At 66.0% G+C, this 57,671-nt stretch carries 54 protein-coding genes and 1 pseudogene (2 of these 55 cut by a window edge); 21 read left to right on the forward strand and 34 right to left on the reverse strand.

Annotation, left to right across the window (positions count from 1 at the left end):
- The 4 genes from OG417_RS04970 to OG417_RS04985 all read right to left on the reverse strand — a co-directional run.
- Positions 1 to 1,003, reverse strand: partial view of a DUF2637 domain-containing protein gene (locus OG417_RS04970; protein WP_329250395.1) — the 5' portion only. Its footprint begins 11 nt before the window's first position; only the first 1,003 of its 1,014 coding nucleotides appear in the window; it begins with the start codon at positions 1,001 to 1,003; its stop codon lies beyond the left edge, outside the window.
- Between the two features lies 1 nt (position 1,004).
- Complete coding sequence (locus OG417_RS04975) at positions 1,005 to 1,484, reverse strand: hypothetical protein (protein WP_329250398.1); 480 nt, start codon at positions 1,482 to 1,484, stop codon at positions 1,005 to 1,007.
- A complete protein-coding gene (locus OG417_RS04980) occupies positions 1,481 to 1,807 on the reverse strand; it encodes a WhiB family transcriptional regulator (RefSeq protein WP_329250402.1) in 327 nt (108 codons plus the stop codon). The genes OG417_RS04975 and OG417_RS04980 overlap by 4 nt, the downstream gene beginning before the upstream one ends.
- A gap of 73 nt (positions 1,808 to 1,880) precedes the next feature.
- Complete coding sequence (locus OG417_RS04985; protein ID WP_329250405.1) at positions 1,881 to 2,051, reverse strand: hypothetical protein; 171 nt, start codon at positions 2,049 to 2,051, stop codon at positions 1,881 to 1,883.
- A gap of 259 nt (positions 2,052 to 2,310) precedes the next feature.
- Between OG417_RS04985 and OG417_RS04990 the strand changes: the two genes are divergently transcribed.
- Positions 2,311 to 3,450 carry an XRE family transcriptional regulator gene (locus tag OG417_RS04990; RefSeq protein WP_329250407.1) on the forward strand — a complete coding sequence of 380 codons (1,140 nt, stop codon included), beginning with the start codon at positions 2,311 to 2,313 and terminating at the stop codon, positions 3,448 to 3,450.
- 591 nt (positions 3,451 to 4,041) lie between these two features.
- Here the strand turns inward: OG417_RS04990 and OG417_RS04995 are convergent.
- The 3 genes from OG417_RS04995 to OG417_RS05005 all read right to left on the reverse strand — a co-directional run bounded on the left by OG417_RS04995 (position 4,042) and on the right by OG417_RS05005 (position 8,192).
- Positions 4,042 to 6,504, reverse strand: a complete 2,463-nt coding sequence (locus OG417_RS04995; RefSeq protein WP_329250410.1) for a hypothetical protein — start codon at positions 6,502 to 6,504, stop codon at positions 4,042 to 4,044.
- Positions 6,505 to 6,507: 3 nt separating this feature from the next.
- On the reverse strand, positions 6,508 to 7,362 hold the full coding sequence (locus OG417_RS05000) for a hypothetical protein (protein WP_329250413.1): 855 nt from the start codon (positions 7,360 to 7,362) through the stop codon (positions 6,508 to 6,510).
- A gap of 365 nt (positions 7,363 to 7,727) precedes the next feature.
- Positions 7,728 to 8,192: a GntR family transcriptional regulator gene (locus tag OG417_RS05005; RefSeq protein ID WP_329250415.1), complete on the reverse strand. Its 465-nt coding sequence runs from the start codon at positions 8,190 to 8,192 to the stop codon at positions 7,728 to 7,730.
- Positions 8,193 to 8,366: 174 nt separating this feature from the next.
- Between OG417_RS05005 and OG417_RS05010 the strand changes: the two genes are divergently transcribed.
- Entirely contained in the window at positions 8,367 to 9,509 is a 1,143-nt protein-coding gene (locus tag OG417_RS05010; RefSeq protein ID WP_329250418.1) for an XRE family transcriptional regulator, read from the forward strand.
- Here the strand turns inward: OG417_RS05010 and OG417_RS05015 are convergent.
- From OG417_RS05015 to OG417_RS05030, 5 genes are all read right to left on the reverse strand, one after another.
- Positions 9,506 to 10,075 carry an NUDIX hydrolase gene (locus tag OG417_RS05015; protein WP_329250422.1) on the reverse strand — a complete coding sequence of 190 codons (570 nt, stop codon included), beginning with the start codon at positions 10,073 to 10,075 and terminating at the stop codon, positions 9,506 to 9,508. The two genes, OG417_RS05010 and OG417_RS05015, sit on opposite strands and share 4 nt — an antisense overlap.
- A gap of 23 nt (positions 10,076 to 10,098) precedes the next feature.
- Positions 10,099 to 10,755 (reverse strand): hypothetical protein, encoded by a 657-nt coding sequence (locus OG417_RS05020; RefSeq protein ID WP_329250425.1) that lies wholly within the window; start codon positions 10,753 to 10,755, stop codon positions 10,099 to 10,101.
- A gap of 66 nt (positions 10,756 to 10,821) precedes the next feature.
- A complete protein-coding gene (locus tag OG417_RS54215) occupies positions 10,822 to 11,187 on the reverse strand; it encodes a helix-turn-helix domain-containing protein (protein ID WP_442875657.1) in 366 nt (121 codons plus the stop codon).
- 177 nt (positions 11,188 to 11,364) lie between these two features.
- Positions 11,365 to 11,880 carry an ATP-binding protein gene (locus OG417_RS05025; protein WP_329250427.1) on the reverse strand — a complete coding sequence of 172 codons (516 nt, stop codon included), beginning with the start codon at positions 11,878 to 11,880 and terminating at the stop codon, positions 11,365 to 11,367.
- Positions 11,881 to 12,185: 305 nt separating this feature from the next.
- Positions 12,186 to 12,482, reverse strand: a complete 297-nt coding sequence (locus tag OG417_RS05030) for a hypothetical protein (protein WP_329250430.1) — start codon at positions 12,480 to 12,482, stop codon at positions 12,186 to 12,188.
- 317 nt (positions 12,483 to 12,799) lie between these two features.
- On the opposite strand from OG417_RS05030, the gene OG417_RS05035 reads away from it, so the two are divergent.
- A complete protein-coding gene (locus OG417_RS05035) occupies positions 12,800 to 13,717 on the forward strand; it encodes a hypothetical protein (RefSeq protein WP_329250432.1) in 918 nt (305 codons plus the stop codon).
- A 416-nt stretch (positions 13,718 to 14,133) separates the two neighbouring features.
- On the opposite strand, the gene OG417_RS05040 is transcribed toward OG417_RS05035, so the two are convergent.
- Together OG417_RS05040 and OG417_RS05045 are read right to left on the reverse strand one after the other, a co-directional pair.
- Positions 14,134 to 14,427 (reverse strand): hypothetical protein, encoded by a 294-nt coding sequence (locus OG417_RS05040; RefSeq protein WP_329250436.1) that lies wholly within the window; start codon positions 14,425 to 14,427, stop codon positions 14,134 to 14,136.
- Positions 14,428 to 15,907: 1,480 nt separating this feature from the next.
- Positions 15,908 to 17,140, reverse strand: coding sequence for an IS256 family transposase (locus OG417_RS05045; RefSeq protein WP_329237621.1), 1,233 nt, complete (start codon positions 17,138 to 17,140; stop codon positions 15,908 to 15,910).
- A 302-nt stretch (positions 17,141 to 17,442) separates the two neighbouring features.
- On the opposite strand from OG417_RS05045, the gene OG417_RS05050 reads away from it, so the two are divergent.
- On the forward strand, positions 17,443 to 18,738 hold the full coding sequence (locus OG417_RS05050; RefSeq protein ID WP_329250439.1) for a pentapeptide repeat-containing protein: 1,296 nt from the start codon (positions 17,443 to 17,445) through the stop codon (positions 18,736 to 18,738).
- A 1,429-nt stretch (positions 18,739 to 20,167) separates the two neighbouring features.
- Here the strand turns inward: OG417_RS05050 and OG417_RS05055 are convergent.
- Together OG417_RS05055 and OG417_RS05060 are read right to left on the reverse strand one after the other, a co-directional pair.
- Complete coding sequence (locus tag OG417_RS05055) at positions 20,168 to 20,944, reverse strand: Crp/Fnr family transcriptional regulator (protein ID WP_329250442.1); 777 nt, start codon at positions 20,942 to 20,944, stop codon at positions 20,168 to 20,170.
- Positions 20,945 to 21,663: 719 nt separating this feature from the next.
- The gene (locus OG417_RS05060) at positions 21,664 to 22,107 is read right to left on the reverse strand and encodes a site-specific integrase (protein WP_329250445.1); all 444 of its coding nucleotides are present in this window, start codon (positions 22,105 to 22,107) and stop codon (positions 21,664 to 21,666) included.
- A 73-nt stretch (positions 22,108 to 22,180) separates the two neighbouring features.
- Here OG417_RS05060 and OG417_RS05065 point away from each other — a divergent pair, with 73 nt between their 5' ends.
- Positions 22,181 to 23,413: an IS256 family transposase gene (locus OG417_RS05065; RefSeq protein ID WP_329237621.1), complete on the forward strand. Its 1,233-nt coding sequence runs from the start codon at positions 22,181 to 22,183 to the stop codon at positions 23,411 to 23,413.
- 388 nt (positions 23,414 to 23,801) lie between these two features.
- Here the strand turns inward: OG417_RS05065 and OG417_RS05070 are convergent.
- Positions 23,802 to 24,680 (reverse strand): annotated as a pseudogene (locus OG417_RS05070) (IS5 family transposase); the annotation flags it as partial.
- 1,188 nt (positions 24,681 to 25,868) lie between these two features.
- On the opposite strand from OG417_RS05070, the gene OG417_RS05075 reads away from it, so the two are divergent.
- Positions 25,869 to 26,801 (forward strand): hypothetical protein, encoded by a 933-nt coding sequence (locus tag OG417_RS05075; protein WP_329250452.1) that lies wholly within the window; start codon positions 25,869 to 25,871, stop codon positions 26,799 to 26,801.
- Here the strand turns inward: OG417_RS05075 and OG417_RS05080 are convergent.
- Positions 26,771 to 27,055 carry a hypothetical protein gene (locus OG417_RS05080; RefSeq protein WP_329250455.1) on the reverse strand — a complete coding sequence of 95 codons (285 nt, stop codon included), beginning with the start codon at positions 27,053 to 27,055 and terminating at the stop codon, positions 26,771 to 26,773. The two genes, OG417_RS05075 and OG417_RS05080, sit on opposite strands and share 31 nt — an antisense overlap.
- 485 nt (positions 27,056 to 27,540) lie before the next feature.
- Here OG417_RS05080 and OG417_RS05085 point away from each other — a divergent pair, with 485 nt between their 5' ends.
- Positions 27,541 to 28,209, forward strand: coding sequence for an SMI1/KNR4 family protein (locus OG417_RS05085; protein ID WP_329250458.1), 669 nt, complete (start codon positions 27,541 to 27,543; stop codon positions 28,207 to 28,209).
- Between the two features lie 355 nt (positions 28,210 to 28,564).
- On the opposite strand, the gene OG417_RS05090 is transcribed toward OG417_RS05085, so the two are convergent.
- Entirely contained in the window at positions 28,565 to 29,068 is a 504-nt protein-coding gene (locus OG417_RS05090) for a hypothetical protein (RefSeq protein ID WP_329250461.1), read from the reverse strand.
- A 298-nt stretch (positions 29,069 to 29,366) separates the two neighbouring features.
- Entirely contained in the window at positions 29,367 to 29,807 is a 441-nt protein-coding gene (locus OG417_RS05095; protein WP_329250463.1) for a hypothetical protein, read from the reverse strand.
- A 417-nt stretch (positions 29,808 to 30,224) separates the two neighbouring features.
- Between OG417_RS05095 and OG417_RS05100 the strand changes: the two genes are divergently transcribed.
- The gene (locus tag OG417_RS05100) at positions 30,225 to 30,536 is read left to right on the forward strand and encodes a transposase (protein WP_329250466.1); all 312 of its coding nucleotides are present in this window, start codon (positions 30,225 to 30,227) and stop codon (positions 30,534 to 30,536) included.
- Positions 30,533 to 31,465 carry an IS3 family transposase gene (locus OG417_RS05105; protein ID WP_329250468.1) on the forward strand — a complete coding sequence of 311 codons (933 nt, stop codon included), beginning with the start codon at positions 30,533 to 30,535 and terminating at the stop codon, positions 31,463 to 31,465. The genes OG417_RS05100 and OG417_RS05105 overlap by 4 nt, the downstream gene beginning before the upstream one ends.
- Positions 31,466 to 31,545: 80 nt before the next feature.
- Here OG417_RS05105 and OG417_RS05110 read toward each other — a convergent pair whose 3' ends face one another.
- Positions 31,546 to 31,722, reverse strand: a complete 177-nt coding sequence (locus OG417_RS05110) for a hypothetical protein (protein ID WP_329250471.1) — start codon at positions 31,720 to 31,722, stop codon at positions 31,546 to 31,548.
- A 586-nt stretch (positions 31,723 to 32,308) separates the two neighbouring features.
- Here OG417_RS05110 and OG417_RS05115 point away from each other — a divergent pair.
- The 4 genes from OG417_RS05115 (at position 32,309) to OG417_RS05130 (ending at position 35,985) form a co-directional block, all read left to right on the forward strand.
- Positions 32,309 to 34,387, forward strand: a complete 2,079-nt coding sequence (locus OG417_RS05115) for a hypothetical protein (RefSeq protein ID WP_329250474.1) — start codon at positions 32,309 to 32,311, stop codon at positions 34,385 to 34,387.
- Between the two features lie 235 nt (positions 34,388 to 34,622).
- Positions 34,623 to 35,102: a hypothetical protein gene (locus tag OG417_RS05120; RefSeq protein ID WP_329250477.1), complete on the forward strand. Its 480-nt coding sequence runs from the start codon at positions 34,623 to 34,625 to the stop codon at positions 35,100 to 35,102.
- A gap of 78 nt (positions 35,103 to 35,180) precedes the next feature.
- Positions 35,181 to 35,729 carry a phosphotransferase gene (locus tag OG417_RS05125; protein WP_329250481.1) on the forward strand — a complete coding sequence of 183 codons (549 nt, stop codon included), beginning with the start codon at positions 35,181 to 35,183 and terminating at the stop codon, positions 35,727 to 35,729.
- Positions 35,730 to 35,748: 19 nt separating this feature from the next.
- Positions 35,749 to 35,985: a hypothetical protein gene (locus OG417_RS05130; RefSeq protein WP_329250483.1), complete on the forward strand. Its 237-nt coding sequence runs from the start codon at positions 35,749 to 35,751 to the stop codon at positions 35,983 to 35,985.
- An 11-nt stretch (positions 35,986 to 35,996) separates the two neighbouring features.
- Here the strand turns inward: OG417_RS05130 and OG417_RS05135 are convergent, their stop codons facing one another.
- On the reverse strand, positions 35,997 to 36,803 hold the full coding sequence (locus tag OG417_RS05135) for a hypothetical protein (protein WP_329250485.1): 807 nt from the start codon (positions 36,801 to 36,803) through the stop codon (positions 35,997 to 35,999).
- Positions 36,804 to 37,050: 247 nt separating this feature from the next.
- Entirely contained in the window at positions 37,051 to 37,893 is an 843-nt protein-coding gene (locus tag OG417_RS05140) for an SAM-dependent methyltransferase (RefSeq protein WP_329250488.1), read from the reverse strand.
- A gap of 1,071 nt (positions 37,894 to 38,964) precedes the next feature.
- On the opposite strand from OG417_RS05140, the gene OG417_RS05145 reads away from it, so the two are divergent.
- A complete protein-coding gene (locus OG417_RS05145; protein ID WP_329250490.1) occupies positions 38,965 to 39,885 on the forward strand; it encodes a serine protein kinase RIO in 921 nt (306 codons plus the stop codon).
- Positions 39,886 to 40,324: 439 nt separating this feature from the next.
- On the forward strand, positions 40,325 to 40,762 hold the full coding sequence (locus OG417_RS05150) for a hypothetical protein (protein ID WP_329250494.1): 438 nt from the start codon (positions 40,325 to 40,327) through the stop codon (positions 40,760 to 40,762).
- 362 nt (positions 40,763 to 41,124) lie between these two features.
- Here the strand turns inward: OG417_RS05150 and OG417_RS05155 are convergent, their stop codons facing one another.
- Positions 41,125 to 41,925, reverse strand: a complete 801-nt coding sequence (locus OG417_RS05155; RefSeq protein WP_329250497.1) for an alpha/beta fold hydrolase — start codon at positions 41,923 to 41,925, stop codon at positions 41,125 to 41,127.
- Between the two features lie 284 nt (positions 41,926 to 42,209).
- Here OG417_RS05155 and OG417_RS05160 point away from each other — a divergent pair, with 284 nt between their 5' ends.
- Both OG417_RS05160 and OG417_RS05165 read left to right on the forward strand, forming a co-directional pair.
- Positions 42,210 to 42,764 (forward strand): dihydrofolate reductase family protein, encoded by a 555-nt coding sequence (locus OG417_RS05160; RefSeq protein WP_329250500.1) that lies wholly within the window; start codon positions 42,210 to 42,212, stop codon positions 42,762 to 42,764.
- 118 nt (positions 42,765 to 42,882) lie between these two features.
- The gene (locus OG417_RS05165) at positions 42,883 to 43,413 is read left to right on the forward strand and encodes a GNAT family N-acetyltransferase (protein WP_329262113.1); all 531 of its coding nucleotides are present in this window, start codon (positions 42,883 to 42,885) and stop codon (positions 43,411 to 43,413) included.
- Between the two features lie 56 nt (positions 43,414 to 43,469).
- Here OG417_RS05165 and OG417_RS05170 read toward each other — a convergent pair whose 3' ends face one another.
- The 3 genes from OG417_RS05170 to OG417_RS05180 are packed head-to-tail and all read right to left on the reverse strand — an operon-like array spanning position 43,470 to position 45,392.
- Positions 43,470 to 44,021 carry an AAA family ATPase gene (locus OG417_RS05170; protein WP_329250503.1) on the reverse strand — a complete coding sequence of 184 codons (552 nt, stop codon included), beginning with the start codon at positions 44,019 to 44,021 and terminating at the stop codon, positions 43,470 to 43,472.
- Between the two features lie 19 nt (positions 44,022 to 44,040).
- Positions 44,041 to 44,736, reverse strand: coding sequence for an HAD family hydrolase (locus tag OG417_RS05175; protein ID WP_329250506.1), 696 nt, complete (start codon positions 44,734 to 44,736; stop codon positions 44,041 to 44,043).
- 26 nt (positions 44,737 to 44,762) lie between these two features.
- On the reverse strand, positions 44,763 to 45,392 hold the full coding sequence (locus OG417_RS05180) for a class I SAM-dependent methyltransferase (RefSeq protein WP_329250510.1): 630 nt from the start codon (positions 45,390 to 45,392) through the stop codon (positions 44,763 to 44,765).
- 145 nt (positions 45,393 to 45,537) lie between these two features.
- Here OG417_RS05180 and OG417_RS05185 point away from each other — a divergent pair, with 145 nt between their 5' ends.
- Positions 45,538 to 46,173, forward strand: coding sequence for a class I SAM-dependent methyltransferase (locus tag OG417_RS05185; protein WP_329262117.1), 636 nt, complete (start codon positions 45,538 to 45,540; stop codon positions 46,171 to 46,173).
- A 264-nt stretch (positions 46,174 to 46,437) separates the two neighbouring features.
- Positions 46,438 to 47,214: a methyltransferase domain-containing protein gene (locus OG417_RS05190; protein ID WP_329250513.1), complete on the forward strand. Its 777-nt coding sequence runs from the start codon at positions 46,438 to 46,440 to the stop codon at positions 47,212 to 47,214.
- Positions 47,215 to 47,325: 111 nt separating this feature from the next.
- On the opposite strand, the gene OG417_RS05195 is transcribed toward OG417_RS05190, so the two are convergent.
- On the reverse strand, positions 47,326 to 48,234 hold the full coding sequence (locus OG417_RS05195; RefSeq protein ID WP_329250516.1) for an RNA polymerase sigma-70 factor: 909 nt from the start codon (positions 48,232 to 48,234) through the stop codon (positions 47,326 to 47,328).
- A gap of 474 nt (positions 48,235 to 48,708) precedes the next feature.
- On the opposite strand from OG417_RS05195, the gene OG417_RS05200 reads away from it, so the two are divergent.
- Complete coding sequence (locus OG417_RS05200; protein ID WP_329250520.1) at positions 48,709 to 49,473, forward strand: SDR family NAD(P)-dependent oxidoreductase; 765 nt, start codon at positions 48,709 to 48,711, stop codon at positions 49,471 to 49,473.
- A gap of 26 nt (positions 49,474 to 49,499) precedes the next feature.
- Here OG417_RS05200 and OG417_RS05205 read toward each other — a convergent pair whose 3' ends face one another.
- The 4 genes from OG417_RS05205 to OG417_RS05220 all read right to left on the reverse strand — a co-directional run bounded on the left by OG417_RS05205 (position 49,500) and on the right by OG417_RS05220 (position 53,907).
- Positions 49,500 to 49,922 carry a DNA-binding protein gene (locus tag OG417_RS05205; protein ID WP_329250523.1) on the reverse strand — a complete coding sequence of 141 codons (423 nt, stop codon included), beginning with the start codon at positions 49,920 to 49,922 and terminating at the stop codon, positions 49,500 to 49,502.
- 43 nt (positions 49,923 to 49,965) lie between these two features.
- Positions 49,966 to 52,383, reverse strand: a complete 2,418-nt coding sequence (locus OG417_RS05210; protein WP_329250526.1) for a HelD family protein — start codon at positions 52,381 to 52,383, stop codon at positions 49,966 to 49,968.
- A gap of 90 nt (positions 52,384 to 52,473) precedes the next feature.
- Positions 52,474 to 52,920 carry a hypothetical protein gene (locus OG417_RS05215; protein ID WP_329250529.1) on the reverse strand — a complete coding sequence of 149 codons (447 nt, stop codon included), beginning with the start codon at positions 52,918 to 52,920 and terminating at the stop codon, positions 52,474 to 52,476.
- 96 nt (positions 52,921 to 53,016) lie between these two features.
- Positions 53,017 to 53,907, reverse strand: a complete 891-nt coding sequence (locus OG417_RS05220) for a CPBP family intramembrane glutamic endopeptidase (protein WP_329250532.1) — start codon at positions 53,905 to 53,907, stop codon at positions 53,017 to 53,019.
- A 340-nt stretch (positions 53,908 to 54,247) separates the two neighbouring features.
- Between OG417_RS05220 and OG417_RS05225 the strand changes: the two genes are divergently transcribed.
- Positions 54,248 to 54,991: a hypothetical protein gene (locus OG417_RS05225; RefSeq protein WP_329250535.1), complete on the forward strand. Its 744-nt coding sequence runs from the start codon at positions 54,248 to 54,250 to the stop codon at positions 54,989 to 54,991.
- Between the two features lie 367 nt (positions 54,992 to 55,358).
- Here OG417_RS05225 and OG417_RS05230 read toward each other — a convergent pair whose 3' ends face one another.
- Both OG417_RS05230 and OG417_RS05235 read right to left on the reverse strand, forming a co-directional pair.
- Positions 55,359 to 56,282: an amidohydrolase family protein gene (locus OG417_RS05230; RefSeq protein ID WP_329250537.1), complete on the reverse strand. Its 924-nt coding sequence runs from the start codon at positions 56,280 to 56,282 to the stop codon at positions 55,359 to 55,361.
- An 86-nt stretch (positions 56,283 to 56,368) separates the two neighbouring features.
- On the reverse strand, positions 56,369 to 57,671 hold the 3' portion of the coding sequence (locus OG417_RS05235; RefSeq protein WP_329250540.1) for an ATP-binding protein. The gene runs 1,439 nt beyond the window's last position; the window shows 1,303 of its 2,742 coding nt (coding positions 1,440-2,742); its start codon lies beyond the right edge, outside the window — the gene reads right to left on this strand; its stop codon occupies positions 56,369 to 56,371.

Raw genomic sequence — 57,671 nt, forward strand, 5'->3', positions numbered from 1 at the left:
CTTCCATCGGTGCCGTGGTGTCGTTCTCGTGCTTGAGGCGTGCCAGCAGGGCACCGACGCGTTCGTTGCCGGCGGTGGTGCCCGACTGGCGGAGTCCGATGGCGAGCCGGTCGCGGGTGAGTGGTTCGCCGCGTTCGTCCGCTTCGGCGGCGATGCGCCGTCCGGCGGGCATGAGGTCATCGACGTTCGGGACGGTCCGGCGCCTCGTCCTGGACCGCGTTCCCTTGCGCCGGGTGGACCGTCCACGCGGCGGAGTGGTCGTGGTCCGGGTGGACGGCTCGGGCTCCCGAACGGGCTCGGGCATGTCAGCGGCGGGCGTCAGCTCGCCGAGCTTGTACAGCGCCTTGATCCGGCGAGGCGCCTTCCAACGCCACGTGACCGGCCCGTACGTGTCCTTCAGATCGGTCAGCGCGAGGAGCCGGTCACGTTCGCGGACGAGCGCGGCCGGGTACGAGCGTGTCTCCCACAGCACCATCCGGCGCCACAGCCGTACGGTCGCCGAGGGCGCGAGCAGCCACCGAGACAACCGGATCGAATCCATGTGGGTACCGGCGGCCAGGCCAGCGCGCGTACGGACGACGTGTGCGGCGACCTCGACGGCGGCGACCCACAGCGCGGGCAAGGTCGCGTGCGCGACGACCCCGAACACCGACCTCTCGCCGGCGACGTTCAGATAGACGGTCGCGCCGGTCAACGACCACGGGATCAGCCGCAGCCACCGAAGCCGCATGTCGAGCCGGGCGAGCACGATGTCGAGCGCGGAGAACACCGCGATCCCGACGTCGATGCCGACGGGCACGGTGAACGCCAGCCGCCCGAACGAGTCGTGAGCAGCGGCGGCGACGCGGGCGAAGCTGTTGACGAACCCGAGCAGGCCCAGCGCGGCGACCAGGCCACCGACCACCGTGATGACGGTTTGTTCGTGTTCGGTGAGCGCTCGTACCTCGGCGGGCGCGAGTCCGCGCACGGGCGTCAGGTAGGGCGCGGTGTACGGCTCGGCCATGTCAGCGCCCCTCCTGCTGCTGTGTGATCGGCGGGACGTCGGGCATCGTGCTCGGTGGCTGTGCGCCAGAGGCGTACGAGCCGAGGCGGGAGGCGATAGGAGTGCCGTTGGCATGCATGACGGCCTCGGCGACGAGTTGGATGTTGCGGGAGTCCAGACCGCCGAGCATCGCCCGCAGGTTGACCGGTACTCCGGCCAGGCCGGCGGCGATGCGGAGTACGGCCGCCTCGCCGCGGGAGCAGGGCAGACCTCCCGCGTCCAGGACACGTACCGCGTTACTCCAGTCGATGAAGGCCGCGACCTGCTCGCCCTGAACGAAGGAGTCGGTCTGGACCGTGACGCACGTACGGATGAAGTCGCTGCGGTTCAACCAGGTGTCATGCTCGACCAGCAGGCCGACCGCGGCTTCATCGGAGTGGCAGCCCTGGGCACCGACGCGCAGCAGCGCGGCCAGTTCCGTGGCGGTGTAGGCCATGCTCACGCCACCTCCTCGAAGGCCTCGGCGAACTGCTCACGCTCCATACGCAACGCGTGGAGCTGAGCGATCTCGTCGGCCGTGAGACCGGCCCAGACTCCGCTGGCTGGCTTGGTCCGGATCGCGTACTCAAGGCACACGACCTGAACCGGACAGGTCGCGCAGATGTCCTTGGCGACGTCCTCGCGTGCGGCGCGGGCGTCCGGGTGCTCGAACCGGTCCTCAGGGTCCGGGCCGTCATGCAGCTCGGTGTCGAAGAGGCACTCGGCCCCGTCGAGACACTCGTCGCGCAGGTCCGGGGTGCTGAGCCTGCTCGGGTGATCGTTCACGTGGAACCTCCAGGTGAGCGGTGATCGGTTGGGAACGGCGGGTCCGGTGTGTGCTTGGTGGCTGTGCACCGGATCAGCCGACGTGCAGCGCGGAGGCGAACCGCGAGAGCGCCGTCGCGCCCTGCGAGATCAGTCCGCCGAGGTGGTTGACGAGCTGGGCGGCAGCGGCCGGGTTCTTGAACACGAAGACGACGACGATCGCGCCGACCACGTACCGGGGCCACTTCTTCGGCTGCGGGAACATCAGCGGCCCTCCTCAACTCGTTTGCTAGACAGGTAGTACATGTATAGGTAACGGCTCGGGGTCATCACCTGTCAAGTCCCTTCTCTCGGTGGTGTGTCGGCGTCCTCGGCCCGACACCCACCAGGTTGCTCGCCCCGCCGACCCGGCAGTAGATGACACGGGATGACAGCGGATGACTGTCATCCCCTTGTCATGTCACCGGTAAGCGGCAGAATGGCAGGCCGGTAGACATGTGCGACCTGTTCGGTGAGGAGTGCCGGTGACCCCGTTGCGAGCCGCGCGGGAACGCCAAGGGTGGACCAAGACCCAACTCGACGTCCGCCTACGCCGCGCCGCCCAAGCGCGCCGAGAGGCGCTCCCCGGACCAGAAAGCCTCTCCCGCCAAATCGCCCGATGGGAGAACGGCCACGTCCCCGTCAAAAGCCCCCTCTACCAGGAACTTTTCTGCGAGGTGTACGGCTGCTCACCGGTCGAGCTCGGCTTCGTAGAAGCACCCGAGGCACCCGAACAGGAGTCATTAGAAGACCTCGCCGCCGAGCTGACCCGCGCCTCAGCGGTCGACGCCGAGGTCGCCAAGCTCCTACAGGCCCAAACGGACGCCATCCGCCGGCTCGACGCCCTCCAAGGCGCCCAGCTCATCCGCGACCAGATGCGCGCCCACATCGCCCACATCGAAGAGCTGAACCGCCACGCCGTACGCCCCGGCGTCCGACGCATGCTCGCCAAAGTCCTCGCCGACGCCTCAGCACTCGCCGGATGGCAAGCCCTCGACGTCGGCACCCCACGCGAATCGTGGGAGCACTTCGAACGCGCCAAATCCGCAGCCCGCGAAGCCGAAGACCCCTCCCTACTGGCCTTCTCCACCGCGGAACAGGCTTACGTCCTGCTCGACCTAGGAGACGCCGCACAAGCCGGCGAGTTGGTCAACTACGCACGACACCAGGCCGCACGCGCCGTGCCCGCGCTGATGGAGTCCTGGCTCACGGCCGCACAGGGCGAGATGGCTACCGCCAGCGGGGATGCGACTGCCGCACGAGACCTTCTTGACCAAGCCGCCGATCTTCTGCCCGCCGAACCGGACGACCAACTGCCATACGTGGTGCTCGCCGAACCTCACCTGGCTCGATGGCGCGGCAACTGCCTCGCACGCTTGGGCGACGAAGACGCCATCGAAGAACTGACCAGAGGGCTCGCAGCCGTCACCGGAAACTACGCACGCGCGGAAGCTGGCGTCCGCATCGATCTCGCCACCGCGCTGCTGGTCCGCGGTGAACGCAGCCTGGCAGAAGAACACCTACGCGCCGCTCACACCATCGCTGGTCGCACTGGATCACTCCGACAGAAGCGCCGGGTAGAAAGCCTTGTCGTACGGATTCGAGCGGAACGCTCTGATCCGTAGCCGAAGGTGGCGCATGCCCGCTGCGCCGTGACCTTGTGCTGACGGTGCCCAGTGGCTGGGATCGTGTCGCGTTGGTGGTGGTCGCCGCTGTCGTCAGGCCTCATCCGTCGCGCAGCTCCTCCGCGCCGTACGAATGCGCCGGTGACACAATCCTGTTATGGGCGAGTACGTACGCGATGTGCTGACCGACCGCGATGCGTTGCTCAAGGTTCTCAACGATGAATCCGTCATCGGCGCAGCGGCCTGAACCGGTCTTGCTCAGAGCTACTGGTGTGCTCGCCAATCCCTAACGAGAGGTCCAGTTGTACGGACGGGCACGGGACACAACCCCCCAGGCGGCCCGCCCCTGCCCCGACAGCAACGCAACAAGCACCAGTCTCGGACAAAGAGGTCTCACGAACCCTGCACCGGAAGTAGGCATCCCACAGCGCCACCCACGAGACAGGAACGCAACCGCCCCACCGCCATTAGCACCGGAAGCCGCGCAGCAGTGATCGCCCCCTACCCCGCACCCACCTTTGCCTCACCGGGGACGATAGTGAGGCCTGTACCGGCGATCGTATCGTGGACCTAGGAAGGAGGCGATAACAGCTACTCTCGAAAGAGCGAAAGAGTAGAGCCTGCCATTCTCCTAATGTTCCTCGAACTATGTGTATCCCTCAACGCAATAATCTCTTCTTCACACCATAGCCCTTCCGTAATTTGACCTGCCGCATGGGCGTCGACGATACCCCTCAGGGCTCCCATAGCGCTTGCGATACCAGGCTCCCGCAGAGATGCTAGAACACGATCAGCGATGGACTTTGAGAGCGTTACAGATTGAGGGACACTCAAAAAAGCCAAACTTCTAATGGCTTTATGTCTGACCGACCCATCACGGTCATAAGATGCTTGAAGGAGGAGAATTATTGGCCACTCAAGTTGAGGATCAACTCTGGATGCCAGGAAGCAACTTTGAACAGTTTCCATCCGAACTGCCCTACTCTCAGAGCTGACGTCGCTAAGCACCTCCGACTGCACAGAACTTGGATTAGATAGTCCGTAAGCGAGCTGGAAATTGCGGACCACCGCTTTATATTGAGTAGCAGGAACATCAAGAAATGGGTTTCTGTCTAGCGTTTCTTCCGGAATCGGACTCTCCTGGAAGAGTTCGTGGATTTCCGGCGGCAGAACAGCCGGCGTTAGTCGATCGAGCGACGCCTGTAGTAGCTCTACTTTGCTCTCTGAAGATACAAGCGGATGGGCTAGTAGCGCATGGACCGCCGGCCACAGCTCCACAGTGGAGAACTTTGCTATCAACAAACCGCACAGGGTGAATGGCGACCATCCATAGCCCGTGAAATGTCCTCGCTCAGCCTCAACTCTGACTTGCTCCAGCATCTGCTCGATAATAAGGACAGACTTCGCCACATCTTGCGCCGACGGAGGCTCACCCAGAAACCCTGCGATTAGAGCCGCCACAAACTGCAACCCCTGCAGATTACTCCTGATCTCCTCAGGCACTTCAATTTTCAGAGCGGCGTAGACTCGAACACGATCAATCGCCAGTACATCGCTCTGCATACTGTTGGCCAGCTCAAGCCATTGGGACTTTTCGCTATCAGATACACCTTGCCATTCAATATCGGACATTAGATTTGCTAGCGCCTTATATACGAACTGGTCGCCGCCGGCCAAAGATCCGCAAAGGTTCAGAATTTGGCTTATAACCTCACTAGGACTAGCGTCCTGATCTTCTCGGATGAGAGAGTCAATGAATCGAAGCGAAGTCTCGACTATTTTCCACGGAGCAGAATGCGACCCTTTAACGCGCCCATCCCGCTCTTGGGTGGCGTAAGAGTCGACGAGAGCCAGCGCATCTCGCGTCGTCGCTACTGGTAGAAGGTCTGCGGCTTTCTCCAGGAGCAAAAGGTCAGCGAAGGTCACATATTGACTTTTCTTGCGAACCTCAATTAGTTTCTCGGCGGCTTCTGCAATGACTTGAAGCGGTCCTTCCTCGCGCACGTGCTGCAGAAGGCGCTGTAGTTGATCCGTTGCGTCCCCTTGCCGCAATAGTCGGATCGCCTCTGCAACCCAGGTGTCGTCACCGTGCCCTCTCGCCATGCGCACTGAGAAGACTTCACCCAAGAGCTTCCTCGTCTGATGAACACCGGCCAGGTCACCAGTGAGCTCCGAATTTAGCAGCGACGCATAGAGTAGTCTGAGCGCTTCGTGCTCTCCACTCAAGGTGCGCCTTCGTCGTGAAGAGTGGTAGTCGCCTTCGAACACCTCACCAACAACTTTTACCAGGGAGCGCAGGACCTCTCTAGTCGGCCGAACTGACGCGGCAGGGAAAGGTGCGCGTACCAGCTCAGTCCACGAATTGGCGAAAGGATCTCCGGTCGTGACGAGCAACGCAAGGGCGTTACCGTCAAGAACTTCAACAAGGCGCCTTTGTGTCTCGGCGGCCGACCAGCTAATTCCACGCGATACCTTGAAGTCATCCCACGAGTCGTTAGTAGAACCGAGAAGGCGACGCACCTCTGTCGCATAATCGCGGACTGCGTCAGCATCCCCGATTTCATATTTTCGAAGCGCACATTGCTGTAGTAGTGCGGCAGCTATAAGTGCGCGAGATCCTTGAGATCCTACATCGCTTTCTGTTACAGAATTAGCGAGGTTTGCCAATAGCGACGTATGCTCACTTGGTATATCAAGGTCGCTGTCTGTAGTCGCGACCAGCAAAGCAGCAGCAGCTCGCTGGCCATAGGAGAGGTCATCACGTCCAATAATCACAGATAGATCGCGCATGCCCTCATGAAGGGTATCGGATTGCAACACCCGTCTAGCAGCTTCCAATACGGGGTCACTAGACACCGCTATCCCGCTTGAGCCTCGCTCATCCTTGCTCTGATCAGCATAAACGTCATAATCGGAAATCTGAAAACGTATGATTAGGGCCAGCAACTCAGCACCATACGCTTGCTCGGCTCTAAAATTGGGGTGTGGTGCTATATCGCTCGGAGATAGACATGCTGCTACCCACTCGACTTCTAGCGCGTCAGCGTAGGACATGAGCTACTCCTGCACTTCATATGATTCAGAGCTGCTGCTGGGGAGTGCAAGCCGATTATAATATTCTCTCAATGCATTCTCGATGTGGAGAGAGACACTCTCGCTGAAGTTGTCTACCGTTATGGATATAATGAATTTATTTTGGTCGATATCGTAGTCAGTTGCTCTCAACAAGCGACGCCCGTCCTCGTCTTCGACCATCGGATCCGACCGATCGACTGCCGCAAGGATCAAACGTGCTGAAGGAAACTCGTTCTTGACTTTCCTCAACCTCGCCGTAATTCGTCTCGTAATAAGAGGGTATTGCGCACAGAGGAAGACTACTACGACAGCCACTACTAGTTCCGGGGGCAGCGAGACACTTCCGAACTGGAAGCATAGTGCCTTACGGGTTCCGGCCTCAGAAGCGACATGGATCTTTTCCTCCCAGCGCCCGCTATCTACAAAAGGGAGAACACTGTATAGAACAACCGGCTTCTGGGTCGGCTGCAGTTCGATCGGGTCTCTATCGCGATCTTCGTTGGCGGTAAGGCTAACGTTTTCGAGAGCTTGGCCTTGAACTACCTGCACCGTGGTCGGAGCGTTAATGGTGGAATGATTCAGAGTTACGCTGGGGAGTGACTCCTGCGGTTCAGCTTTCTTCGGTTGAGGAACATCCACCGAGCGGCTTTCGGCATAATAGGCCAAACTCAATATGGCAATTGAAACGCCAATTGCGATCCATGGGTGCTTTCTGATGTAATCAAGCAGCCACGGCCACCGCGCCTGTGAAGACGCCACGTTTTCGGCCAACGATGCAACCGGGCCAGCCAACAAAGTGGTCGCTAAGATCGCACGTATTACCCATTTTCGTTTCATGCGTATGCCGAACTACCGCCGGCCAAGGCGATCCGCGCACTTTTGCTGCGCATATGCATCACAGCGGACCCGCCTAGAGGTCCCATAGTATTGGACATATCGCCCGGTTCGTTTTTAAGTATTGCCGACAGGGGAAGTTCAGGCTGAAATGTGACGTGGCTAGCTTATCAGCGGACGAACGTCAAGTGGCGAAAACGCCGGATCTGGTGCGCGCCGCACTAGCGATTCGGCGCGCCGGGACCGGCCCGGAGAGGCCGCACGCTCGGTGCGCCGAAGCGCACGGTGTGAAGGCGATCCGTGCAGCGGGGCTTTCTTGAACCGGTAGGGAATGCTGTCACCGATCGATACAGGCCTTGTGGACTGGCTCAAACTTCTCTCGCGTGCTCAAGGACGACGCGCCCTTTGCCATGGACTACCTCGATGAGGCCTCGACCGTCGAGTTCGCCGAGTGCCGAGCGGATCGTGTTGCGTGATGCTTGGAACTGCTCGGCGAGTTGAGCTTCGCCGGGTAGTTGCGAGCCTGGCGGGTACTCGCCGGCTTCGATGGCCGCGATGAGTTGGGCGGCGATGCGTCGGTAGCGAGGAGTCTTGTCTGCCTGCTCCGCGGTACGGACGACTCTGCCAACGCCGGGCAGTGTGTCCACCAGGCCGTCAGCCTCAAGTTGCTTGAGTGCCTCGCGGACGGTGCCGCGGGCGACGCCGAACTCCGTGGAAACGTTCGCCTCGGAGGGGAACTTGTCGCCTGGCGCGAGGTCGCCGGCGCGGATGCGGTCGCGGAGGACAGCGGCGATCTTCAGGTAGACGGCGTCGCTGCTCTTAGGCCTGGCCACGGGCTTCCCTTCGGCGGTGTGAAGAACAGGGTAGAGGGCGGCGTGCCCGAGCCGATGTGGTGACGGGCGCCTGTGATGAGATCGGTCCGCAGGGCAGCGGCGTAAGCCCGCATCGGTTAACACCTGCGTGTTAACCACCGGGGCGAATCGGCCCTCGTGAGTGATGCTGAACCCGTGACATGGGAAGACGACGACGCCTGCGAGATGACGCCGCTCCGGCGGACGCGTGCTGAGTTCGGGTGGAAGGTGCCTCGCCTCATCGCGACCCTTCGACAGTGCGCCGCCCAGGTCGGCATGAAGCTCGGCAGCGACAAGAGCCTGAAGACCACGATCTCCCGGCACGAGAACGGGCGTGTCATTCCGGGTGAGGATTGGCGGAAGCTCTACCGCCTCGCCTACGGCCGTACCGACGAAGAGCTCGGCTTCCTCGACACGGCCCCCACGGCGTCGAGCCCGGCTGACGATCTGCGGCATCGCATTGCGACTGCGCGGCGGGTGGATATGGAGCTGATACGGCAGATGCAGCAGCAGGTCCATCACATCCGGCTGCTGGATCGCCGTCTCGGCGCTCCGTCGTTGCTAGAGCAGACTCGTACGGTCATCACGACGTTGACGGAGCTGGTGACCTACAGTCTCCGGCCATCCGTACGTGCGGCGCTGTCGGCGGTCCTATCCGACGCTGGCGCTCTCGCTGCGTGGCAGGCGCTCGACGTCGGTGCCGTACGGCAGGCTTGGGGGCACTACGAGATCGCCAAGACCGCTGCACGTGAGGCCGACTCTCCCGTGCTGCTCGCGCATGCCATGGGCGAGCAGGTGTACACCCTTCACGATCTGGGGCGGCTCACCGACGCCCTCAGCCTCGTACGGGCAGCGCGGACCCTCGCGAGCCGGACCGGTCCGCGACTGCTGCTGTCGTGGCTCGATGCCGTTGAGGCCGAGACCCAGGCCGCTCTCGCCGACGAGCAGTGCCGCCGGACGCTTGACCGTTCAGCGGCCCTCCTGCCGGTGGACGCGCACGATCCGGCGTTACCGTTCATTGCGCTGGACGAGGTTCACCACGCGCGCTGGCGCGGGCACTGTCTCGCCCAGCTCGGCGACACCGACGCGATCGACTACTTGACCGACGCGCTCGGGCAGATGGACACCACGTTCGTACGGGCTGCCGCCGGCCTCCGTTGCGACCTGGCCCAAGCGTTCGCCACCCGTGGCGAGCTAGACGAGGCCAGGAAGCACCTGATCAGTGCTCGCCTGCTGGCCAATCAGGTGGGGTCGGTACGTCAGCGGAGGCGTATCGCGAGCATCGGGCTCGCCGCCTAAGCGCCGGCCTTTTGGCCGCGCTGGGCGAGGAGGTACAGCAGGCCCACGAGAGAGCCGGAACCGAGTACCTCGCCCTTGCTGATGAGGTCGAACACCCTGCTCATCGGTACCCACTCGATGCGTGCGGCCTCTTCCAGGTCGGTCGGCTCGCCGACCAGCTCGGCGCCCCGGCCAGCGTAGATCTCGTGCGGGGTGTCCACCATGCCGACCATGGGCTGGAAGCTGAGCACGTGTTCCAGCGGTGCCGGCTGCCAGCCGGTCTCCTCGCGTACCTCGCGAGCGGCGGTCGCGGCGCCGTCCTCGCCCTTGTCGATGATCCCGCCGGGCAACTCCCAGCCCCAGGAGTCGTCCACGAAGCGGTGGCGCCACATCATGAGCACTTCGTCCGCTTCGTTCAGCACCAGGGCGATGGCGACGCGCTGAAGCCGTACGACGTGGTACTCGAACCGGTTGCCGTCCGGCGGTTCGATGTCGACTAGGGTCAACCGGACCCACGGGTTGTCGTAGATCGTCCGCTCGCCGAAGACCTTGGTCCGCAGCTCTTCCGGGCGCTCGTCAGTGCTCACTCTTGGACCGTACCGGGCTTGTGCTACATGTCCACCGTTGACCCGTCACGGCGTTCGTAGTACCGCCCCATGTCGCGCCACTTGGCCAGGATCAGCGGGACCTCGGCCGTGCCGCGTGTTTCCTCCTGCTGGAAGCACTCCACCTTCAGCGAGCTGATCTGGTCCTCGGCGGCCGGCTCGGCGCCGACCAGGTCGCACAGCGACTCGTACCGGTCGCGGCTCAGGCCGTGGAAGCCGGGCATCGCGTTCAGGTCACGTTCGAATTCCTTGCGCTGACGACGCTCCTCCGCCCGGATCGCCGCACCACGTTCGTCGGCCAGTCTCGTGGTGACGATCGTTTCCGCGTCGTAGTCGGGCGCCTGAAAACTCCTGTACTCCAGGCTCAGGCACACGCTGTCCGGCAGCCGGAGAACCCCCACCTCGGCACACGCCCGCTCGTACCGCTCGCGGGTGAACTCGGCTGGCCCGCGCGTGTCCGCCTCACGCACGCTGCCGCGGGCGCGGTCCATCGCGGCGCGGACGTTGAGGGTCGTCAAGCACACCGTACGGGCCAGCTCGGGCGTTGGCTGTGCCCAGCCGAACCGCTCGGCCGGCTCGGTGCGGCTCTTGGCCTCGAAGCGGCCCTGAGCGTTCTCAACGATTTCGATGTCGTCGGGAAGTTCTCGATACGGCAGATCCACGAGCATGAAGCGTAGAAGCCTCAGGCCTCGGCAAGGCGGGTTTCGTGGGCCCAGATTTCCGCGACCTCAGATCTGAGGTCGCGGTGCACGTGGCCGGAGAACGGTCCGCCTGAGCAGGATCCTCCGCATCGCGCCGTAACTGCAGTCGAACTTCTCAGCGACCTGGCGAATGCTCCATCCCTGGTCGTACAGGCGGGCGGCGTCGATCTCAAGTTGGTCCCGCTCCGGGTCATGGACAGTCTTCCTGGTCACGGCGTCTCGGACGTCGGCCCAGCGGAAGCGGCGATGCCCCCCAGGCGTCTTCACTGCGGCCGGCAGCTTTCCATCACGCGCCCACGCCGCGACCTGCGTGACTGAAACGCCCAGCAGGCGGGCCACTTCGTAGGGCTTAAGCAGGCCGTCATCAGGGAGGTTTGAAGGGGAGAGGGGCATAGCGCGCCAACCTGTTCAGCGAAGAGGAAGGAATGGGACGAGGGGGTTCGTGAGGGGACGCCGCTCACCGGTGAGTCTTCGGCGTCCCCTCACCAGGAGCGCCCAAGGGGGGACGTACGGGCGATCTCCTGCGCCGCTGCGGTCGCGGTCAGACGCCGGGGGCGACCGGGCGGACGTTTAAACGATCTGCAACCGAATAAGGGCTTCGCGCTCCTCGTCGGTCACTTTCTCGCCGGTACGGGTGATCACGGCGTGCGCGGTCTTGCCCTGGGCAGAAGGGACGAACCACAGCAGACCCAGTTGACCGACGATCGGCACACCACGGCCCGACAGCAACAGGTCATCGTCTCCGGGCTGTGTCGTCTCCGGGACGGTGCAGTCTGGGTCGGTGACGCACAGGTGTGTCCACCTCGGACGTACGACCAGCCGGACCGACAGCCGCCCCTCACCGACCGCGTGACAGATGGCGTTGGTAACCAGCTCAGAGACGGCCAGCACCACATCGTCAACGTGATCGGCATCGATCCTTGCGACCTCGGCCAGCACACTCTCCGCGTAACTGCGGGCCACCTTGACCGGGTTCGCCGACTCGGCCGGCAACGGCTGTCGGGCGGGGTCCTCCACCGAGCCGAGGACGAGTTCGCCGTCCTGCTCCACCTGGCCAGACTCCAAGCCGGTACGCGTCTCCGTCACAGCGCTCACCCCAATCGAAGGACCACAGCACGCGCGAGACGCCGCGATCCTCTTTCGCCGGGGACGGTGGGGGGTGAGTCTGATCCCATGACGTACCTGCTCCCTGTGCCGATTCAGTGGACATGTGGTGCCGCGTTGGAGATAGAACCGGCTGGAAGACAGCGCGCGTAAGCCCGCATCGGTTAACACGCTCGCGTTGACTGTTCGGACAAACCGGAGCCGAGACGGCCCAGGGGCCTGCTCGGCGCATCACACCGCTCGTTGACATCGGCGTGATCCTGAGCAGCACGACGACAATCCATGGCTCACCCAGCTTCTCTTATGAAGCCATCCACGAGATCTCTTATGGCGTTGAGCCAGGCGATACGGTCCGCGTAGCGAGAGGTCATCCCCACGCAAACACGATCAAGCGCAGAGCTCGCGCGGTAGCCCTGCTCGGTGAGGTAATCCTGATTGCCCAGCACGAGGGCGACGGCAAGCCGCTCTTTGCTCGGCCACTCCGGGGACGGGAAGCCTTGGTTGTGCTCCCTCGCCCAGCGGACCTGGGCGGTCAAACCGCGTGCGAACTCGATCTCAACGCCGGTCACATGGACGATACTCATGGTCTCCTCCTAACTTCGCTGCTGAGATATGACCGGCTGACAGGGACTGCACGTAAGCCCGCACCGGTTAACGCGACGGTGTTGTCCGATGGGAAGAGATCGGGCCTGGCCCATGTGGCTGACCGTGCGTGACGTAACAAGACGCTTATCCGGTACGGGTACGTGTCGCACAGGGTGCTGATGCCAAAGAGGTCACTGGTGCGAGTTCGTCGTCCGGTTGCGGCCAGTAAGTCTGTAATGCCTACTTAGCGCCTTCACCGCTGGTCATTGTCGACGGACGATGCGTTTCTCTGCTGCTCGTACTTCACGGAGGGCGCATGACGAAGCGAAGTGGTCACAGCAAGAACTGCGAGCAGGCAGGGAAGCCGCCGTGTGCTTGCCGATGCGGGGGAGCCGAGCATGGTTGGCAGGAGGCGCTGGCCATCGCCGCCGCGTCTTCCGAACGCGAACTAGTCAGGTTTGAGCGGGAGGCCGACCAAGCCTGGAAGCCGCCCGAGCGCGGGCGCACCGGCCAGCGCAGGAACTGGCCGCAGACTTCGGCTGGGCAGCAGGCGGCGATCAAGATTTTCATCGCTGGCGTTATCCGGTGGCTGCGCCGCGACCCGAACCTTCGCGAAGCGACCGAGCAACTTGGTGAGCCATTTCGTATCTCCCGCGACATCGATCCAGACAACCCGCGTCGACGCCCCACGGCTGAGGAGGAGGAACGGTTCGTCGAGGGGCACGTAATCCCAGGACTGCGCAAGAAGTTCGGTGACCAGCGCATCAACGACTTCCAGAAAGAGGCTGGTAAGGCTCACTTTTGGTGCGAATTGCTGGCGCAGACCGCTCATGCCCTTGACGAGTTCCGCGGTCAATACAACCGGGCGAAGAAGGCGGTCGTTGCGGCGCTGACCGGCAACGGTGGGCAGCACCCGGATGGATGGGCCTTGCTCCTGCCGTACCAAGACGTGATCGAACGGGCGGTAGAGCTAGTTTTCAAGCACCTGCCGAGAGTCGCGACCGGCGGCATCTCTGTCGAGGGCGCTTTCCGCTTGATCTGGCCGGCCCGCGTCCTCGCCGTGCTGATGTGTCGAGAACCCCGCCGCCACCGAGCTGTCCGCGAATACTGCGTCAAGCCGATCGTCAACTACGGGACGGCGCAGATCAAGGAGGACGTTAAAAAACGCCTCCGACTGGCGTTCGACTGGCCTGAGTCGCCTACATCGTACGACGATGCCGATGAAGTGGCCTAGCAGTGTGAGCGGGCCCGGCGGATCATGGCGTGTGCGAGCCCGCCCTGCCGGTGAGGCCGCCCAGCATGCGACAGGGGCTCGCTAGTACGTTCGAGCCGAGCCCCGTCATCGGAAGGGAGGGAAACTTTGGAATACGCCGAGCGCCAATGCCGCTAAGTTGAGCTTCCGGCTTGATGATCTCGATCTTTGCTGGGGGGCGCTTGATTCTGGTATCGCTGGCTCGCTTTGCGTGGTGATTGTTATGTCGGCCGCATTTCACGAGACGAGGATAAGTGCGGTCGCGCTGCGGCGGGTTGGGTGTGCTTGGTGATCGTCCACCCGTTCCGGTTCGGGTAAGCGGGGGGTTCCCCAAGCCGAACCGCACCAGGTCAAACCTCAATTGATGGCCGCCGAATATTGCTCATTCTCTCCTGTGGCTAATGAGGTCGCACAGATTTCTCTAGGTCGCTAAGTGTGTTGCCGATAAGGGCCAATGCGACCAGAATGCCGAACGCTTTTCCGGAGTCGATGCAGACGGTGCGGATCCATTTTGGTTCTTTCGCTTCGTCCTTCCATACGCCGAATCTGAATGCATTCCAGGAGACGATGAATGCTGCCGCCGCGTTATATTGCTCCATAGTTTGCGACGCGCCACTGACGGTTATCGACGCGCCAACTGCTATCAGGCCAACAGCGTAGGCGATAAGGGACGTTCTCGTAGCGATGATCACCCTCGGCATTCGCTCCGCTACACCCAGCGGTGTTTCGTCGGACCTTTTAATGATATCTTGAAGTCGCAGATTTCGGATACTGTCAGCTCCCTGCTTCCATCTCCGCCTCAACTCGCTAGGCAAGAGACCAGGAATGACATCCCGGGGACGCCTGGCTATTCCCTTATAGAACAACAGTGTCTCTCTATTAGAGATCAATCGGACGAACCCGGCTCCGCGAATATCGGAGCGTTCCACGATCTTGCCGCCCCGGAGTCGCGCTTGCCAACGCTGTAACCTAGGGTCGCAGACATGACCATCGGACATTACTTTCCGCTTCCGGTGGTGCATGCAGTAATGCCATTCACCCGGTACGGGTGTCCTGCAGGGTTTGTCTGCGCGACGTTGCTGAGTATGGAAATACTTACACTTAACGGGCCATAGGGTTCCGCGGGCGATCCATAGGGTCGTGCGAAATATTGCCATTATTGGCAAGAATAAGAATGCTATGGCCAGCGGCCATGGGATCGGGCTCGTGATGCGATTTAGCCAGAGTCCAAGTATCGTAAACGATTGCCCTAGGTAGTTCAACAGGTCGGCCAACGCGAGTAGCCCTCCACTGCGCACACTACATGTAATGCTCGTGCCGTCGTGAGACGGGCAAACGATCCTCGCATGGGACGCTATCGGCCTTAGTGGCAAATGACACATCTGCAAGGGTAAACGGCGCGAGTGTACGCCGACCGATGCGCACGGCAGAGCGGAGCCTGGCCACGTTCACGCTCTCGATGGTGAGGTACGGCGTAGACGGCGGCGTTCGCGGGAGGCCGAAGCCTATGGGCTCGTCGCGCCGTACAAGCTCGCCTCCGTCATATCGCTGGCCGCAATCCTAGTTCGTGGGGCGGCGCTGAAGCCGGGCCGCAGGTTTCGCCTCCGCCCGAGGCGCTGGCAGGCAGGCCGCTTTAACCCGTATTCGGGCCGTATATGGGTCGAGATCGAGGGTGACGACGACGAACATGCAGGTCAGGGCAGTCGCACGGTGGGTCTGTGTAAATCCGTCGGCTTAGCCTACCCGGGTTCGAATCCTGGACCCACCACCCACCTTGAACCGGCCCCAACCTATGCCTACGCGATCCGGAGCCGTTCTGTTTATTGATCGCCAACAGGCAGCCGGAGGCCGCCGGATGCGGGTGTTCGTCACTTGTCCCGGAACATACGCGGAGAACGTCCGGACGCTTCGCAGGTCGGCCCGCGAAAAGCCAAAGGGGCCCGGCGCGAACCGGAGGCCTGACATGGTGTGTGCGATCACTCGCCGAGTGCGTCATCGATCCGCCTGTTCGCGCCGTCTTGTTGTCCCTCGATGCACTTGGCGTAGATCTGAAGCAGAACCTTGACGCTGCGCCCACACGTTAGGCGACCTCGGTTGCCGGCACACCGGGGTGGCGTCCCGCGTGGTGGTGTAAGTGATCGTCACCGTGTGCGGGTCAGCGAGTAATGCTGATCATGCCGTGAGCAGTGCGGGTGTTTCCACCTCCTTGCTGGCTTTTGCGGGCTGGTCGAGCAGGGCCATGGAGCTTTCGGATAGGTAGCGGCGGTCGGTGACCTGCCATTCGTCGTGGGTTTCGACCAGCACCGAGCCGGCCAGGCGGAGCAGGGCGGCGGGGTTGGGGAAGACACCGACGACGTCGGTGCGGCGTTTGATCTCTTTGTTCACTCGCTCCAGCGGGTTGGTGGACCAGATCTTCTTCCAGTGGGAGAGGGGGAAGTCGGCGAAGGCGGTCACGTCATCGGCCGCCTCGGTGAGCATGGTCTCGACCTTGGGGAGCTGACGGCCGAGCATGCCGGCGATGGTGGTGAGTTGCTCACGGACGTGATCAGGGTCGGGCTGGGCGAAGATGGTGCGGATCGCAGCGGCGACCATCTCGGCGTGGCCTTTGGGGACCTGGGCCAAGACGTTGCGCAGGAAGTGAACCCGGCAGCGTTGCCAGGCCGCGCCAAGCAGCACGGCCTGGATCGCGGTTTTGAGGCCGGCGTGGGCGTCGCTGATGACCAGCTGCACTCCGTGCAGCCCGCGGGTCTTCAAGGTGCGCAGGAACGCGGTCCAAAACGCGCCGTCTTCGCTGTCGCCGACGTCGAAGCCGAGGACTTCGCGGCGTCCGTCGGCGGCCACGCCGGTCGCGACCACGACGGCTTGGGAGACCACCCGATGGTCGACCCGGGCCTTGCAGTAGGTCGCGTCCAAGAACACGTAGCGGAACGGCTGATCGGCCAACGACCGGTCGCGGAACGCCGCGACCTCGACGTCGAGCTCGGCGCAGATCCTGCTCACTTCGGATTTGGAGATGCCGGTGTCGGCACCCAACGCTTTGACCAGGTCATCGACCTTGCGGGTGGAGGTGCCGTGCAGGTAGGCCTCCATGATCACGGCGAACAGTGACTGGTCGACCCGCCGGCGGCGTTCCAGCAGGGAGGGGAAGAACGACCCGGCCCGCAGCTTGGGGATCTGCAACTGCAGATCACCCGCGGTGGTGGTGATCGTCTTGGGCCGGTGCCCGTTCCGCAAACCGGTTCTGGCCTCGGTGCGCTCATGCGGTGCAGCACCGATCACCGAGGTCAGCTCCGCCTCGATCAGAGCCTGGTAGATCGTGGTGGCCGCCTGACGGATCCGGTCTTCGACATCAGCGCCTTTGAGCGCATCCAAGACCTCCAGCAGGGCAGACTGGTCCAGAGCCATCGTGTGATGTGTCCCTTTCGCGAGAACCATTGGCGTGGGTCTTGCCGACCATCACACGGTGGCTCCTTGGCGCGTGGCCACCACGCCGAGGAGCCCGATCTCTTACACCACAAGCTGGGACGTCACCCACACCGGAGCTCAGCCACAGCGACACCCCGCGTGCCGCAGGTCGTACGGGCGCGGGAGCGTCGGAGGTGAATCAGCGGCCGTCCTGTACAGGGGCCGGAGGGCCGGTCATCTGCTGTCTGTGATATTCGCCAAATTCCATCGTTAGGGAGTGCACCGGTCGTACGGTCGGATTCATGAACGATGGGAACGGCGACGAACTGCAGCGGCGAAGCGAACGCGAGGCGGCGGCTGGGCTATGGCCGATTCGCCGGGCATTGACGGTCGCTGGCTTCGGCGCTGTTCTGGGACTGGCGGCCGTCACGGTTGTGGCGCTGGCCATCCTTGGGTTTCCAGGTCTCACCCACCACAAGGTCATATCGATCGGAGACCTGCTAGAGGTGCTGAAGCTAGTGCTGGGTACGGTCGCTGGCGTCGGTGCGCTAGCCGCGCTGGTAATGAACTATCGCAAGCAACGTTTGGCCGAGGCTGCCGAGGTGCGCGAGCATCAGCGCGCCGGCGATGAGCGTGTACGGGTGTTTAACGAACGGTTCGCCACGGCGGCAGGGCAACTCGGCCACACCGAACCTGCGGTGCGTCTGGCTGGCGTCTATGCGATGGCTGGTCTGGCAGATGATTGGGAGCACGGCCGTCAAACCTGCATCGACGTTTTGTGCGCCTACTTGCGGATGCCATACGAGGCCGATCCCGGGTCGACTCTTCCCGCGGAGCGGCTGGAGTTTAGCCGAAATCAGGAAGTCCGTCATGCGATTATCGCGATCATTGGCGGTCATCTGCGTGTGGATGCCCGGACATCCTGGCAAGGCTATAACTTCAATTTCACCGGCGTCCGTTTCGACGGCGGCAGCTTTGATGGCGCAAGGTTCCCTGGGGGGTTGGTCAGCTTTGAAGATGCCGAATTTGTCGATGACATGATTAGTTTTTCCGAGGTGGAGTTCTGCGGCGCTACCGTGAGTTTTCGTGATGCGAGATTCTATGATGGTGCGTTGGTGTACTTTCGTGAGGCTATCTTCTCCGGCGGTGAGGTAGATTTTAGGGGTGCTGCGTTCGTAAGTGGTGATGTAGACTTCGATGGTGTAGAGTTTTCGGGCGGCTCGATCGATTTTGCGGGCGCTCTGTTCTCGGGTGCTGATGTCCACTTCAAAGCATTGTTTTCTGGTGTTGCGGTTTCGTTCAGGCGAGCTAAGGTTCGCGGTGGCACAGTACATTTTGAAGCTGTATTCTCTGGCGGTGCGATAGATTTTGATGGCACGGAATTTTCTGGTGGCATGGTGAAGTTCGGTGGATCGCAATTTTCTGGCAGTGTGGTGGATTTCAGCCAGGCGCGCTTTTCTGGGGGGAAAGTGGACTTTCGCGGGGCCGGCTCATGGTCAACGCCACCATCTGGGTTGAACATCCCTGTGCCCAAGCTACCGGAGGGGCTAATACTGCCGACTGCCGCTGCGGCGTCAACCTCGCGTACACCCTCGTGACGCCTGAGCGGCAGTCGGGGTGGCACCCCATGGCGCGATGGGTTAACGCATGCATGCGGCGGACTTCCGGCGAGCGCGCTGGTCTGGGCCGAATACGGGTCGAGGTCAAGCATAAGCCCGACGGATGTGCAGGTCAGAGCAGTTGCGCGGTGGGTCTGTAAATCCGTCGGCTTAGCCTACCCAGGTTCGAATCCTGGACCCGCCACCCCAGCGCAAACAGCCCCCCACCTGCGATGACAGCGGTGAGGGGCTGCTTCGTTCCTGTCCGGCTGTGTCCGGCTAGATGCGACCGTCTACGGTCGGCTGGGTCCAATACGGGTCCACGCTGCACAGTCGACAGGACCGGGCTGGCATCGAGTGGCGCCGATCGGCTTGAAGGGCCGAGCTTGGCGAGACTCACTCGAAAGAAGTGACACGCTGAGCCTGAGAGGCTATAGTTAACGGTTGATTCGGGTATGCGTGGTGACGCCTGCGAAGGCTGCTCTGGGTAGAAGGAGAGGGCGCGGCGAAAATCAGGTGATTAATTACTTGTTCCTGATTTACAAAGTCTAGCCGACCCTGCCCTAAAACTCCTCTCCAAGTCATCAATATCAGTCCCGCTAATCCTCCTGATAGCCCTAAAGCCTTTCCTTAAGCGTTTCGGTACCGGAGTCGCCGACCTGCTACTTCGCATCTTGGAATACAAGGCGAGGCAGCGATGGCCAGGACTTCGGAGGGGCGCCCGGGTAGATGGCCAGCAAGAGAGTTCGACAGGGGTCAACAATGAACTAAGCGGAACCGTCAATGGTTCGGTAGTTCAAAGTAGAGATATCAATGAACTGCATATTCACGTAAACGTTCCAGAGCGTTCGGAAGACCCCGGCCCCGAGTCTGGACCGTAGCTCTCGCCCCTCCTGTGCAGCACAGGAGGGGCGAGAGAGAAATCACCTTCGTCAGTGTCCGCCGCGCCTCATCACCGGCGAAGGCGTCGCGCCCCCCATTCTGGGCAGCGTTGCACGCTGACCCAAACCATCGTCAGGAGCCGCAGTCAGTCAACTGATTCGCGGCGAGCGACATGAGCTGTGTGGCATCTGTGATACGGCGCTTGGCCTCCTCTTCCTGACCAGCAATGCACTTTGCGTAGGCGTGGAGAAGGGCAGTGACGCTGTGCCCTGCCCACGCCGCGACCTGAGCAGGGAGAACGCCAGCGCTGAGCCAGGTGGAGATAGCGGCGTGGCGAAGGGCGTACGGAGTTTCGGCGAGCGACGAAGCAGCCTCTGGGCCGTGAGCGCGGCCTTGGGCGCCTTGTGCCACATACCGGGGTACATCCGGTCGGTCATGATGCCAGCGCGTGGCCGATGAACAGCCGCTCGCCTTCCCTGATCTTGCACTCATCGATGTGACGACGAAGGATTCGCGCTAGCTCGGGGTGAATGGGAACGGGGCGAGTCTAGCCAGCGCGTTGTCTCTCCTGGTTGCGACCATGAGGTACCTGACGCATCGTCCCCGGGGCGTGTTGTTTTGGTCGAGTAACTCCAGCGAAGACTGCCAGGGTGTTGCTCTTGTGAATGATGATCGTGCGGGGAGCGGGAGTGGAGATGATTCCACGTTCGCGCCAGTCACGCAGCGTTCGCTCGACTGTCTTCTTGCTCATGCCAGCCCACATGGCCAGGGTCGTCTGACTAAGCGGCAGAGGGAGGCGGCGGCTGCCATCGTCCTGGACGACACCGCCGTGCCTTTCGAGGTCCCACAGTAGCCATGCAAGCCTGCGGACTGAGTGATCGCACGCCAGACTCGTGATCCTGGTCTCGTCTTCGACGGTTCGCTGGATGAGGTCCTGAGTGAACATCTCCCACAGGTGGGGGCGCGAGTTAAGAAATTCGAGAGCGCCCTCCCGGGACATCACCCGAGCACGGCACTCCGTCAACGCTGTGGCATTGACGGTCCGGCGCCTATGTGATCTTTGGCCGAATGGGAGTAGGGCGTCCTCCCCAAGCATCTGACCGGGACCACATAGACGGAGGAACGCTTCTTGCCCATCTCGGGACATGGCGGTCATCTGCACCAGGCCCTGCCGGATGAAATAGATCTTCTTGGGTGCGACGCCGGCCGCAAGGAGGCGATCACCGATATCAAAGTTCGCGAAGTCAGCTTTCGACCAGAGCGCGATCTCGTCGCGCCAATCGAGCCGTTCGAGGAACCCATCGCCATAGTGCTCCATCTGCATGGCACTCACCTGCCGTGGAGAGCTTTGATGATCGGCGGGATTGCTGCCAGGACGGTGGCCAGGGCGGTAAGTGCAGCGACCGCTGCTCCTGGCTGAGTGGGGCCGAGTCGTACGGCGACGACTCCTGCCACCGTCACTATCGTTAGGGCGACCAGCGCCCCGATCGTGGTGACCCATCGGTCGTGATGCACTGCGGAACCTTTCTGCCTTCGCTGGACCTGTCGCACGTCTTCCCGTTCGGCGCCCCGTTGGGACGTAGTCCTCCCGTGGCAAAGAGGACCTGGGACTCCTGTGGCTGGGAGACACATGCAGCACTGCAATCAAGGTACGGGGTCGCAGGTGCATTCGGGCTCGGGTTCGCGCTCGCGCGTCGCACGCGCGTGATATCAGAAAGGCCAGGGAAAAAGCAAGGACCCCCAGAGTGCCACCTCTAGGGGTCCTTCTAGCTGCGATGACGGATCAGGTCCAGCGAAGACACGCACCGTTCCGCCCTTACAGGCTAGGCCCTGTCCGAGGGCGTTTTCACTGTGGGGGCGTCCTCAAATGTCGTCGCCCCTCTTTTCGCTCACGTTACGGCACGGCGCTGACACAAGCACGGAGCGCCCCGTGGTTTATATGGCGAACGCTCTGAGCTGAGGGCTCCGAAGGTCCCACGTGGCCCTGAGCGGCGGTTTATTGGAAGCTGGACCAGCCACTGCGCCTCCGACGACTGAAGCGTTCTACGGTCTCTTGATCAGCGTCGCCTGGGCGATGCGGCGTTTGGCCTCCCCTTCCTGGCCAGAGATGCACTTGGCATAGACGCGGAGGAGAACCGCAACACTGTGCCCGGCCCATGCGGCGACCTGAGCGGGCGGAACCCCTGCGCCGAGCCAGGTGGATACGGCGGCGTGCCGAAGGGCGTACGGAGTCTCGGCGAGTGGAGAGGCGGCCTCCTGAGCCGTCAGCGCGGCCTTGCGCGCCTTATGCCACACGCCAAGGTACGTCCGGTCGGTCATGATGCCGGCGCGTGGGCCGACGAACAGCCGTTCACCTTGCTTGATCTTGAACTCCTCGATGTGCCGGCGAAGTATCACGGCAAGCTCGGGGTGGATGGGAACGGGGCGGGTCTCGGTGACGTCCCAGCTTGTGGTGTAAGAGATCGGGCTCCTCGGCGTGGTGGCCACGCGCCAAGGAGCCACCGTGTGATGGTCGGCAAGACCCACGCCAATGGTTCTCGCGAAAGGGACACATCACACGATGGCTCTGGACCAGTCTGCCCTGCTGGAGGTCTTGGATGCGCTCAAAGGCGCTGATGTCGAAGACCGGATCCGTCAGGCGGCCACCACGATCTACCAGGCTCTGATCGAGGCGGAGCTGACCTCGGTGATCGGTGCTGCACCGCATGAGCGCACCGAGGCCAGAACCGGTTTGCGGAACGGGCACCGGCCCAAGACGATCACCACCACCGCGGGTGATCTGCAGTTGCAGATCCCCAAGCTGCGGGCCGGGTCGTTCTTCCCCTCCCTGCTGGAACGCCGCCGGCGGGTCGACCAGTCACTGTTCGCCGTGATCATGGAGGCCTACCTGCACGGCACCTCCACCCGCAAGGTCGATGACCTGGTCAAAGCGTTGGGTGCCGACACCGGCATCTCCAAATCCGAAGTGAGCAGGATCTGCGCCGAGCTCGACGTCGAGGTCGCGGCGTTCCGCGACCGGTCGTTGGCCGATCAGCCGTTCCGCTACGTGTTCTTGGACGCGACCTACTGCAAGGCCCGGGTCGACCATCGGGTGGTCTCCCAAGCCGTCGTGGTCGCGACCGGCGTGGCCGCCGACGGACGCCGCGAAGTCCTCGGCTTCGACGTCGGCGACAGCGAAGACGGCGCGTTTTGGACCGCGTTCCTGCGCACCTTGAAGACCCGCGGGCTGCACGGAGTGCAGCTGGTCATCAGCGACGCCCACGCCGGCCTCAAAACCGCGATCCAGGCCGTGCTGCTCGGCGCGGCCTGGCAACGCTGCCGGGTTCACTTCCTGCGCAACGTCTTGGCCCAGGTCCCCAAAGGCCACGCCGAGATGGTCGCCGCTGCGATCCGCACCATCTTCGCCCAGCCCGACCCTGATCACGTCCGTGAGCAACTCACCACCATCGCCGGCATGCTCGGCCGTCAGCTCCCCAAGGTCGAGACCATGCTCACCGAGGCGGCCGATGACGTGACCGCCTTCGCCGACTTCCCCCTCTCCCACTGGAAGAAGATCTGGTCCACCAACCCGCTGGAGCGAGTGAACAAAGAGATCAAACGCCGCACCGACGTCGTCGGTGTCTTCCCCAACCCCGCCGCCCTGCTCCGCCTGGCCGGCTCGGTGCTGGTCGAAACCCACGACGAATGGCAGGTCACCGACCGCCGCTACCTATCCGAAAGCTCCATGGCCCTGCTCGACCAGCCCGCAAAAGCCAGCAAGGAGGTGGAAACACCCGCACTGCTCACGGCATGATCAGCATTACTCGCTGACCCGCACACGGTGACGATCACTTACACCACCACGCGGGACGCCACCCGGGTCTCTCCGGATGCCCGGTGTTTCAGCGGTTGTCTGTCGCGTGCCTTGCCGCTGTCGGTCCATCGAGAGCCGCTACGGGGTCGGGGCTTCGACGCGCCCGTGGGCAGCGTAGTGCGGTGAGAACCCCCCTATCCAGCTGGTAGGTCCACATTTGGGCCGCCGGGGCCGGCCAGAGTCGCAGCAGATGCTCGGCGTGAACCGGGCTGAGTGACCATGTGTACAGACGTATCCGGAGCGGGCCGGTCGGGAGGTTGGACAGACCCAGCCGCAGTGCCTCTGAGTCATCCTCCTCTAGGGCATGTCCCGTGGACCAGGTGACGGGGTCTCGGAGCCAGATCCGGATCGATGCGACGTCGATGGTGCCCAGGTAGATACGCTCTCGTTTGTCGTATCTTGTCGCGACGGCGCGGAACTCCTCGAGCTTGCTGAAACAACGTTCCACGGTGTTGCGCTGTTTGTAGATGTCGGCGTCGAACGCGGGCGGCCGGCCTCCGGCCGAGCCACGGTTTCGGCGGTGCCTTTTCTGGTCCTCTTTGACCGGGATCACCGCCCGGATCCCGCGTCGCCGCAGGTAGGCGCGGTTGGCCGCCGAGGAGTAGGCCTTGTCGGCCGCAGCGACGCCTGGTGTGCGGCGTGGCCGGCCCGCTCCCCGCCGCAGGACGCGGATCTGTTCCATGAGCGGGATGAACCGCGGGCTGTCACTGTGCTGGCCGGGGCTGATCAGCCGGGCGATCGGGCGGCACCGCCGGTCGGCGACCAGATGAATCTTGGTCGTCCAGCCACCCCTGGACTTGCCCAGCGCCTCCCCCTGTGCGGCAATCGGCCGCCGGTGCCTTGCGTGCTCCGGCGGCATGCCGGTGGGCCCGGTTGATGGTCGAGTTCGCCGAGACCATCCAGCCGGCACCCTCGACCTCATCGCATCCGGCCCGCAGCCGGTCCAAGATCTCGGCCCACGTTCCGTCCATCGACCAGCGGCGATGCTGGTTGTAGACGGTTTTCCAGTTCCCATAGACCGGTGGTAGATCACGCCAGGGAGTCCCCGTCCGGGAACGAAAGAGATCCCATTGATCACCGTTCGGTGAGGCCGCCACCGGCCACTCCGCGCAGGATCCCCGGGCAGAAGCGGCCGCAGCCGCTCCCACTCCGCATCGGACAGATCATGACGTTTTAACCGCTCCCCATCACCACAACAGCGGTCTATCGCAACACCGAGATCCACCTCTCGAGATCCACGAGACAGGCCCTAACTAACCTCGCGCCTTGCTGCAGGGAAGGACGACGCCCAAAATATCGCTTCGGGCCGTCAACGGCGAGCACTGCCCCTCGTTCTGGGCGGGCATGGCAGGTTCGGCTGGCTTGGCGGGCAGGCCCAGCCGCCGCTTCCGTCCCTCCCCCGGCCTTGCGCTTTCGCTTGGCGGGCGGACTGTTTGTGATGAGGGAAGCTCCGGGGCGTTGGTTTCACCGGCCCCCCGGACATAGGACTTCCGAAGCGGCGGCCCCGGCGGGAACGGATACGTGCCCACGACCCACCGGCAGCACGGGGCCGCCGTCCTCACCATGGGTGAGGGTCCAATTGGCTCACCTCGCTGCTGATCACGGCGTGAGGTACGACCGGCCATAGAAAGGATGCCATATGTGCTGCTGATCAAGATGCCGGTATTTTTCTGAGGCCTCAGCCCTCCGACGTCCTGCGGGGGTTCAGTCATCCCGCTGTTTATTGATGAACTGGAGTGAACAATGTCACGATTCCGCATTGCTGCGGGCATCGCTGCTACTACGGCGGTCCTTATCGCCGCCCCCACGGTCGCCTCGGCCGACGATGGTTCGCAGGCTTCACCCAGGGTGTTCGGCGCCTGTGCGGAACTGACGGAGAACGGGCCCGGCTGGGCGCTGTTGCGCAACGACTGCGCGATCGCGATCGAGGGCTCGGTCGACTTGAGCAGTGGGGACCGTCCCACGTGTGTGCCGATAGCGCCACACGGCACCAACACCGTCATCTGGAAGGGCGGGGGCCGGGCAGAGTACGCTGTCGACTGCGTCTGACTCCGTGTCCAGCGGAGTGTGTATGCGCCGCCTCCGCGTGATCCTGTCTGCCGGATAAGCGCTGTCGCTTGGGCGGCGGCGTTTTGCTCCAGTGAAGGACTTGAACTTGCCGTCGCAGGTTGGCGTAGCCTGGTCAAGTGTTGGAAGCGCTCAACTTGGCTCGATGCGGGTTGTCGGTCAGCGCCTGACATCGAGGCAAGGTCGCGTCGCCTGCCCAAGACACTCCACAAGCCAGGTTGAAAAAGGCTCAATTGTGAGTCGATTTTACTTTAATACGAGCAGCCGTACCAATGGGACGAGTGCGTAGAGTCTCTCACCCAAAGTGGCGAGACTGGAAAGGTGTGCGGTGCGTTTTCTTCGACACGGCCTCGTGGTGACTCTGCTGGCGTCGGTGTGCAGTTGCGGGGTGACCGACGGGAAGGTGAGCGCGCGGAAAGAGGGGCGGCAGGCGGCCACGTCCTCGGCTACGGCGACCAAGGACGGATCGGGCGCCACGGCGACCGCCGATGCGCGCGAGCTCTATCTGGACTCGCTGCGCCAGCAGGCGCTACAGCCGTCCGTCAGCCTGGTACACGAGTACTACTCGCAGCAGAAGGCGTATCCCGGAGGCAGCCGTGAGGCCGTGGTCTCGGGGTTCGACTACCGGACTAAGGACGTACGCCTAGAGCAGTCACATGTGGTCGTGGCGGACGGCAAGACCGAGGTGGCGTGGGCGACCTGGTGCCAGGGCAAGTCCCAGAACTGGTTCTGGTCGGGACCGGGCCATTGGAGCCTGACAGAGAACCAGTGCCCGACCCTCACGGACCAGGCGTGGGTGAACGACGGACTCGGCGTTGGCGGGCTGACCGAGAAGCAGGCCGATACCTTTGTCAGCCAGCTCGCTGGCTATGAGGGGTTGATCAATGCCCGCGGGAAAATCCTCGTCAATCGAGCCGGTAAGCAGTACATACGCCTCGAGATCAAGGTGACACCGCACAGCTACAACAGTGGGAGTTCGATAGGCGCGGGATGGTATCTGAACGCATTCAAGTACACTGAGCTCGACGCGAACACCCACCCGTACGGCTTGCTGGGCGCAGAGAGCCCCGCCCTGGACATCGTCCGCTACATTGACCCTAAGACTCTGCTGCCCGTTTACTCGGAGACGCAGGACACCTACGGCGACAGATGGCACATGCACAGGGTCGAATATTCCTTCGGGGGACCAGTGAACAGTCGACCCCGGCCCGCCAACCCCACCGACATCCCTCAGATGACCTGGCAATCCGAGAGGCGGTGACGAGTGTCTCGTCCATGGGGCCCGATCCACTCGCCGGATTCGATCGCGGCATCGACGCTACGTCCCAGCGAGAGCCGCGTCTGTAGTTCCGCTTCTTGGACCATGGACCCGAATTGCGAGATCACGTCGGTGATGGGCAGGTCTTCTTCGGGTACGAAGGAGAAACTAGGGGAAACGATGCCTTCCAGTGCGCGGTGCGCGGCCCTGTAGGCTCGCTCGATTTGCGGCGCCTGCGGGAACTGGTAATCGGTCACTTCGTCTCCATCATGCAATCGGCCTGCGTGGTCCCCCCGATACGCACGAACCGCACGTCGTCCTCATCCCAATAAGCGCGGAACCACTGCCTCATTCGCTCATCATGGCGGAAGGCCGGTGTCGCGCTGCCGGAGCGGGGACGTCGTTCTACCTGCGGGCATACTCCGGCTCACGGGACGGGCGCAGGGGCGCCGGCCAGTGCCCTATGAGTCGCCTCCGGCGATTGGACAGCACGTCCGCTCACCACCTCACGGGCACCTCTTAACTACATGCCTCCGTCGGGGGTCTCAGGCTCCGGGATAGCCGCACAGCGGAGGCGAGGTGGGTGGGTGGTCGAGGTGGGGGCCTGGTCATCCCGTCCACCTTCGTCCCAGGATAAGCCGAGCGGGCCTGGCCCGCTCCCCGTACGGATGGGCCGAAGACAGACGGGATGACCAGGCGGGGGAGCCTGTCGCTTGCGGTAGTCGCTGCGATGATGCGGTGCATGTCCGAGGACGATCTGATCGCAAGACTCCGTCGACGTGCCTATGACCCGGCCAGACGCCAGGATGACGTCTACGTCCCGTGTGAGTGGATCAGACAGCGGTACGGCGACGAGGTAAAACGCAAGATTCGTAAGCGGGCGGGGAGCGACGCGGAGTTGAAGGCCGGAGCGCCTGAAGCGGTCGAGTATTTCAAGGACGCTCCCCACGAGCCGCCCTATCCGCCAGTGACGGTTCCAGAACTACTCGCGGCAGAGCGGCAAATGGGCCGCCAACTGCCTGACTTGCTCCGACGCCTCTATACCGAGGTGGCCAACGGAGGTTTCGGGCCGACGTACGGGATCTTGGGGATCATACGCAGCGGGCAGCATGATGAACGCGACATCGTCGCCGTTGACGAGTACCTGGCGCGTCCAGAACTCAACGACCCGTTGGGCTTCCCGCTGGTCCAGGGCGGGTGCAGCGTGTGGTGGTACGTGTCGCTGACACAGCCCGGGAACCCCGTCTACCTGTTCGATGGGGATGGCTGGGACCGGCCCGAGCAGGATCCGCCAACGGTTGCTGTGGAACAGACCTGGCCTAGCTTGGCCGAGTGGTTGGGCCAGTGGGCAGACGGATACGACGTGTGGAGCGGGTATTCGTCCATCGCACGCTCTGCTGAGGTCGGCTGATCAACGCGACTAATGGGGCCGACAGGCCCATACACTGCCCGGCCGGCGGACTTCGGGTGGCAGGACGTGTGTGCGAACTTGATCATGGGTCTCGCGTGCTCGTCAGAGCGGACGATCACGGTCGCGTACGGTCGCTCATGGGGAGATCGCCGAGAAGGCGAATGTCAGCAGTACCAAAGGTGATCGAAGCCTGCGACGGCTTGCAACTACCGGTCCTCACGATGAGGGATAAGTCGGCACAGTTGTGAGGGGCTCTGCCCCCTGCGGGGCTGGGTTCGGTCATCCCGACAGGTGCAAAGCATTCGCCGCCGTCAAAGCCTCCGTACTCATGCCGACCTTGCAGCAGAATGACGGGTCAACACGTGGGCGGGGGCGTTTGGGAAGGTGGTTGTGGGAAGTCTTCGTCGTTTCCGTCGAGCCAGTCAGTGAGCCGTTCGGCCAGGGTGCGGTCCTCGGGGAAAAGGGCATGTCGCAGACTGCGCCCGTTGGGATCCCAGCCCCACATTCGCCCCTCCGGCGTGCTGTAGTCGACCATGGACCAAATCGCGCAGCCCCAGGTCAGCAACGGCACCACGGACGGTGGGTGAACGTACCCGCGCTCGGGCCCTGCTTCGATCCAGCTCAGGTACGTCTCAACGAGGATGGGGCTGTCACTGAACTCGTATGGGACGGTCAGGGACAGCGCTTCTCCCCAGCGGCCGAATCCTCCATTGGCAACTTCGAGGTAGATCCGCTTGAGCAGAACCGGCATCGGGTGACCGACCACACCCTCAAGCTCGGCGACGGCCTCGGGAGGGGCCGGGGGCGGCAGGTCTGAGTGCTGCTCCCTGATCCTGGCAATGATCTCATCGTCGCTCATAGAGCCACAGCTATCAGAGCCATCTGACACGGCTGGAATCCAGAGCCGTCGGATATGCGCCGAACTCGGAGATGAGCACCTGGCAGAGTCGCCACCGGAGCCAGACAGGCGGTCTCGGCCGTGCCATTAGCGTGCCATTAGCCGCAATAACCAAGGGTCAACGGCGGTCACTCGTGAGCACAGCGATGCCCAGGTCAGCGCCCGTGACAGCGAAGATCCGTACGCTTCCCAAGCTGGTTATGCGGGTTCGATTCCCGTCACTCGCTCAGTGTCTGCCCGGGGGCGGCCTGCTCCAGTGTCAGGCGCCGGTTTGTTGGAGGCCGGCCCGGTACCAGTCGGGCATGTACGCGTCGGCGCGTGGAAAGCGCTGCTGCTCGCGCTCGAAGTCCTCGGGAGTCGGCGGGCGCCGGAAGGGAGGTTGTTCCTGTCGTTCGTAGGAGATCTTGTAGGTCCCGGGAAGGACGACCGCGTACCGGCAGGAGAACCAGGTGCCCTCGCCGTCAACGTACATTCCCTTACGAAGAGAGGCCAGACGCTTCAGCGCCTCCGTGGGGACCCTCCAGCTCTCTCGGCTGCCGTCCGCTCTGGTCAGCCTGGTCGAGCACTGGTTGTGCCGACCGAGCATGTCGAGCAGCAGGACCAATTCCTGCCAGTCTTCCGGCATTGCCTCCACGAGGAGCTTGGTGACCTCCGCAAGGATGTCGGCCTGTTCGAGGGGGGTAAGCGGCGAGCGTGACATTGCGACATATTCCCACGGGTGATCAAGCGTCCGTGCCACAAGCGTGCCATTAGTCCCGGTAACCAGGGGTCGGCGACGGTCGCTCGCGACCAGACCACCGACGTGGTCAGCGCCCATGACGGCCGAGATCCGTATGCTTCCCGAGCTGGTAGTGCGGGATCGATTCCCGTATTCGCTTCGAATGACGAAACCCCAGGCCAGAGCATGAGGGCAGAGGGCCGGTTAGCGCTGCGCTTGCCGGCCCCATAGCTCAACAAGGTCCATCAAGCGATGAGGCTTTGGCCGGCGAACACCATCGTTCGGTGGCATCAGAGCAAACAGCCCCACCAGCGGTGACACCGGTGAGGTGAGCTTCCCCCGCTTTGTCGGAGACTTCCGAACCTGGTCTGATCATTCAGACCAAGAAGGGAAGTCTTCGTGGCAGCACCCCGCAAGTACCCCGATGAGCTGCGTGAACGAGCCGTGCGGCTGTATCGGGAGTCTGATCCGAAGCCGGTGATCCGGCGGTTGGCCGAGCAGTTGGGCGTCCATCCGGAGGCGTTGCGGAACTGGATCCGCCAGGACGAGGCCGACCGCGGGGAACGCGATGACCGGCCGACCACTGACATGGTCGAGGAGAACCGCCGGTTGAAGAAGGAGATCGCCGAGCTCAGGCGGGTCAACGAAGTGCTGCGGGCCGCATCCGCTTATTTCGCGGCCGAGATCGACCCGACCCGGCGGCGGTCATGAGCTTCATCGATGCGCATGACTTCGCGGTCGGTCTCGTCCTTCGGGTCCTGGGAATCTCCTCCTCGACCTACTACGGCTGGAGAGCACGCCAAGCCGCACCCTGCCGGCGCCGGCTGGAAGACGCCGAACTGCTGGAGATGATCCGCAAGGTCCGTTCGGCGAACGAGTTCGCGGCCGCCTATGGATCCCCGCGTGTGTGGCTGGAACTGCGCAAGCAGGGCGTGCGGTGCGGTCGTAAGCGGATCGAACGGATCATGCGTGAAAACGACCTGGCCGGTGCGTACCTGCGTAAAGGCTGGAAGGGCGGCTCGACTCGGCAGAACCCCAAGCACACGGCGGCACCCGACCTGGTGGAACGCGACTTCACCGCGCCCGCGCCGAACCGGCTGTGGGTGGCCGATCTGACCCGTGTCCCGACCTGTGAGGGCGTGCTGTGGCTCGCATCGGTGCGTGATGCCTTCTCCAACCGCGTCGTGGGCTGGAAGACCGCCGCCCGCGCCGACACCGGCCTGGTGCTGACCGCGCTGGAGTACGCACTGTGGTCCCGCGACGTCCGCGCAGGTCAGCTGATCCACCACTCGGACAAGGGCTGTCAATACACCGCGATCCGGTTCACCCAGCGGCTGGCCGACGCCGGCATCGCACCCTCCACCGGCTCGACCGGCGACAGCTACGACAACGCCCTGGCCGAGAACCTGTGGTCCACCCTCAAAACAGAGCTCATCCACTGGCCCGGCACGACCTTCGCCACCCGCGCCGAGGCCGAGTCGGCGATCTTCCGCTACATCGACGGCTGGTACAACCCCCGCCGCATCCAGCACCGCCTGGGCGGCCTGTCACCGGATGAGTACGAGGACGCCTTCTACCGACAACAGCAAGATCAACCCGATCCCGCTACCATCCAACCCACCCCTACCCGAGCCAGGTAACAGGGTCTCCGGGAAAGCGGGGGAACCTCAGAGGGGCTTTTTTGTTCCTGTCTGGCTGCATCCGACTCAGATCGACGACCTCACGGGTGCTGCGTCGCAGCCTCGGGATACCGACGATCGCGGACCGGGTCGTTCAGACGGCGCTGAAGCTGGTGCTGGAAGCCGATTGTCGACGCCGACTTCCAGCGCTCGCTCAGGCGTCCTGAGTCTTGGTGACGCAGCGTGATGGTTTCGATGTCCTTGGCGGAGGCGCTCACTGGCGATGTTGGAAAATGTGCGAATTATGTGTGAGTTGTTCCTGTATTGACGGTTTGAGTTCATTCGTGCCTTAATGACGATCATTGCGCCGTGTGCCTCCGGGAGCTAGGCATGACCAGGGAGTTGGTGTCATGAGAACGGACCCTGAAACGGGCTCGGTACGGTCCGGCGCCACACCGGTCGTGCTCTCGCGGCGGACGATACGAGGCGGTGACACACCGCGACTCGACCCTGCCCCATCCGGCGGGCAGGTCATTCGCTTGGACTGCCGCTGACTGCCTATGTCCCCGCTCGGCGTGCGCGGTAGGCCCCTGTGTGCCAGGCGTCGAAGGAGCACCGCTGCCGCACGGCACGGTGAGGCTACCGCGCTGCCGGGTTGTCTCCGGTGCTGAGCCGCGCAGCCGGGGAGCACAGGGCCCGTCGCCGGCCGGCATGACGTCCACACGCCCGCGGACGCAAGAAAGCGGCTGATCAGAGGTCTTCCTCGCCCACTTCCGAGCCTGCCAGTCGCACCTGCTTCATGAGCAGCTGACTCACCTGCCGGTCGCCCCCGCAACTGGAACCACGAACACAGGAGGAACCGTCTTGACCCGACCCCCTCACCTGCTCTACCGACGATGGGCCGCCGTTCTGGCCCTCAGCACCTCGGCCGTGGCCGTGGCCGTGGCCACCGTGCCGGCGACGGCCGACACCGCCCCGGCCGCCACCGCGATCGTCGACGTCGCCGGAGCGTCCAACACGCCGCAAGATGTCTTCCAGGGCCTCGGCGCGCTATCGGCCGGAGCGACCTCGCGGCTGCTCCAGGACTACCCAGCGAAGCAGCGCGACCAGATCCTCGACTACCTGTTCACCCCCCAGTACGGAGCATCGCTCGACGTGCTCAAGGTCGAAATGGGCGGTGACACCGATTCGACCTCTGGCAGCGAGCCCAGCCACGAACGGGTCGAGGGGCAGGTCGACTGCAACCGCGGCTACGAGTGGTCGCTGATGGAGCAGGCGAAGAAGCGTAACCCTGACATCAAGCTCTGGGGACTCCAGTGGGGCGCCCCGTCCTGGGTCGGCACAACCGGCTACACCTCTAAGGACGTCGACTACCAGCTCAGCTGGCTGCGCTGCGCGCGCCGGCACCATCTGAACATCGACCTCGTCGGTGGCACCAACGAACGCTCGGCGGCCGAGCCCGTACGGGCGGCGTACTACGAGGAGCTGCGCCGGCGGATGGACGCCGCGGGGTTCGGCTCCACCGGCATTCTGATCGGTGACGAGGACGGCAACGGCAGCTGGACCTCGGCGACCGACGTGACGAACGACCCGCGGCTGCGCGCCTCCGTCAGCGCGCTCGGTGGGCACTACCCGTGCCGGGGCAACCCGAAGGGGACCACCTGCGCCAGCGGCCAGAACGCCGACTCCTCCGGCCCGGCGCGCTCCCTCGGGCTGCCGCTGTGGGCCAGCGAGATGGGTTCGGACAACTACGCCACGGGAGCTGCCGGGCTGGCCCGCGCCTACAACCGGCAGTACGTCGAGGGCGGGCTGACCGGGGCGATCAACTGGTCGCTCGCGGCGTGCTGGTACTCCGACGTCACCGCGTACGCCGGCGATGGGCTGCTCGACTGCGAGAGCCCGTGGAGCGGGCACTACGCCGTGGACAAGCAGCTGTGGGCGACCGCGCACACGACCCAGTTCACCCGGCCGGGCTGGGAGTACGACCGGGCCGCGAGCGGGGAGTCCCCGCTGCAGGGCGGCAGCTACGTGACGCTCAAGTCGCCCGACGGGAAGCAGTTCACAACCATCGCGGAGACCACGCTGTCCACAGCACCGCAGACGATGGAGCTGACCGGGCTGCAGGGACGCGCGGTCCACGTCTGGGACACCGACCTCACGTCCACGGACCCGAGCGCGTGGTTCCAGCAGCAGGCGAGCCCGGCGGTCTCCGGTGACAGCGTGACGCTGACCCTCCAGCCGGGACACCTCTACACCTTCACCAGCGAGGCCGATGGCCACCATGATGACGCGCAGTCCCCGGTGGACACCAGGATGAAGCTGCCCTACACCGAGAACTTCAACGGGTATGCGGAGGGCAGCACGCCGGCGTACCTCTCCGACCAGGAGGGCACGTGGGAGACCGCAAAGTGCCTCGACGGCGGCGACCCCGGCGCCAGGCGCGCAGGCAAATGCCTCGAGCAGACGATCACGAGTAAGCCGGTGCGCTGGAGGCCCGAGACGCTCTATCCGCTCACCGTGGTCGGGGACCCGCGCTGGGGCGGCGACTACACCGTCGGGGTGGATGCTCTGCTGGACCGGCCTGGCGCGGACGCCGAGCTGACCGGGCGGGTGACCGGTTTCGACCTGCTCGGCACCGGGCTGGCCGGCTACCACCTGCGGCTGGACCAGAACGGGACCTGGTCGCTGTTCCGGGAGACCACCGGCAACAAGTCCGGCAACCACGTCGACACCCCGCTCGCCTCGGGCACCGTCGACCTCGTCGGCCGGAAATGGCACCGGATCGCGATCGCCTTCGACGGTGATCGGATCACCCCGATGGTCGACGGCCGCGCGCTCTCCACCCCGGTCGTGGACGACACGTACGACCACGGCCAGGTCGGGCTACAGATCGGCGGCTACTACCGGGCACTGTTCGACGACCTGACGGTCACCCCGAACTGAACGCAGGCTGCGACCCCGGTCTTCGGACCGGGGTCGCAGCCGTGCGGCAGCGTCGGCAGACCGGCTACGCCCAGGCTCGATGACGAACACTCTCATTTCAAAACGTCATTCGGTGGCGAATTCCGAGAGTTCCGTTCATGGTGCGATCCGGATTACGGGCTGAAGCGTCCAACCTTCAGTGCGGCGGGGGAGGGCGAGAATGACAGATCTACCGCCTTGGCCCAAGCCCAGCTCGGTGGACGACTTGGATCATCGTCGCCCGCCCAGATGGATATGGGGCGTCTTCGCGGGCTGGCTGGTGCTGGTGGGCGGCTGGATGCCGATCTTGGTGCTTGTCGTTGCGCACCGCAAGGGTCTGCCGGGTGCGAGTCTGGCTCTGTGGCTGGCGGGTATTTCGCTGCCTGTTAGCAGCTTGGCGGCGACAGTGGCATTTGGATTCGTGCTCGGCCGGTGGGTTCCTATGATCAGTTCGCGCGTCAAGATCGGTTGTGCCGCCCCGGTCGGCTGCCTTTCGTGGGTGCTCTGGTTCGCGATCGCCTATGCCCTACCCGTTGCCAGTGTCAGTGCCAGTGATGACGTTTCCACGGATGACAGCGGAGCGCTCGGCGCGATCATTTTCGGGCCGCCTGTGCTGCTCCTCATCATTGTTCTGCTCGGGCTGGGCGTCGCAAGGGGAACCGCGCGGCGCGCGCATGCGACTGACCGTGTCGAGTGAACGAATCGCCGGCGGTCTGGGGCAGGGTGATGAAGCCGTCGTGATCTCGTCGAGCGCTTTCATGACCCCTCTGCGAAGATGTGGCGGGTGGGATGGGAGGCACTCGAGCAGTGGGGTGACGACGTCGTTCGCATCGAACCGCTCACTGGCGGAGTTGGCGTCAACGAGGTGTGGAGCGTGCGCGTCAACGGGCACCTCGCGGTCGGTCGTCTCGGCCAACGCAGCGACGCTGATCTCGCGTGGGAGACCGACCTGTTGCGGCACCTCGACCGTGAAGGGGTGGGGGTGCCGGTGCCGATCCCGACCACGGACGGCCGGCACTTCGCCGACGGCCTGGTGGTGATGACCTACGTGGAGGGCAGATCGCCCGAGACCGAAGCCGACTGGCGTCGCGTCGCGATGATCGACTGGGACGAGTCGCACGTCGACGTCCCTGACCTCGACCTGGCACTGCCGCACAACGCCGCCGGTCTCGACGACGACGCGTACGACATCGCCGCGCAAGCGCGCGCCGCATGGGAGGCCGCCGTCTGCTGGGACCCCAGCGGGACCGACCGGTTCGCGGTCAAGCGACTCGCCGAAGTTCGAGCGGTCTTGAGCAGCAGCGAATCGACAGAGCGCGCCTAACGCTGCACGATCGCGCACGTTGATCTCTATCGCGTACTGCACGATGTTGGTCAACGTCATTGCGTCGGATCGCTCCTTGGGCGCGCCCGATCTGGGTTGGCGCGAGCCATGGGGCCGCGATGACCTCGCCGCCTACTTCGTGACGCTGACCTTGTCCTTCAGCACCGAACCGAGTGTCCTACGTGACATCGCGGCTTTGGCTCACGAGCACAGTTTGGTGACGCACGATCCTCAAACCGGCGAGACGCTCCGATGATCCAACCCGACTCACCGGGATGACCAGGCTTCCACCTCAACCACTCTCCCAGCTCGGCCTGGTACGAGCTGTTCTGACAGGAAGGCTTCGATCTGCTCCGGCAGGGAGAAGTCTTTGTCGCATTCCGGGCACGTCGTGTGGCCGAAGAGGTAGGTCAGATGCTCGGCGGCCGCCGATTGCGCGGCCTGGATTGCCATGCGATACAGCCGGGATGCCAGCGGCCGGAGCTCAGCGGGCGCCACCGGCCGGGCATCGGTCAGCGTCGGGCCCCTGAAGTTGAGGCGCCCGTGCGGGTCGCGGCGGCGGGTGCCTGGGTGGTCTTCGGTGAAGTCGATCTCCAGGCTCGCCGAGCAAGATGGGCACTCCACGTCGTAGAGGCGAGGGAGCAAGTATTCGCACACGGGTGCCCCCTCGAAGGCAAGGAGGGCCCGCAGAGGATAGAAATAGTCCTCTTCGTCGCCTTCGAACGGTTCCTTCGTCAGGTAGTGCTGGGCCATCCGGTGCAGTTCAGCGATCGCGTCCGGGTAGCGCGCACGAGCGTATCCTTGCTCGTGAAGCCGCCTCTCGCCTACGACGATACAGCCGGCCAACGCAATCGCCTGCCAATGATCACCGGGCTTACGACCGGTGGCGATGTCCGCTAGGACAGGCAGCGCGGCGAAGCTGGCCGGATACACCGTCCCCTGATGACAGAGACAAGACCACAGCTCGACCCACGCCTCGTCGGCCAGCTCCGGGTCAGCGACCTCTTCGAAGAACTGCGGGACGTCGGCCGCGGAGCCGTAAGCGTGCTCAAGACGAGACCAGTCCACTGACATGCCGTAATTATCGCGCCACATCCAACGAGAATCAGGCCTAGTCAAACGGCGCTCTAAAGTCCGCCGGCTTGTAGGCGCAACGGGAAGTCCCCGGTCAGACTCGGCTGAGTGTCGAGTTGGTGTGGTTTCGGGCTTGGCGCATTCGGAAGCCTTCCCGTCGGTGACGACGACGATGTTGTCGAGCTGCGAGCACGAGTTCGACGGTAGCGCGGCCGACCAGTTCCGCCCGTTCGGACAGGCGCGTCCCTCACTCCTCGGGACGGTGCGCCACCACGAGGAGGTAGCCGAGCTCCCAAACCTCGCTGAGGGCGCCAAGATCCAGATGGAAGGCCGGGTCGTCCTTGTGCAGCGCCTCGATCTCCGCCGAGACCAGCTCCTTGTGCCGCGCCGCCTCCTGCATGCTCCTCTTCATCACGTTCCCGCTGATATCGATGATCTCGTCGACCATCAGGCCCGCGTTCCGGATCAGCCCTGGGTAGTCGTCGATCGTGACGGTGGGGCCGAGCAGGGTCTCGCGGTAGTAGGCCTCCACGGGTTCCCTCTTGTGCTCCGGAATGGGAGCCCGTTCGAAGATGTCGGTCAGCAGCACCCGACCGCCCGGCCGGACCACACGCGCCATCTCGCTCAGGACCCGGGCGCGGTCCGGCACGTGGATGATGGATTCCAGCGCCCACGCGGCGTCGAAGGAGTCCGCCTCATAGGGCAGTCGCATGGCGTCGGCGCACTCGAAGCGCACGCGTTCGGCGAGGCCCGATTCCGCGGCCAGCTGGTTGGCCAGCTTCACCTGCTCCTGGCTGACCGTCACGCCGGTGACGCGGACCCCGGTGGCCTGGGCCAGACGTACGCCGGGGCCGCCGAGGCCGCAGCCGACGTCCAGCAGGTGCTCTCCCGCGCTGACCCGCGCCTTACTGATCATCAGGTCGGTCATGCGCACGGCCGCCTGACGCAATGTGGCGTCGTCGTCCGGCGAGTCCCAGTACCCGAAGTGCATGTTGGCATTGGCATCGGGGCCGGCGTCGACCGCCAGCTGCGCGAACCGGTCGTAGAAGAGACCGACGTCGGCCGGCTCTGGCACCTTGATCCCTCGCATTGCTGATGCTCCCTGACTCACGTGTGGCAACTTTCCTCGCCCTCCTCTGCTCGATACCGAGCGGGCAGCTGCGCGGCCAGCACGATCACCGTGCCGTCCGCATCGACGCGAAACTCTTGGTCGCTCCCCGGGTGCCCGGCAGCTCGTGAAGCATTTTTGCGGTGGTCTCGTGACCGGCGACGAGCATCAGCCGGGCCATATCGGCGATCTCCGGGTCCGTTCCCGATACGGGCCAACTGCCGGCCGACGCACTCGCCCAGCCGAATCAGCTCGGCGGGTGGGTCGATCGTCCACAGGCTGTGGACGTGGCCGCCGGTTTTCGTTGGGGAGGTCTGCGTCATCTGAGGGCTCTCTGATCAGTCGGATGCAACTCTCGGGCACAAGCGAACAGAACCAGGAGGCGTACGGACCGGGCAGCGGCCGTGACCCGTGTCGCTCCTCGATTAACGCGGCGGCCAGCCAAAAACAGAGTGGCACCAAGGAGTCAGGGCCCTCAACTCCTGGATTGCACACACTCTCTCCATAGGAGATCCATTTCCACTCCTATTTCCTGCTGCAGGCGCGGCATCGGCCTGCTCAACAGCACTTGTACGTGCAACCCGAGCTTCCACCTGTAGCAGCGCGACCCCGGCCGCGCAGGATCCGATTTGGCCGCGCCCAGTCGAGGTATTCAAGAAGTGCCGCGCGGCCTCATGGCCACGTGCCGACCAGCTCCTGTTCGCTACAACGGCCGGGGAATGGACACCGGAAGCCTGGTCCAGAATGAAGTATCCAAAGTTCGGCGAGTGGAACCCGCTCGGCCCGTCTCGGGTCGAGTTCGTGGCGGATCTGGGTGGAAGCGACGCCGAAGTCTGAAAGTGGTCGGCGTAACCGGCCCAGGAGCTGCGGCTCCGGCCGACTGCGCGGTCCCTGCTGCGGTAAATACGTTGCGAGGTTCCTGGCACGGCGGGCACCCTGGGATGACCGAGCGGCGGCGAGCGCTGCCTGGACCTAAGGAGGGCTGACGGATGGCCATCACTGTGCTGCGGCATGTCCGCGTCAGTCCCACCTCACCGTTCAGGAGCACTTCCGTTGTCTTCCGAGTACGAACGCTTTGATACCTACGCCGACCTCGACCCCCGCTGGGCCGATTTCACCAGCGACGAGTCCCAACCAGATCCGGCCGACGCGTACGTCTTCCAGTTCCACTCGATCGATGAGGAGCTGGGCCCGGATCAGCGGTGGTCCACCTGGCTGGACGTCGAGCGTGGCTGCCGCGGCCCGGAACCACGCCCCTCGTGGGTTGTGACGGAACAGGCTGCGATCGATACCGAGCTCGGCGTCCTCAAAACCGGTAAGGAAGCGGACGTCTTCCTGCTCGAACGGGCCGTCGAAGCCATCGGCGACAACCCGGCGAAGTCCTCGCTGCTGGCCGCGAAGCGGTACCGCACCGAGGAACACCGGTCCTTCCACCGCAGTACGGCGTACGTCGAAGGCCGCCGTACCCGCAACAGCCGGGACAGCCGGGCGATGGCGAAGAAGACCGCGCACGGGCGCAGTGTCGCGGCCGGCCAGTGGGCGAACGCCGAATGGGATGCCCTCAACCGGCTCTGGAAGGCCGGCGTTCCGGTGCCGTACCCCGTGCAGGTGGACGGGACCGAGCTGCTGATGGAGTTCATCGACGACGGCGAGGGCGGTGCCGCGCCACGGCTCGCCCAGGTCCGGCCGTCGAAGGAACTGCTCTGTGAGTACTTCGAGCAGCTCCGCGGCGGGATGCGTGAGCTGGCCCGCGCCGGGCTGGCGCACGGCGACCTGTCGCCGTACAACGTCCTCGCCCAGGGGGAGCGGATCGTGATGATCGATCTCCCGCAGGTGGTCGACATCGTCGGCAACCCCAAGGGTATGGACTTCCTGATGCGCGACTGCCACAACATGGCCACCTGGTTCACCAACCGCGGCCTGGAGGTCGATGAGCAGGAACTGTTCGCCGATCTGCTCTCGATGGTGTTCTAGCTAACCGGGGTGGCTTCAGCGATGCGTCGTTTCCCCTGTGCTCTTGGCCTGAGATGAACTTGGCGTAAACACGGAGGAGAACAGCGATGCCGTGTCCCCGCCCAGATAGTGACCTGGATGAAGTCGTGCGGGAAAACTGGGGCGTCTGCCACTGCGATCCGGCGGCGATTATACGTGTCGCGCAGGGCGTATCGCGCCAAAGAGGTCATTGGGCCAGCATGGCCCGTCGTCCATATTCGGCCAGTAAGTCCGTAATGCCCAGAGCGTCTTCGCCGCTGATCGACGATGCGTTCCTCGGTGCGGGGATCTGGCCTCCGTCCGGCCGTCGGGACGTTGTGCATTCGGCGGCAAGAAAGGCGCTTTGCGGCCTGGACAAGTGCAAGAGCGGCGGGCAATCTTATGGCGTCATCTCGCGCATTCGCCACCAAAGGAGGCTTACGTGACGTTGGGCCGATCTGTTCTCACCCTCGCCGCTGTGGCGGGCCTGGCCGTGCCCGCGGCGCTGACCGCACCGGCCACCGCTGCCGTTCCTGCCGCTTCGGCGGCACCGGCCGCTGCCACCGCCTACCCGTCCAAAACGGTCGTGGTCCAGGATGGCTCCGGTAGCTGGATCGGGGGCACCCTGACCTTTTACGGCCGGTCGGTCGGATTCGACGGGAACATGCGGGCCGTCGGCTGCAGAAGAGCGTGGCTCAGCGCTTACGATGCCGCTGGCGGAGAACTCGGCCCCAGGAGCAGCAGCACTCACTGCGACTCGATCCTCGAGGTTCCGACCACGCTTCCCGCTGACGTTGTCGGCGGCGCCGCATACGTCTGGGTCTGCCTTGACGACGCGACCGCCGTCCACACGGCCTGCGAGCGCCGCTACGCCAACTAGCCGATCACCCGGCCGTTTCTCCACGACTGGAGCCGTGGGGAAACGGCGTTCATTAAAAGCCGGCGGAGGTACCGCTGGCCTCTGCCGCCCAGCCGATCTACCTTGCGATTATGCGAGCGGCCAAACACCGCGCGCCCGAACCTCTGCCACCTACTCAATAGACGTACGCGGCGCCTTTGCCTCGGCACTGCCGGTCAGCGCTGCGGTAGCGGCGGTCGCCGTCGCGCGCATGGTGACTCGAGCGCTGCGTACGCGCCGAGGTACTCCGGAAGTTTCTTCTATTTCGAGGCGGGTCCAGACCACATCCCTGGGCACGGTCGCGTCGCGGGGATCGGCAGGGGCCTGCCGATCCCCGCGGGCGGTCAGGCGAGGGTGTCCAGGAAGTCCTTGACGGCGGCGGCGAAGCCGTCCGGGTCGGTGGTGTGGGCGAAGTGGTCGCCGTCGAGTTCGGCGAGTCGGGTGTTGGCGCGGCGGGCGACGATCTGTCGGCCTTCCTCCGGCGTGATGACCTGGCTGCTGCGGGCCAGCACGAACAGGGCGGGGCACTCGGTGGAGGTCCAGTCGGCCCAGTGGTCGCCGTGCGTTCCCTCCTCCGAGGTGATGGTGTCTTGCGGGTGGAAGGGCAGACGCCAGCCGCCGTCGGCGGTGGGGCGTAGCTTGTCGCCGAGCACCGGGGCCAGCGGGCCGATGGCGTCCAGGAGTGCCTGCCGGTCCGAGGCGGTGTAGGGCATCGACTGGACGAACGACAGTGCGCTCGGGCCGTCGTCGAGATCGCGGACCGGGCCCTCGACGTTCACGATGGCCGACACGCGCCCGGGATGCCGGGCGGCGATCTGGAAGGCGGTGATGCCGCCGCCGGAGTGGCCGAGCGTCACGGCCTGCCCGATCCCGAGGTGGTCCAGGAGGGCGATCGCGTCGGCGACGTAGTCGTCGCGGGTGTACGAGGCGGCCCGGTCGGAGTCGCCGTGCCCGCGCTGGTCGGGTGCGATGACCCGCCACTGCGGCGCCAGCGCCTCGGCCAGCTGTGCCCAGGTCCGGCCCTCGTACAGGTGGCCGTGCAGGGCCAGCAGCGGCCGGCCCCGTCCACCGAAGTCCAGGTAGGACAGCCGGCGGCCGTCGATGTAGAGTTCGCCGCGGGTCGCGGTGACGCTGATGCCGTTCATGATCGAACCTCCGTCAGGTGTCTGTCCCGATGACCAGCACTCTGTCCGCGCCCGCTGACCATGGACGCACCAGCGGCTGACGGTCCGCTGGCCGCAGCACACGACGGCAGGACGTGTTCACATGACCCAGCCGGTGCCCGGATGCTGCGCTCCACCCTCACCTTCGGCCCGCAACGGCTCCGCTCCCTACAGAAAGGCGCCGTTCGGTCGCCCTGCCTGCGACGAGTTCTGGCGCTCCGTCGAGTCTGCACTCTGGACGGCCACCACGACCAAGGAGGAGCTTCATGGGCAAGGTCATCTACTGGATGAACACCTCGATCGACGGCTACATCGAGGATCCCGACGGCGGCATGGACTTCATGGACCCGGGCGAGGACTTTCAGCAGGCGGCGAACGACCATGTCCGCCGGACCGCGGCGTTCCTGTTCGGGCGGCGGCTGTATGAGGCGATGGAAAAGCCCTGGACGCGGGACCTCGGCAAAGAGGGGGCCCCGGCCGTCGAGCGGGAGTTCGCCCAGCTCTACAAGGAGACGCCGCGGTACGCCTTCTCCGACACCCTTCAGACCGTCTCCGAAGGGGTCACGATCGTCCGTCGCAAGGACGCCGTGTCCGTGGTGACGCGACTCAAGCGGGAGATCGACGGCGTCCTCCAGCTCGGCGGCCCCGAGCTGGCCACCTCCCTGCTGGACCTGATCGACGAGTTCTGGGTGTACGCGTTCCCCGTGATCGTCGGGGGTGGCAAGCCGTACCTGCCCGTGGGGGAGAAGCTGCGGCTGCGCCTGGTCGAGCACCGCACCTTCGCCTCGGGAATCATGTTCCGGCGCTACGTACGGTCCTGACCGGCCAGAAGCGGACCCCGCGCGGGCGGGGCGTCAGGATTTCTCGGCGCTGAGGCCAGGGCCATCTTGTACGGTCACTCGGGTGGCTGAAACATCGATACTGAAGACCGAACGACTGGTGCTCCGGCGTTGGCGAGACGGCGATCGGGAGCCTTTCGCCGCCATGAACGCCGATCCCGAGGTCATGGAACACTTTCCGGCCACGCTCACGCGGTATGAGAGCGACGCGTTGATCGACCGGATCGAGACCCGCTTCGACGAGTACGGGTTCGGGCTCTGGGCTCTGGAGGTCGCCGAGACCGGGCAGTTCATCGGGTTCACCGGCCTGTCGGTGCCGGGGTTCAACGCGCACTTCACTCCGGCGGTGGAGGTCGGGTGGCGCCTGAGCCGGTCCAGTTGGGGCCACGGCTATGCCACCGAGGCTGCCCGCCGGGCGCTCGCCTTCGCCTTCGACGACGTCGAACTCGCCGAGGTCGTCTCATTCACGAGCCACACCAACCTGCGCTCCCAGATGGTGATGAAGCGCATCGGCATGACCAACGACCCCGCGGACAACTTCGACCACCCCCTGCTGGATGAAGATCACCCGCTGCGGCCGCATGTCCTGTGGCGAATGACGGCTGAGCACTGGCGCAATGGCACCCGATAACCGACCAGGCGGCGCGGCGTAGGTCGTACGGGCGACGGCCCGGCCGGTGCCTGGTCTCAGGCGCCGTTGACGAATGCCACGATCTTGTCGAGGCCGGGGGAATAGCCGTCCGTCGTGTCGACCTCGATCCAGGGGGCGTCCACCGATACTCGATCGAACGCGTCGTGACGCTGCGCCCGTACCGCCGTGTCCTCGGGGCGGGAGTTCTCGTGTGACCGGCGCAGTGGGTCCTCCTCCCAGCGCCGTAGCCGACGCGACAGTGCGACGTCCGCGTCGACCAGGCAGTGCACGATGCGGATGCGTGCGAGGCCACTGAGCGGTTCGAGCCCCGGCCGCCACAGCCGGTCCTGAAATGCCGCTTCCGCCACCACCGTCACGCCGGCGCTCAACAGCAGATTCAGCACCCCGAAGAATGTCGGCAGCGTCCGCCTGCTCAACTCGTCGCCCGGACCCGCCACGAACCCAGGGGTGGCATGCACCATGCCTTCCTTGATCTCGTCCCGGCAGATCGCCGGGCACCCTACGGTCCGCGCGATCGCGTGGGCGAGAGTGGTCTTGCCCGCCCCGGGAGGGCCGCTGACGACGACGAGAGTGGGAAGACGGGGCACTTCACCGTTATAGCCGGGATCACGAAGCGATGATGCCGCGCGTCAACGTCGCCGTGTCTTCGAGGCTCGTGAGCACGATGGGCGCGCCGGCATCGCGCAGGTCCTGGGCGGTCGCCCTCCCGGACGCGACCGCGATGATTCGGGCGCCACCCGTCAGCGCCGCCTCGACGTCACGTGTCGTGTCGCCGATCACGATGGTCGTCGCCCTGTCGAACCGTCGGCCATGACGTCTGCCGGCTCGGAGCTGGGCGATCGCGACCAGGTTGGAGCGGACGGGGTCGTCTGTTCCGTACGCCCCGCTCTCCAGGTCCAGACGACCGGCGAGCTGGAAGGCCTCCAGCTTCGTTTCGGCCGAAGAACGAGGGTTCCCGGTAAGAACCGTTTGAACGACTCCATCGAGGCCCGCGAGTAATTCGAGTGCTTCTCGCGCACCGGGGAGCGCCCGGCCGCGACGGCGCATCTCCTGCACCCGGTCGCGGTATCCCTCGGCCTGAGCCCGAACGAATCGGGGAAAGAGGTCGTCCGGATCGTCGAGGTCGTACAAGGCGAGGGTCTCCCGGAAGATGACCGGCTCGGTCCGGCCGACGGCATCGGCCATTCTGTCGATCGTACGGCCGGTGACCTTGGCGAACGCGTCACGGAAGACCTCGCCGCCGACTCCACCAGAGTCGAGCAGCGTCCGATCGATGTCCCACAGGACGAGTGTGTTCGTCACTGGACTTCCTTCAGCCCGGCACACCGTCAGGGCCGGATGGCGGTGCCGAGGATCTGCGGTGTGCTGGGGAACGGTATCCGGCTGTCGGCGGTGGTGAGCCGCTCGATGCGGTCGATGACGAACCCGGCGCGTTCGATCGCCGTACGGGTGTCGCGACCGCAGTGGCAGCCGCCGCCGAACCAGGGCCAGATGGTGGCGTCGAGGGTCTTCTGCAGGACGCGCCGCGCGGGTGTTGCCGCGCGGACGTGCTCGAAGAAGCGCAGCTCGCCCCCGGGCCTCAGGACACGGCGGATCTCGGCGAGCGCGATGTCCTGATCGGGGACGGTGCACAGGACGAGGCAGGCGATCGCGGCGTCGCATGAGCCGTCGGCGGCGGGGAGATGGTCGGCCAGGCCGTCGACGATCGTGACCGGGACGGTGCTCTGGCCGGCCGAGCTCTCGGCGATGGAACGCAGGTGCGGCTCGGGTTCGACGGCGACGACCTCGGTGACCGCGTCGGGGTAGTGGCGGAAGTTGAGGCCGTTGCCGGCGCCCACTTCGATCACTCTGCCGGACAGCCCGTTCAGGAGCGCCGCGCGGTGCGCTGCGACGCCGCGTTCCAGCGCGAGGCTGGCGCGGGCGTAGTAGCGAGCGAACATGGGGTGCCGGTGTTTCATCGCGTCCTCCCGATGCTCGGGCTGCCGTCTGATTCGGAGGGTACGACGCCCTGGAGGCGGCGGCGTCGTATCGCCATCCGGCCGAGCGGCCCGACCGTGTCCGGACCCGAGTCCGGGCATAGAGGGCATAGAGTCGTCCGCCGTGATCGAATCATCTGCCTACCTGAGTGCGACCGCAGAGGCCTACGACGCCAACGTGGTCCGCTACGCCGAGTTCGTCCGAGAGGCGCTGAACGACCTGCCGCTGGACCGCTCAATTCTCGCCGCGTTCGCCGCGTTCGTGCAGGCCGACGGCGGTGGGTCCGTCGCCGAACTCGGCTGTGGGCCCGGCCAGACGACGGCGCACCTGCGGGACCTGGGCCTGGACGCCTTCGGCGTCGACCTGTCGCCGAAGATGATCGACTACGCCCGCGCCGCCTACCCCGAGTTGCGCTTCGAGGTCGGCTCGATGGACGCCCTCGACCAGGCCGACGGCGAGCTGAGCGGCATTCTGTCCTGGTACTCGATCATCCACACCCCTCCGGCGGAGGTGCCGTCGTACTTCGCCGAGTTCCGCCGGGTGCTGGCTCCAGGCGGTCATCTCCTGCTCGGCTTCTTCGAGTCCGAGGGCGAGCCGGTGACGATGTTCGATCACAAGGTGACGCCGGCCTACCGGTGGCCGATCGACGACCTCGCCGCACTGGCGCGCGAGGCGGATTTCGTGGAGGTCGGCCGGATGCTGCGCGAGCCTGGCGAGGACGAGAGGTTCCGCCGAGGCCATTTGCTCATGCGCAGACGGTAGACAACGACGGGTTCAGGAAGGGTGAGTCCGGCCGGCCCTCGGCGCTCCCCGAAGGCCGGCCTGCCCTTCGCGGTCCAGGGCATCCACGCCCGCGCCGATGCTCGCCGGGCCTCTCGGCACGCCGTCACCCTCGTCGAGCAGCCGAAGTGCCGTCTCACCGTCGGGTGCCCGGAAGTAATCGAACAACACGCCCACGCCATCTGCTCCTGTCAACGTCTCACGACCACGGCCCTGAGCGGGCGCGTGGCTGGTTCACTGAGGTCTGTGACCTCATCGGCATTCGAAACCACCAAGCCGGACAACGTCTCCTACCTCGACCGGCTCGCCAGGACCGATCTGGGCCGCTCCTACAAGCGGCGCATGCTCGAGGAACTCGACGTCCGCGCCGGGCAGACGGTGCTGGACGTCGGCTGCGGTCCGGGCACCGACCTCGAATCTCTCGCCGAGAGGGTCACCCCGGCCGGAGCGGTGATCGGCGTCGACCGCGACGAGGGGATGGTCGACGCCGCGCGGGAGCGTACCGCCGACTTTTCCGCCGTAGACGTCCGGCTCGGCGACGTCCATGACCTGCCGCTGGCGGACGGCACCGTCGACCGGGCCCGTACCGACCGGGTGCTGCAACACGTGGACGATCCCCTCCAGGCGCTGATCCAGATACACCGGGTGCTGCGGCCGAGCGGGCGGCTGGTCATGGGCGAACCCGACTGGGACACCCTGGCCATCGATCACCCCGACAGCCGGCTTTCGAGCGCCTACACCCGCCACGTCACCGACAAGGTGATCCGGAACGCGAGGATCGGCCGGCAGCTCGCCCGGCTGGCGACCGAGGCCGGGTTCTCCGTGCCCACGGTCATCCCGGTGACCCCGGTGTTCCGGGACGTCCAGGCCGCCGACAAGGTGCTCGGCCTGGAGCGCACCACCCAGCGGGCCGTGGCCGCCGACTACCTCACAGCCGAGGAGGCACGACGCTGGCTGGACCACCTCGCCCGCGGGCCGTTCCTCGCGGCCGTGACCTTCTACATCATCGTCGCCGAGTCGTAGCTCCGCCTCACGTCGGCACCGACGCGGTCCGAGGAACATGACCGGGACACCAGGCGCTGGCACTGACGGTTTCAGCGGACCGGAGCGGGCCGCCGAGCGGCCGTACGGCGGTCACTCCCGGGGGGAGCGCGAGCGCGCGAAGGCCTCCAGTTTCGCCGGGTTCAGCACCCACATGAGCGTACGGATGCCCTCGGGCAGAGCCTCGATGCTCAGCAGAGCGACGTCGGTGCCGTCGCGGGAGACCAGGACGCCGGGGTTCCCGTTGGCGTCCACCCATTCCAGGTGCGTCCCGGGCCAGAAGCGCGGCCCGAAGGCGACGATGAACTTCGCCACGCGGGTGTGGCCGACGACCGGGAACTTCGCGGCCCCTCTCATGCCGTTGCCGTCGGTGTAGCTGACGACGTCCGCGGCGAACAGCTCCTCGAGGGCGGCGACGTCGCCCGCCCGGGCCGCGGCGAGGAACACCTCAAGGAGCCGCCGGTGCTCGGCCGAGTCGACGGGCTCGCGTCGCTCGGCGGACAGGCGTTTGCGGGCGCGGCTGACGATCTGGCGGGTGTTGACGGCGCTGACCTGCAGGATGTCGGCGATCTCGCCGTACGGGTAGTCGAAGGCCTCGCGGAGGACGTAGGCCGCGCGCTCGGTGGGGTTCAGCTTCTCCAGCAGGAGCAGGACGGCGAGTTCGACCGCCTCTCCGCGTTCGGCTCCGACCGCGGGGTCGGCACTCGTGTCGACGGGTTCGGGCAGCCAGGGGCCGACGTAGGTCTCGCGGCGTACTCTGGCGGACTGCGCCACGTTGATGGCCAGGCGGGTGGTCGTGCGCGCCAGGAACGCCGACGGGTCGATCACCGCGCTACGGTCGGTCTTCTGCCAGCGCAGCCAGACCTCCTGGAGGATGTCCTCGGCCTCCGCCACGCTGCCGAGCATGCGGTAGGCGATGCCGAAGAGGCGCGGGCGCACCTCCAAGAACGTCGAGGCCGCTTCGTCAAGACCGCCGCCGTTTCCTGGCTGTTCTGTGCGCATGCACCGCCGCCCGACTACCGTCCGTTTACCGCTCGTCGCTTGTCCTCCAGCCTACCGAGGGCGGTCAGGCGGAACGGAGACAGGCCACGGCAGCGCACCGAGGGCGCGGGCACCTGGCGGGCCGCGGCGGGAGGCCGGGAGGTGGGCACCGCGGCCCGCCAGGGATGGCGCGCACGGAGGGACGGTGGGGCGTGCGCGCCTGGCAGGTCGGCGCTTCCGCCGTGACCTGCCGGGGGTGGCGTGCACCGCAGGACGCACGCCTGGCTTCTGGACGTCCGAGCCGATCGACGGCCCGATCTGCCAGTAATGACCAGACGATGAGCTCTTCTGTGACAGGTACGACGGCTCGGGATTCGGCCCGTCCGGCCGATGGGGCTGTCACAGCTCCTGGAACTACCCTGTCTTACCTGGTGACCGGGGGGAAACCCTCCGCCCCGGGGCAGGATTCGACGAGTAACGAACAAAGGCAAGTGCGTGACTGTCCAGTTTCATGAAGACTTCAGCGGCAAGGTCGTCATCGTCACCGGCGCCGGATCGGGCATCGGCCGTGCCACCGCCCGTGCCTTCGCCCGCGCCGGCGCCCTCGTACTCGGGGTCGGGCGCCGCAAGGGCGCCCTGGCCGAAACCGCCGCGGGACACCCCGGCATCGTCGTGCACCCGGCCGACGTGTGCGCCCCGGGCGCGCCCGCCGAGGTGATCGACGCCGCCACCGGCCGCTGGGGGCGCCTGGACGTGCTGGTCAACAGCGCCGGCGCCACCAAGCTGATGCCGCTGGCCGAGACCACGGCCGACGGGGTCGCCGGCCTGTTCGACCTCAACGTCACCGCGCCGAGCATGTTCGCCCGCGCCGCCCTGCCCCACCTGCGCCGGACCAAGGGGTCGATCGTCAACGTCTCCAGCACGTACGGCCACCGGCCCCTCCCCGGAGCCGCCCACTACGCCGCGTCAAAGGCCGCCCTGGAGCAGCTCACCCGCAGCTGGGCGCTGGAGTTGGCCGCCGACGGCGTCCGCGTCAACGCCCTGGCTCCCGGGCCGACCGAGAGCGAGGCCCTGGCCGCCGCCGGCCTGTCCGAGACGACCGTCGAAGAGGTCAAACAGGACGAGGCCGGCCGTATCCCGCTCGGCCGCCGCGGCGAACCCGGTGAGGTCGCCGCGTGGATCGTGCGTCTGGCCGACCCGGCCACGACCTGGCTCACCGGTCAGATCCTCACCATCGACGGGGGCCTGGAACTCACCTGAGGCGTCGCTGCCCAGGGGTGAGCCGATCAGTCCGGCTCGGCGTCCGTACGGGCGGCCAGGCGCTGGTGCCGCTGGCGGGCCGCCTGGGCCGAGCCCAACCCCATGGAGAAGGCGATCTGCTGCCAGGTCATGCCTCGTCCCCGCGCCATCTCCAGTAGCCCGATCTCCAGGTCGTCCACCTCCGCTCGCGCCGAGTGGACCAGGGTCAGGGCCGCGGCGAGGTCGTCGACGTCCGCGCCGGGCTCGCCCTCCCGAAGCGCCAGCCCACCTCCCGCGACGTCGACGACCTGGCGCAAGGCGTCCAGCGGGCCCATGGGCATCTGGGACTGCTCCCAGCGTTGCCTGAGGTCACCGCGCGCGTGCCGCGCGGTGATCCTCGTCAGCGCCAGGTATCTGCGCTCGGCGCGGGCGTCGGCCGGATCGGGAGCCACGAACGGATCATCGGTCATGCGCTCACGCTAGGAAGTAAACGATCCGTTGTCAACGAATTGTTCAACGGCTCGGGATTCCGGCGAGTTCGGCCGGGGGCGGCCCCGGGTGGAGGACGCCGAGGCGCTGGGTCGCCCGGGTGAGGGCCACGTACAGGTCGTTCCGGCCGCGCGGCGAGTCGGTCAGGATCGCCGCGGGGTCGGCGATGAGGACCGAGTCGAACTCCAGCCCCTTCGCCTGCCGGACGCTCAGCACGACCACCGGGCGCTCCAGGTCGGGGTCGGCGCCGTACGCAGCGCCGGGGACCTCGGCGGTGACGGCCGCGGACAGTTCCGCCAGCCGGCTCTCCGGGACGATCACGGCCAGGCGGCCCTCCTCCAGGCGCGCCGCCTCCCGCGCGGCGTGCTCGGCCAGGGCCCGCGGAAGGCCGTCGGGGGTGGTGGCGAGCCGCCAGGGCGGTACGCCCGTCTCCCGTACGGACCGGGGCGGCTCCAGGGCGGGGTCGAGGGCGGCGAGCACGTCCGCGGCGGCGGCCATGATCTCGGCCGGGGTCCGGTAGTTGACGGTCAGCCGGGCGAGGCGCCACCGGTCGCCCGCGTGGGGGCGCAGGACCCGTTCCCACGAGGAGGTGCCGGCCGCGTCGCCGGTCTGCGCCACGTCACCCACGATCGTCATCGAGCGGCTCGGGCAGCGCCGCATGAGCAGCCGCCAGGCCATCGCGGACAGCTCCTGCGCCTCATCCACGATCACATGCCCGAACGCCCAGGTACGGTCGGCGGCGGCCCGCTCGGCGATGGTGCGGTGGGTCACCGTCTCCTGCCGCTCGGCCAGTTCTTCGGCGCCCAGCAGGTCGGCGGCGGTGAGGATCTCCGGATCCTCGCCCTCCTCCAGATCGCTGGACCGCGAGCCGACCGTGATGTCCAGCACGCCCTGCGCGTATGCGATCTGTTCGCGGCGCTCGGCCGCCGCCCGCGCCCGGGAGGCCGCCTGCGCCCGTGCCTCCCGGTCGTCCGCGCCGAGCCACTCGGCCGCCTCGTCCAGCAGCGGAACGTCCGCGGGGGTCCAGCCGCCGCCCGGCGCGCGCAGCAGCGGCGCACGCTCCGCGTCGGTGAGGCCGGGCGCGGCCGAGGCGAGCCGCGCCGGGTCGGCGAACAGATCGGACAGCAGCCGCTGCGGCGTCAGGCCGGGCCACAGCTCGTCGAGCGCGGCCCGTACGCCCGGGGCGGCGGCGAGTTCGCCGCGCAGCTGCGCCAGGTCGTCCTCGTCCAGGAGCGGCCGTCCGTCGTCCTCGGCGACGGGATCGGCGTCGAGGAGCTCCTGGGGGTACCCGGCCGCGAGCAGGGCCCGTACGTCCGCCCGGCTGAGCGCGCCGTGCCCGTCGCCCCCGTCGAGCGGACGGCCGTCGTCGTCGAGCGTGATGGCCTCAAGGCGCTCGGCGACCTGCCGGGTGAGCAGGTCGAGCATCCGCCGTACGAAGATCCGCCGGGCCTGGTTGTGAGGCACCGGACCGTTCAGCGCCGCCCGCGCGGCGCGCCGGTAGTCCTCCTCCTCGATCCGTAGCGTCTCGTCGCCGTACGCGATCTCGACGGGGCCGCGGGGCGGGGCCTGCCGATCCCGTACGGCCGCCGCCACCACGTCGGCCATGATCGCCCTGCCCTTGATCTCGGCGGTCGCGGGTGGTTCGGTGCGGTCGGCCGTGACCCCGGGGAACAGCCCGCCGACCGTCGACAGCAGCACGCTGGTCTCACCGAGGCCGGGCAGCACCTGGCCGATGTACCGCAGGAAGGTGGCGTTCGGCCCCACGACGAGCACGCCGCGCTCCGCCAGGCGCCGGTGGGTGTAGAGAAGGTACGCGGCGCGGTGCAGCGCGACGGCCGTCTTCCCGGTGCCCGGCCCGCCCTGCACGACCAGCACTCCGCGCGGGCCGGAGCGGATGATCTCATCCTGCTCGGCCTGCAGAGTCTCCACGATGTCCCGCATCCGGCCGGTACGCCCGGCGTTGACCGCCGCCAGCAGTGCGGCCTCCCCGATCAGTCCCTCCTCGCCGTCGGCGTCGCCGTCCAGGACCTCGTCGTCCAGGCCCACCACCCGGCGGTTCCGCGTGGTGATGTGGCGCCGGCGCCGTACACCGTCCGGCGCGGCGGCCGTGGCCACGTAGAACGGGCGCGCGGCCGGGGCGCGCCAGTCGATCAGCAGCGGCTCGCCCTGCTCGTCGAGGACTCCGATCCGCCCGATGTAGAACCGCTCGTCGCGCCGATCGAGCCGGCCGAAGCACAGCCCCTTCTCGGCCGCGTCGAACTTCGCCACCCGCTCGGCGTACCGCGCGACCGCGGACTCCCGTTCGACCAGCGCCTGCCTGGTGCCGCCGGTCTCCCGCAGCACGCCGGCCAGCCGTTCCGTCATCCGTTCTCGCAGCTCGTCGACGCGCCGATAAAGCATCGCGACGTAATTCTGTTCGCGCTCGATCTCGCAAGTGGACAATTGTGGCCCCTTCTTGCTATAATGTAAAAGGAAATTGCTGCGATCGTCGATTAACAATAGAGTCGACAGCCATCGTATTTCTTTTTATGGTCATGTTGGGGCCACGATCGCTCGGTATGTCGACGAGATTCCGCGGGGCTCCGGCTCTCGCGTGATCATCGAGCCGGACGCCGGCCGAGCGGAGGCGGCGCGGGTCAGGACAGGCCGGGCAGGGTGGCGGCGGTCGCGCCGAGAACCCGGTCGCGTACATGCCCTCAGGGCGGCGTCCAGTTCCGCGCCCACGGCCTGATAGGCGTCGGCGTGGTCGCCCCGTCCGTGCGGACGAGCGGCCAGGATCGCCATCTCCCGGCGCAGCGACACCAGATCGGTCGCGCGCTCCGGATGGGGCCGGGTCATGAACAGCACCGCACGGTCCACTCCGGCCTCGTCCAGCAGCGCGACGTGGTCGGCGACCGGGTCGTGGACGTGGCTGTGGGCATCGATGATCAATTGCCGCGCGGACGAACTCGCCAAGGCGCGGCGGATTCTCGTGGACACGATCGACCGCACCGCCGGTGCGTGAGGGGTCAGGCACCGTGCGCACGCGACGGCCCCCACCGGCGAGACCGGTGGGGGCCGTTCCGCTCGGCGGCGTCAGTCGCGTGGGCCGCGGTAGCCGAGGCGGCCACGGGTGACGATGAGGAGGACGACCGCGACGGTGCCGTAGCCGATGACGCCGGCGGTGAGCATCCACGACTCGTGGGTGTCGGCGAACAGCTCCGGCAGGACCAGGCTGGCGACCGCGTTGTTGCTCGCGTGCAGCAGCAGCGCGACCGGCAGGCTCTCGCGGGTGTGGTTGAACACCCAGGTGATCAGGTAGCTGATCGCGACGGCCATGAGGAAGAACGTGCCGACCGTGATCCACCAGTGGGCGGTCTCGGGCCGCTTGCCGGCGAGCGACCAGCTCGTGAAGAACAGCGGCAGGTGCCAGCCGGCCCAGACCACGCCGAGGATCAGGGTGCCGAGGGCGGCGCCGTGGCGACGCTGGATCAGCGGGAGGGCGAAGTCGCGCCAGCCGGGCTCCTCGGCCAGGCCGGTGGTCAGCACCTGGACGGCGAGCATGGGCAGGTACGCGGCGGCGACGGCGAGGGAGGGGACGCGGAGGCTCTCCGCGGCGCCGGGCAGCGCCATCGTGCCGCCCACGAGCAGCACCGGGACGCCGATCAGCACGATCGGGTACCAGTACCAGCCGCCGACCCGCATCCGGAACAGCCGCTGCCGCCAGCGGCGCAGTCCGTCCCGTCCGCCGGTGATCGCCGAGACCACGAGGGCGGCGCCGAGCGGTCCGACGTACGCCCCCGGCAGGACGCCGGGGATCTGGCTGTCACCGAGCGCCTTGGGGAAGCGGAAGTTCAGCACGCCGAGTCCGTCGCCGGACAGGACGTACGGCAGCCAGGCCAGCCAGCTCGCCGCGTAGGCCAGGACGAAGAACGCGACCAGCGGGTGCCGCCGGACCGCTCCGACGGGACCGCGAGAAGCGGCCACGGGGCTGCGAGGCTCGGCACGGTGGGCGGTTGGGGACGGCATCGTGGGCGTGCTCATCGGTCGGACCCTTCGGGGACGGCGGGTTGGTGGGCGAGAACATCGCACCATCGCGGCAGGGTCCGAGTCGCTCCCGCGACCTGCACAAACGCGCTCCAGCGGCCTGTATCCCCGCAGTAGTGCAGGCTGGAGTACGCGGCGCCGGTCGGCGGGACATCGGAAATCGAACAACGTCACCGGGGAACCCGGATAACGGCGGCCGCGTCGGATCTTTCGTCGCCGATCGGGTGCATGACGCGACGGTCGGCGGCATTTATTTCAGACAAACATGAAGTGTGGCCGGATGGTCGCGGAGTTTCCCTACGATGACTGCCGACCATCCAGCGAAATGGCAGGGAAAAACGAGGTGAGAATGTTCAGCCGTCCCGTCGCGACCGTTGTCGTCATCGCGGCTGCGGGAATGACACTGGCAGCATGTGGATCGTCGACGCACCAGTCCGCCGGGACTCGCGCCGCCGCGAAGCCGGCCGGAGTCGAGAACTCTCCCCAGTCGCCGTCCACGCAGGAAAGCACCGCCGGCAAGGCCGCCCGGCCGGCCGCGCCGAGCGCCGCGAAGCCCGCCGACAAAGCGCCGTCGGCTCAGGCCAGGACCGCGGCGAAGTCCTTGTACAAGATCAACGAATTCCGCACCGCCGGCGACAAGGGCTACTTCTACACGCTCAGTGCGAACGAGGCGAACAGCGCCGCGTCGCGGTACAAGTTCACCCGGGTCAGCCATAGTCTGGGCTATCTGTCGAGCAAGCCGTTCAAGGGCTCGATAACGCTTTACCGGCTGCGGTACAAGCCCTTCTCCTCCTACCTGATCACCATCTCCGCCTCCGAGCGGAACAAGCTCGTCTCCTCCGGCAACTTCGTCAACGAAGGCATCATGGGCTACGCCTCCAAGAGCAAGACCGGCAAGACGCTGCTGTGGCGCGTGGCCAACAACAGCCGCTGGCGGGTCGTCCGGCACAGCGAGGTCGCCTCCCTCGTGAAGCAGGGCTGGCACTCGGACGGTCCCATCGGCTACGCCTGGAAGTCGGCGTAGCGAGAACGACGCGTCATCGGCGGGAAGCACGGGCACGCGGCCGGTCACCCGAGGGTGTACGGCCAAGTGTCATCCCGGGACGGACGCCGGGGCACAGGCCTCCACGTAGCGTGTTGGTACAACCTGAGACCACCACGGAGGCCTGACGCGTCGCCTGTGAATTCGGGGGGATTCATGGGGGAGGCGATGCGAGGGCCGGTTTCCCGGGCCCTGGATCTGTACCCGTCCAAAGCCCAGGAAAGCGAATGTTCGCGGGTGGGCCCTCTTTGGGGGAAGGGGACCCACCCGCGAACGTCGCATGTACGCCGTGACCAGGGCGCCGCCGGTTCACCCGGCGGCGCCTTCTTCTTGGCTCGTGCGTCGTCCGTCAGGTGCCGGTCAGCGGCTCGCCCGACGGCGCGGGCACCTCGAACAGGCGGGCGGCGTTGTCGTGGCACACCGCGCGCAGCCAGTCGTCGCCCAGGTCCAGCCGTACGAGAGCGGCCAGCTGCTCCGCGTACGCGTACGGGATGTTCGGGAAGTCCGTGCCCAGCAGGATGCGGTCCCCCAGGTCGGTCAGGCGCGGCGTCAGCGACGACGGCCACGGCCGTAGCCGTTCCGTGAAGCCGGTGAACGCCATCGTCGTGTCCAGGTGGACCCCGGGGAAGCGTTCCGCCAGCGACAGGAACTCCTCATACTCCGGCATCCCCATGTGCGCGATGATCGGCACCAGCCGCGGATGCCGGGCGAGGACCTCGCCGAAGATCGCCGGTCCGGTGTGGCCGCCCGGCTCCGGCCCCGACCCGCAGTGCACGACGACCGGCACGCCCGCCTCCGCCAGCTGCCCCCACACCGGCTCCAGCAGCGGATCGCGCGGGTCGTACCCGCCCACCTGGACGTGCGCCTTGAACACCCGTGTGCCCGAGGCGAGCGCCTCCTTCACGTAACGCGCCGCGGACGGCTCGGCGTGGAACGTCGCCGTACGCAGGGCGTCGGGCGTACGGTCGGCGAACTCGGCGCCCCAGCCGTTGAGCCACTCCGCCATGCCGGGGCGGTGCGGGTACAGCAGCGCCGTGAACCGCCGTACGCCGAAGGAGCGCAGCAGGCGGAGCCGGTCGGCCTCATCCGACCGGTACCGCGCCGACCACGACAGCCCCGCCTCGGTGAAGCGGTCGAAGTACGCCCGTACCTTCCGCAGCACGTTCTCGGGCATGAAGTGCGTGTGCACGTCGATCAGGCCGGGGAGCCCCAGCGACCGCCAGAAGGCGGGAATGTCGGAGTCATCCGAGGGGGCGGTGATCAGGGGAGGCATGCCCGCATCATCGCAAAGCGGAGCGAGCGGCCACCCGACCTCCCGCCCCGCGAGCCGCCTGCTCCGGTCTCGGTGCGGCCGTGTCATCACACGCGCGCGGCCGTGGTCTCCAGGTCGAGGCGGGCCAGCTGCCGGCGGGACGAGACGCCCAGCTTGGGATAGGCCTTGTAGAGGTGGTACTCGACCGTGCGCGGGCTGAGGAACAGCTGCGCGGCGATCTCACGGCTGCTGTTCCCCTCCGCGGCGAGCCGTACGACCTGGAGCTCCTGCGGCGTCAGCCGGTCGAGCGGATCGGCCGCCGTGGCCTGCTGATGTGACGGGACGGCGGAGCCGGTCTCGCCGGTGGCGCGCAGCTCCGAGCGTGCCCGTTCGGCCCAGGGTGCGGCCTTCAGGCGGTCGAAGAGCTGGGCGGCCGAACGCAGGGGGCCGCGGGCGTCACTCCGGCGCCGTACGCGGCGCAGCCACTCGCCGTGGAGCAGTTCGGTGCGCGCCCGCTCGAACGGCCGCCCGCCGTCCTCCTCGTGCAGCCGTACGGCCGACGCGAACGCCGACTCGGCGTCCGCGTCGGTGTCGTGCAGGAGGGCCCGGCTGCGGAGTGCGACGGCGCGCGCCCACGGCGGCCCACCGGCGTCCGCCCATGCGTCCAGCCGCCGGAACGCCTCGCGCGCCCGTTCCGGCCGTCCGGCCCGTACCGCTGCCTCGACCTGGTCCGCGGCGGCGGCCATCGCGACCGCGGAGTGCCGCCAGGGCCCCTGTGCGACCTCGTCCAGCCGGTGCAGTGCCGCCTCGTACCGGCCCAGTCCCAGGTCGAGCAGGGCCAGCGCGATGTCCGCGGGCCCGCCGGCGGACGGCGCCGCATCCCCGATCAGCGTCCACAGGCGCTCCTCGTCGCCCTCGATCGCCGCGATCCGCGCCCGCACCGTGCCGATCCGGCTCTCGCGCCCCTCCATGCCGATGTCGCGGGCGATCGTGATCGCCTCCTGCGCGGTGGCCTCGGCGTCGCGGTGCGCCCCGGCCGCGACCTGCGCCTGCGCGAGCGCCTCCAGCACGTTCGGCAGCCCGCCGAGGAGCCCCTCGCGGCGCCGGTGCGCGACCTCGGCGGTGGCCAGGTCGAGCGCGGCGGTGTCGTCGCCGAGGACCAGGCTCCATTGGACCGCGTGGACCCGGTCGTCCGTGGTGGCCGGCGCCGTCGCGCGGCCGTCCCGTACGGCCTGGGCAAGGAGAGGCAGCCCGGCCGCGTAGTCGCCGTCGGCGAGGCGGTCCAGGCCCCGTACGGCGGCGTCGTCGCGACCCGACGCGCCCAGCAGGCCGGCCGCGCGGCCGATCGTCGCGGCGTCGCCCGCGGTCCACGCGTACGTGGCGCCCGTACGCAACATGGCGACGGCGTCC

The sequence above is a fragment of the Actinoallomurus sp. NBC_01490 genome, assembly GCF_036227085.1.
Classification (GTDB): Bacteria; Actinomycetota; Actinomycetes; order Streptosporangiales; family Streptosporangiaceae; genus Actinoallomurus; species Actinoallomurus oryzae.

Bases quoted from the DNA above. Each gene is read 5' to 3' on its own strand.
- OG417_RS04985 (WP_329250405.1), bottom strand. From the start codon at position 2,051: ATGTTCCCGCAGCCGAAGAAGTGGCCCCGGTACGTGGTCGGCGCGATC.
- OG417_RS04995 (WP_329250410.1), bottom strand. From the start codon at position 6,504: ATGTCCTACGCTGACGCGCTAGAAGTCGAGTGGGTAGCAGCATGTCTA.
- OG417_RS05000 (WP_329250413.1), bottom strand. From the start codon at position 7,362: ATGAAACGAAAATGGGTAATACGTGCGATCTTAGCGACCACTTTGTTG.
- OG417_RS54215 (WP_442875657.1), bottom strand. From the start codon at position 11,187: ATGCCCCTCTCCCCTTCAAACCTCCCTGATGACGGCCTGCTTAAGCCC.
- OG417_RS05030 (WP_329250430.1), bottom strand. From the start codon at position 12,482: ATGAGTATCGTCCATGTGACCGGCGTTGAGATCGAGTTCGCACGCGGT.
- OG417_RS05035 (WP_329250432.1), top strand. From the start codon at position 12,800: ATGACGAAGCGAAGTGGTCACAGCAAGAACTGCGAGCAGGCAGGGAAG.
- OG417_RS05045 (WP_329237621.1), bottom strand. From the start codon at position 17,140: ATGGCTCTGGACCAGTCTGCCCTGCTGGAGGTCTTGGATGCGCTCAAA.
- OG417_RS05050 (WP_329250439.1), top strand. From the start codon at position 17,443: ATGAACGATGGGAACGGCGACGAACTGCAGCGGCGAAGCGAACGCGAG.
- OG417_RS05055 (WP_329250442.1), bottom strand. From the start codon at position 20,944: ATGCAGATGGAGCACTATGGCGATGGGTTCCTCGAACGGCTCGATTGG.
- OG417_RS05065 (WP_329237621.1), top strand. From the start codon at position 22,181: ATGGCTCTGGACCAGTCTGCCCTGCTGGAGGTCTTGGATGCGCTCAAA.
- OG417_RS05085 (WP_329250458.1), top strand. From the start codon at position 27,541: ATGTCCGAGGACGATCTGATCGCAAGACTCCGTCGACGTGCCTATGAC.
- OG417_RS05090 (WP_329250461.1), bottom strand. From the start codon at position 29,068: ATGAGCGACGATGAGATCATTGCCAGGATCAGGGAGCAGCACTCAGAC.
- OG417_RS05095 (WP_329250463.1), bottom strand. From the start codon at position 29,807: ATGTCACGCTCGCCGCTTACCCCCCTCGAACAGGCCGACATCCTTGCG.
- OG417_RS05105 (WP_329250468.1), top strand. From the start codon at position 30,533: ATGAGCTTCATCGATGCGCATGACTTCGCGGTCGGTCTCGTCCTTCGG.
- OG417_RS05125 (WP_329250481.1), top strand. From the start codon at position 35,181: ATGTGGCGGGTGGGATGGGAGGCACTCGAGCAGTGGGGTGACGACGTC.
- OG417_RS05135 (WP_329250485.1), bottom strand. From the start codon at position 36,803: ATGTCAGTGGACTGGTCTCGTCTTGAGCACGCTTACGGCTCCGCGGCC.
- OG417_RS05140 (WP_329250488.1), bottom strand. From the start codon at position 37,893: ATGCGAGGGATCAAGGTGCCAGAGCCGGCCGACGTCGGTCTCTTCTAC.
- OG417_RS05155 (WP_329250497.1), bottom strand. From the start codon at position 41,925: ATGAACGGCATCAGCGTCACCGCGACCCGCGGCGAACTCTACATCGAC.
- OG417_RS05160 (WP_329250500.1), top strand. From the start codon at position 42,210: ATGGGCAAGGTCATCTACTGGATGAACACCTCGATCGACGGCTACATC.
- OG417_RS05180 (WP_329250510.1), bottom strand. From the start codon at position 45,392: ATGAAACACCGGCACCCCATGTTCGCTCGCTACTACGCCCGCGCCAGC.
- OG417_RS05195 (WP_329250516.1), bottom strand. From the start codon at position 48,234: ATGCGCACAGAACAGCCAGGAAACGGCGGCGGTCTTGACGAAGCGGCC.
- OG417_RS05205 (WP_329250523.1), bottom strand. From the start codon at position 49,922: ATGACCGATGATCCGTTCGTGGCTCCCGATCCGGCCGACGCCCGCGCC.
- OG417_RS05225 (WP_329250535.1), top strand. From the start codon at position 54,248: ATGGTCGCGGAGTTTCCCTACGATGACTGCCGACCATCCAGCGAAATG.
- OG417_RS05230 (WP_329250537.1), bottom strand. From the start codon at position 56,282: ATGCCTCCCCTGATCACCGCCCCCTCGGATGACTCCGACATTCCCGCC.